General features: G+C 34.3%; 49 protein-coding genes (1 of these 49 cut by a window edge). 12 read left to right on the forward strand and 37 right to left on the reverse strand.

Annotated features, from left to right (window positions below; genetic code table 11):
• Together lpdA and SCB73_RS12220 are read left to right on the forward strand one after the other, a co-directional pair.
• On the forward strand, window positions 1-1242 hold the 3' portion of the coding sequence (gene lpdA, locus SCB73_RS12215) for a dihydrolipoyl dehydrogenase (protein WP_320566504.1). 162 nt of this gene lie to the left of the window's left edge; the window shows 1242 of its 1404 coding nt (coding positions 163-1404); its start codon lies beyond the left edge, outside the window; its stop codon occupies window positions 1240-1242.
• 164 nt (window positions 1243-1406) lie between these two features.
• Window positions 1407-1949, forward strand: a complete 543-nt coding sequence (locus tag SCB73_RS12220; RefSeq protein ID WP_320566505.1) for a lipocalin family protein — start codon at window positions 1407-1409, stop codon at window positions 1947-1949.
• 55 nt (window positions 1950-2004) lie between these two features.
• On the opposite strand, the gene SCB73_RS12225 is transcribed toward SCB73_RS12220, so the two are convergent.
• Window positions 2005-2382: a DoxX family membrane protein gene (locus SCB73_RS12225; protein WP_026728810.1), complete on the reverse strand. Its 378-nt coding sequence runs from the start codon at window positions 2380-2382 to the stop codon at window positions 2005-2007.
• A 209-nt stretch (window positions 2383-2591) separates the two neighbouring features.
• Window positions 2592-3485 carry a DUF4349 domain-containing protein gene (locus SCB73_RS12230; RefSeq protein ID WP_320566506.1) on the reverse strand — a complete coding sequence of 298 codons (894 nt, stop codon included), beginning with the start codon at window positions 3483-3485 and terminating at the stop codon, window positions 2592-2594.
• A gap of 331 nt (window positions 3486-3816) precedes the next feature.
• On the opposite strand from SCB73_RS12230, the gene SCB73_RS12235 reads away from it, so the two are divergent.
• From SCB73_RS12235 to SCB73_RS12245, 3 genes are all read left to right on the forward strand, one after another.
• Window positions 3817-5103, forward strand: a complete 1287-nt coding sequence (locus tag SCB73_RS12235; RefSeq protein WP_320566507.1) for an anthranilate synthase component I family protein — start codon at window positions 3817-3819, stop codon at window positions 5101-5103.
• Between the two features lie 135 nt (window positions 5104-5238).
• Window positions 5239-6549, forward strand: coding sequence for a tRNA lysidine(34) synthetase TilS (gene tilS / locus SCB73_RS12240; RefSeq protein WP_320566508.1), 1311 nt, complete (start codon window positions 5239-5241; stop codon window positions 6547-6549).
• The gene (locus SCB73_RS12245) at window positions 6549-8648 is read left to right on the forward strand and encodes a protein-disulfide reductase DsbD family protein (protein WP_320566509.1); all 2100 of its coding nucleotides are present in this window, start codon (window positions 6549-6551) and stop codon (window positions 8646-8648) included. Before tilS ends, SCB73_RS12245 begins: the two co-directional genes overlap by 1 nt.
• Window positions 8649-8830: 182 nt before the next feature.
• Here the strand turns inward: SCB73_RS12245 and SCB73_RS12250 are convergent, their stop codons facing one another.
• The 3 genes from SCB73_RS12250 to SCB73_RS12260 all read right to left on the reverse strand — a co-directional run bounded on the left by SCB73_RS12250 (window position 8831) and on the right by SCB73_RS12260 (window position 14841).
• A complete protein-coding gene (locus SCB73_RS12250) occupies window positions 8831-10156 on the reverse strand; it encodes an ammonium transporter (protein ID WP_320566510.1) in 1326 nt (441 codons plus the stop codon).
• A 340-nt stretch (window positions 10157-10496) separates the two neighbouring features.
• Window positions 10497-11804 carry an amidohydrolase family protein gene (locus tag SCB73_RS12255; RefSeq protein WP_320566511.1) on the reverse strand — a complete coding sequence of 436 codons (1308 nt, stop codon included), beginning with the start codon at window positions 11802-11804 and terminating at the stop codon, window positions 10497-10499.
• A 37-nt stretch (window positions 11805-11841) separates the two neighbouring features.
• Window positions 11842-14841, reverse strand: a complete 3000-nt coding sequence (locus SCB73_RS12260) for an amidohydrolase family protein (RefSeq protein ID WP_320566512.1) — start codon at window positions 14839-14841, stop codon at window positions 11842-11844.
• A gap of 131 nt (window positions 14842-14972) precedes the next feature.
• Here SCB73_RS12260 and SCB73_RS12265 point away from each other — a divergent pair, with 131 nt between their 5' ends.
• Window positions 14973-15950, forward strand: a complete 978-nt coding sequence (locus SCB73_RS12265) for a Gfo/Idh/MocA family protein (protein ID WP_320566513.1) — start codon at window positions 14973-14975, stop codon at window positions 15948-15950.
• A gap of 104 nt (window positions 15951-16054) precedes the next feature.
• Here SCB73_RS12265 and SCB73_RS12270 read toward each other — a convergent pair whose 3' ends face one another.
• Window positions 16055-17077, reverse strand: coding sequence for a hypothetical protein (locus SCB73_RS12270; RefSeq protein ID WP_320566514.1), 1023 nt, complete (start codon window positions 17075-17077; stop codon window positions 16055-16057).
• 186 nt (window positions 17078-17263) lie between these two features.
• Between SCB73_RS12270 and SCB73_RS12275 the strand changes: the two genes are divergently transcribed.
• Window positions 17264-18799, forward strand: a complete 1536-nt coding sequence (locus SCB73_RS12275; RefSeq protein WP_320566515.1) for a YifB family Mg chelatase-like AAA ATPase — start codon at window positions 17264-17266, stop codon at window positions 18797-18799.
• Window positions 18800-18977: 178 nt separating this feature from the next.
• Here SCB73_RS12275 and SCB73_RS12280 read toward each other — a convergent pair whose 3' ends face one another.
• The 15 genes from SCB73_RS12280 to SCB73_RS12350 all read right to left on the reverse strand — a co-directional run bounded on the left by SCB73_RS12280 (window position 18978) and on the right by SCB73_RS12350 (window position 28851).
• A complete protein-coding gene (locus tag SCB73_RS12280) occupies window positions 18978-19349 on the reverse strand; it encodes a hypothetical protein (RefSeq protein WP_320566516.1) in 372 nt (123 codons plus the stop codon).
• 55 nt (window positions 19350-19404) lie between these two features.
• Window positions 19405-19950 carry a transglycosylase domain-containing protein gene (locus SCB73_RS12285; protein ID WP_320566517.1) on the reverse strand — a complete coding sequence of 182 codons (546 nt, stop codon included), beginning with the start codon at window positions 19948-19950 and terminating at the stop codon, window positions 19405-19407.
• A gap of 163 nt (window positions 19951-20113) precedes the next feature.
• Window positions 20114-20617, reverse strand: a complete 504-nt coding sequence (locus SCB73_RS12290) for an SRPBCC family protein (protein ID WP_320566518.1) — start codon at window positions 20615-20617, stop codon at window positions 20114-20116.
• 34 nt (window positions 20618-20651) lie between these two features.
• Window positions 20652-21152, reverse strand: a complete 501-nt coding sequence (locus tag SCB73_RS12295; protein ID WP_320566519.1) for an SRPBCC family protein — start codon at window positions 21150-21152, stop codon at window positions 20652-20654.
• Window positions 21142-21468, reverse strand: coding sequence for an ArsR/SmtB family transcription factor (locus SCB73_RS12300; RefSeq protein WP_320566520.1), 327 nt, complete (start codon window positions 21466-21468; stop codon window positions 21142-21144). The genes SCB73_RS12295 and SCB73_RS12300 overlap by 11 nt, the downstream gene beginning before the upstream one ends.
• Window positions 21469-21621: 153 nt before the next feature.
• Window positions 21622-22809, reverse strand: coding sequence for a hypothetical protein (locus SCB73_RS12305; RefSeq protein ID WP_320566521.1), 1188 nt, complete (start codon window positions 22807-22809; stop codon window positions 21622-21624).
• Between the two features lie 220 nt (window positions 22810-23029).
• Complete coding sequence (locus tag SCB73_RS12310) at window positions 23030-23395, reverse strand: DUF5004 domain-containing protein (RefSeq protein ID WP_320566522.1); 366 nt, start codon at window positions 23393-23395, stop codon at window positions 23030-23032.
• A gap of 81 nt (window positions 23396-23476) precedes the next feature.
• Entirely contained in the window at window positions 23477-23944 is a 468-nt protein-coding gene (locus SCB73_RS12315; protein WP_320566523.1) for a DUF1572 domain-containing protein, read from the reverse strand.
• A 75-nt stretch (window positions 23945-24019) separates the two neighbouring features.
• Entirely contained in the window at window positions 24020-24514 is a 495-nt protein-coding gene (locus tag SCB73_RS12320; protein ID WP_320566524.1) for a hypothetical protein, read from the reverse strand.
• A 41-nt stretch (window positions 24515-24555) separates the two neighbouring features.
• A complete protein-coding gene (locus SCB73_RS12325) occupies window positions 24556-25725 on the reverse strand; it encodes an acetyltransferase domain-containing protein (protein WP_320566525.1) in 1170 nt (389 codons plus the stop codon).
• Between the two features lie 209 nt (window positions 25726-25934).
• Window positions 25935-26300 (reverse strand): hypothetical protein, encoded by a 366-nt coding sequence (locus SCB73_RS12330; protein WP_320566526.1) that lies wholly within the window; start codon window positions 26298-26300, stop codon window positions 25935-25937.
• Between the two features lie 98 nt (window positions 26301-26398).
• The gene (locus tag SCB73_RS12335) at window positions 26399-26848 is read right to left on the reverse strand and encodes a hypothetical protein (RefSeq protein ID WP_320566527.1); all 450 of its coding nucleotides are present in this window, start codon (window positions 26846-26848) and stop codon (window positions 26399-26401) included.
• Between the two features lie 50 nt (window positions 26849-26898).
• Window positions 26899-27516, reverse strand: a complete 618-nt coding sequence (locus SCB73_RS12340) for a hypothetical protein (protein ID WP_320566528.1) — start codon at window positions 27514-27516, stop codon at window positions 26899-26901.
• Window positions 27517-27641: 125 nt separating this feature from the next.
• On the reverse strand, window positions 27642-27998 hold the full coding sequence (locus SCB73_RS12345; RefSeq protein WP_320566529.1) for a hypothetical protein: 357 nt from the start codon (window positions 27996-27998) through the stop codon (window positions 27642-27644).
• Window positions 27999-28032: 34 nt separating this feature from the next.
• Window positions 28033-28851 carry an AraC family transcriptional regulator gene (locus SCB73_RS12350; protein WP_320566530.1) on the reverse strand — a complete coding sequence of 273 codons (819 nt, stop codon included), beginning with the start codon at window positions 28849-28851 and terminating at the stop codon, window positions 28033-28035.
• Between the two features lie 100 nt (window positions 28852-28951).
• Here SCB73_RS12350 and SCB73_RS12355 point away from each other — a divergent pair, with 100 nt between their 5' ends.
• Window positions 28952-30160: an MFS transporter gene (locus tag SCB73_RS12355; RefSeq protein WP_320566531.1), complete on the forward strand. Its 1209-nt coding sequence runs from the start codon at window positions 28952-28954 to the stop codon at window positions 30158-30160.
• Between the two features lie 273 nt (window positions 30161-30433).
• Here SCB73_RS12355 and SCB73_RS12360 read toward each other — a convergent pair whose 3' ends face one another.
• The 5 genes from SCB73_RS12360 to gltB form a co-directional block, all read right to left on the reverse strand.
• On the reverse strand, window positions 30434-30871 hold the full coding sequence (locus tag SCB73_RS12360; RefSeq protein WP_320566532.1) for a c-type cytochrome: 438 nt from the start codon (window positions 30869-30871) through the stop codon (window positions 30434-30436).
• 302 nt (window positions 30872-31173) lie between these two features.
• Complete coding sequence (locus SCB73_RS12365; protein ID WP_320566533.1) at window positions 31174-31488, reverse strand: GIY-YIG nuclease family protein; 315 nt, start codon at window positions 31486-31488, stop codon at window positions 31174-31176.
• Window positions 31489-31859: 371 nt separating this feature from the next.
• Entirely contained in the window at window positions 31860-33152 is a 1293-nt protein-coding gene (gene lysA / locus SCB73_RS12370) for a diaminopimelate decarboxylase (protein WP_320566534.1), read from the reverse strand.
• 611 nt (window positions 33153-33763) lie between these two features.
• Window positions 33764-35218 (reverse strand): glutamate synthase subunit beta, encoded by a 1455-nt coding sequence (locus SCB73_RS12375; protein ID WP_320566535.1) that lies wholly within the window; start codon window positions 35216-35218, stop codon window positions 33764-33766.
• A 123-nt stretch (window positions 35219-35341) separates the two neighbouring features.
• Window positions 35342-39859, reverse strand: a complete 4518-nt coding sequence (gene gltB / locus SCB73_RS12380; RefSeq protein ID WP_320570091.1) for a glutamate synthase large subunit — start codon at window positions 39857-39859, stop codon at window positions 35342-35344.
• Window positions 39860-40275: 416 nt separating this feature from the next.
• Between gltB and sucC the strand changes: the two genes are divergently transcribed.
• Window positions 40276-41469, forward strand: a complete 1194-nt coding sequence (gene sucC, locus SCB73_RS12385; RefSeq protein WP_012024229.1) for an ADP-forming succinate--CoA ligase subunit beta — start codon at window positions 40276-40278, stop codon at window positions 41467-41469.
• A 62-nt stretch (window positions 41470-41531) separates the two neighbouring features.
• Here sucC and SCB73_RS12390 read toward each other — a convergent pair whose 3' ends face one another.
• Complete coding sequence (locus SCB73_RS12390; protein ID WP_320566536.1) at window positions 41532-41939, reverse strand: hypothetical protein; 408 nt, start codon at window positions 41937-41939, stop codon at window positions 41532-41534.
• A gap of 440 nt (window positions 41940-42379) precedes the next feature.
• The gene (locus tag SCB73_RS12395) at window positions 42380-42844 is read right to left on the reverse strand and encodes a DUF1456 family protein (protein WP_320566537.1); all 465 of its coding nucleotides are present in this window, start codon (window positions 42842-42844) and stop codon (window positions 42380-42382) included.
• Between the two features lie 370 nt (window positions 42845-43214).
• Here SCB73_RS12395 and SCB73_RS12400 point away from each other — a divergent pair, with 370 nt between their 5' ends.
• Together SCB73_RS12400 and SCB73_RS12405 are read left to right on the forward strand one after the other, a co-directional pair.
• The gene (locus tag SCB73_RS12400; protein ID WP_320566538.1) at window positions 43215-46328 is read left to right on the forward strand and encodes a SusC/RagA family TonB-linked outer membrane protein; all 3114 of its coding nucleotides are present in this window, start codon (window positions 43215-43217) and stop codon (window positions 46326-46328) included.
• Between the two features lie 8 nt (window positions 46329-46336).
• Window positions 46337-47788 (forward strand): SusD/RagB family nutrient-binding outer membrane lipoprotein, encoded by a 1452-nt coding sequence (locus SCB73_RS12405; RefSeq protein WP_320566539.1) that lies wholly within the window; start codon window positions 46337-46339, stop codon window positions 47786-47788.
• Window positions 47789-47875: 87 nt separating this feature from the next.
• On the opposite strand, the gene SCB73_RS12410 is transcribed toward SCB73_RS12405, so the two are convergent.
• The 3 genes from SCB73_RS12410 to SCB73_RS12420 are packed head-to-tail and all read right to left on the reverse strand — an operon-like array spanning window position 47876 to window position 50743.
• Window positions 47876-48898: an aminotransferase class I/II-fold pyridoxal phosphate-dependent enzyme gene (locus SCB73_RS12410; RefSeq protein ID WP_320566540.1), complete on the reverse strand. Its 1023-nt coding sequence runs from the start codon at window positions 48896-48898 to the stop codon at window positions 47876-47878.
• Between the two features lies 1 nt (window position 48899).
• Window positions 48900-49910: a dipeptide epimerase gene (locus tag SCB73_RS12415; protein WP_320566541.1), complete on the reverse strand. Its 1011-nt coding sequence runs from the start codon at window positions 49908-49910 to the stop codon at window positions 48900-48902.
• Between the two features lie 29 nt (window positions 49911-49939).
• On the reverse strand, window positions 49940-50743 hold the full coding sequence (locus tag SCB73_RS12420; RefSeq protein ID WP_320566542.1) for an alpha/beta hydrolase: 804 nt from the start codon (window positions 50741-50743) through the stop codon (window positions 49940-49942).
• 53 nt (window positions 50744-50796) lie between these two features.
• Between SCB73_RS12420 and SCB73_RS12425 the strand changes: the two genes are divergently transcribed.
• A complete protein-coding gene (locus SCB73_RS12425) occupies window positions 50797-51198 on the forward strand; it encodes a TerB family tellurite resistance protein (protein WP_320566543.1) in 402 nt (133 codons plus the stop codon).
• Here the strand turns inward: SCB73_RS12425 and uvrB are convergent.
• From uvrB to SCB73_RS12455, 6 genes are all read right to left on the reverse strand, one after another.
• Complete coding sequence (gene uvrB / locus SCB73_RS12430; RefSeq protein ID WP_320566544.1) at window positions 51195-53186, reverse strand: excinuclease ABC subunit UvrB; 1992 nt, start codon at window positions 53184-53186, stop codon at window positions 51195-51197. The genes SCB73_RS12425 and uvrB overlap by 4 nt on opposite strands.
• 282 nt (window positions 53187-53468) lie before the next feature.
• A complete protein-coding gene (locus SCB73_RS12435; protein WP_320566545.1) occupies window positions 53469-54413 on the reverse strand; it encodes an alpha/beta fold hydrolase in 945 nt (314 codons plus the stop codon).
• A 78-nt stretch (window positions 54414-54491) separates the two neighbouring features.
• The gene (locus SCB73_RS12440; protein ID WP_320566546.1) at window positions 54492-54728 is read right to left on the reverse strand and encodes a uroporphyrinogen decarboxylase; all 237 of its coding nucleotides are present in this window, start codon (window positions 54726-54728) and stop codon (window positions 54492-54494) included.
• An 80-nt stretch (window positions 54729-54808) separates the two neighbouring features.
• Window positions 54809-55759 (reverse strand): 23S rRNA (adenine(1618)-N(6))-methyltransferase RlmF, encoded by a 951-nt coding sequence (rlmF, locus tag SCB73_RS12445; protein ID WP_320566547.1) that lies wholly within the window; start codon window positions 55757-55759, stop codon window positions 54809-54811.
• Between the two features lie 117 nt (window positions 55760-55876).
• On the reverse strand, window positions 55877-56914 hold the full coding sequence (locus SCB73_RS12450; RefSeq protein ID WP_465221499.1) for a DUF7638 domain-containing protein: 1038 nt from the start codon (window positions 56912-56914) through the stop codon (window positions 55877-55879).
• 174 nt (window positions 56915-57088) lie between these two features.
• Window positions 57089-57508, reverse strand: a complete 420-nt coding sequence (locus SCB73_RS12455) for a DUF4304 domain-containing protein (RefSeq protein ID WP_320566549.1) — start codon at window positions 57506-57508, stop codon at window positions 57089-57091.
• Window positions 57509-57671 lie beyond the last annotated feature (163 nt).

The following is a 57671-nucleotide window of genomic DNA, read 5'->3' on the forward strand; positions in this document are numbered from 1 at the left end:
TCTTCTTCTCACCATTATTCAGAAATCGCTCATTTTGCAGATCACGGAATCGAAGTTTCTGGCGATGTAAAAATCAACTTAGAGAAAATGATTGCCCGCAAACAAGCTGTTGTAGATCAGACTGTAGGTGGAATCAACTACCTAATGGATAAAAATAAAATCACTGTTTTCAATGGTTTAGGATCTTTCGTAGATGCAACTCACATTGCTATTGCAAAAGCTGACGGAACATCTGAAACTATCGAAGCAAAATATACTGTAATTGCTACAGGTTCAAAACCATCTTCTTTGCCATTTATCAAAATTGATAAAGAAAGAATCATTACTTCTACTGAAGCTTTGGCTTTAAAAGAAGTTCCAAAACATTTAGTTATTATTGGTGGTGGAGTTATCGGAATCGAGCTTGGACAAGTTTACCTTCGCCTTGGCGCTCAAGTTTCTGTAGTTGAATTCATGGACAGAATCATTCCTGGAATGGACGGAGCTCTTTCTAAAGAATTGACTAAAGTATTGAAAAAACAAGGAATGAAATTCTACGTTTCTCACAAAGTAAAATCGGTTGAAAGAAATGGAGATGCTGTTGTCGTTCAAGCTGAAAATGCAAAAGGAGAAACAATCACTCTTGAGGGAGATTATTCATTAGTTTCTGTTGGTCGTCGTCCGTACACAGACGGATTAAACGCTGACAAAGCAGGAGTTAAAATCTCAGACAGAGGACAAGTTGAAGTAAATGATCATTTACAAACTAATGTTCCGAATATCTATGCAATTGGTGACGTTGTTCGTGGAGCGATGTTGGCGCATAAAGCAGAGGAAGAAGGAGTAATGGTTGCTGAAATTTTAGCAGGTCAAAAACCGCATATCGATTACAACTTAATTCCGGGTGTAGTGTACACTTGGCCAGAAGTTGCGGCAGTTGGACAAACTGAAGAGCAATTGAAAGCTGCAGGAGTTGCTTATAAATCTGGAAGTTTCCCTTTCAAAGCGTTAGGACGAGCAAGAGCAAGTGCTGACTTAGACGGATTTGTAAAAATCCTTGCTGATGAGAAAACAGATGAGGTTTTAGGAGTTCACATGATTGGTGCTCGTACAGCAGATTTAATTGCTGAAGCGGTTACAGCAATGGAATTCAAAGCTTCTGCTGAAGATATTTCAAGAATGAGCCACGCACACCCAACTTTCGCGGAAGCGGTAAAAGAAGCAGCTTTGGCAGCAACTGAAAACAGAGCTTTACACGTATAATCTTTTACGTAAATCATATTTCAAAAACCCGTCAAAATTAATTTCTGACGGGTTTTTTATTGGCTTCAATTTTTATACGCGAAAAATATAAAATCAAAGAAAAATTTTGTAAATTAGATGTGTATTTCAGATGTTATCTTTATTTAAATTTAAAAGATAATGTTATGAAAAATAAATATATAGCTCCAATTCTTCTTGGAGCGGGAATCGTAGCGGTACTTTATTCCTGCGGTTCTACAATTCCTAAAAAAGCGGTTGCCGTAACCAACTTTGATAAGGCAAAATATTTAGGAAAATGGTATGAAATCGCAAGGTTAGATTATAAATGGGAAAAAGATTTAAATAACGTCACCGCCGAGTATTCGCTGAATGACAATGGCACTATAAAAGTTGATAATAAGGGCTATGATGTCAAAAAAGACAAATGGGAGGAAAGTATCGGGAAAGCCAAGTTTGTCAAAAAGGACAATATTGGTATGCTTAAGGTCTCATTTTTTGGTCCTTTTTATGCTGGATACAATGTTATCGCAGTAGATCAAGATTATAAATATGCTCTTGTTGCAGGCGAAAGTTTGAAGTATATGTGGATACTTTCAAGAGAAACTACAATTACTGAAAGTGTTAAAGCTGATTTTCTGATTAAAGCCCAAGAAATTGGATACAAGATTTCTGATTTAATTTGGGTAAAACATGACAAAACAAATTAAAAAGAAACCCGATACTTTGAAGGTATCGGGTTTTTTTATTTCTAATTGAAAATAATTAAGCTGTAAAAACACTTTTGTAATTATCCCAATATCTGTAAATCAAAAATAAGTTGCCTAGAAATAATAATCCGGCGATTGGCAGGCCTTCTGGCGTCAGGAAATAATTGATAAACAAGATATTTACCGTAATAGGCAAGATCAAAATATTAGCTAATGTTACATAACGTCCTGTTACAAATGCAATTCCGCAAAGCAATTCAATTGATTTAGCCAAGGGCATTAAATAAGTAGAAGCCATTAAACCTGTATTAAAGGCTTTAAAATCATTATTGGTGGCTGGTTCTGCTGGCATTAAGTGAAAGAAAAAACTAATGGAAGCAAAAAGCAACAAAAGACCAATTAAAACACGGACAATAATAGTAGCAATTTTCATAATACTTAGGATTTTTAAATAAGTTAAAAAATATAAATAATGTGCTTGGAAATCGTCTAATGTAATTTTCTCATAAGCAGAATTGGTATTTTGATTCTGTTTTATTGAGGATTTTTCAATTGATCTGACCTTGTTTTGGGATTAATTGAAATCTATATCAAATATAACGATTTTTTCATTATTAAATTGCTATTTTATTAACACTTTTCTTATTTCTTGATGTATTTCTTGTAAAGAAAAAATCCTCCAAGGCTTATTAAAATGATCGGCCAAATATTAATAAAGAAAATCAAGATTGATTCCAAGATGTACCAGCCACTTTTTAAAGCATCAATGGCCTGGATTCCTAAATTAGGTTTATAAGCAACGCTGTCTTTTTCGCTTGCCATCACATCTTGTCTGATGGTTTCGTTTTGATAAAGTTGCAACGTAATGGTGCTAAAGTTGACTTGATCTTGTAAAGAGAGATTTTCAATTGTACTATTGTCTTTTTCGGCTATTTTATTTGCTAATGTATTTTCGGCTTCAACTATGTCATTGATTTTTTTGCCTTTTGAATCGATTGCATTTGCGACTCTTTTTTCAGAAATGCTGTTTCTTTTCTGTGAAAGCTGATTGGCCAACATTTTTATGGAAACATCATCGGCTTTGATGACTCTGAAATCCAAAAAATCTATTTGTTTGGCAATTGTTTTTAGTACCGTATCCAATTGTGTGTTAGGAACTCGGATCGTAATGTTGTTTTCAACTGAATATTTTGTGGTTTCTAAAGTGCTGTCTTGACTGATTTTTGTTTTAATCTGATCATGAATATTGCTTTGTAGATTAGTATAAGTCACAAATCCACCGAATTTTTGAGTAGCATTTTCAATTGCATAAGTAGATTTGACGACATTTTTAACCTTAAACTTAATATCAGCGGTTCGAATAAATTTCTGTTTGCTGTCCTTTTTTTCCACCGCCGCCGATGATGAAATCGCAGTGCTGTCCATAACGGCAATATCTGCGGAGGCTTCGCTCGTAGCGTAATCTGCTTTTTTGCAAGAAAATAATACTAGAATAAAAATTAAAGTTGTCAAACCTAATTTTGCAGTTGTTTTCATAAAATTTTTAAAATTTGATTAATAAATAGAATATTTACACGATGTAAATACGGTTTGTTGTTAAAATTTAAGAGTAGTTTTTAATCAAATGGCGAATTTTATGAATTAGTGTTAAAATCGATATACTAAAAAGTGTGCCAATATTTTTTTGTTAATTTATTTTAAACCATTAACACATTAACATTCATAAAGCGGAGGTCTTAATTTTCTTGACTATACAACGGAATTATGCTTAGAATTTAGAACTTAATTTTCTTAATGTCTTAATGTAAAAAAAAATTAATGAAGGATTTTTTTGTCGTAATTTTGAAGTCTAAAATTTATACTTCTTTTGAGAGTTTCTATTCATAAACATATTTCCAATCCAGAACAATTCAAACAACAGCTTTTAACCTGGTCGCAGCAGTTTCGCGAGATTGTTTTTCTGGACAGCAATTCATATCCTCAGGAATATTCAAGTTTTGACTGTCTGCTGGCTGTTGACGCATTTACGTCTGTAAAAACCGATTTTCAAAACGCTTTTGAAGATTTAAAGCAATATCAGCAAACTACAAAAGATTGGCTTTTTGGCTATCTTTCTTATGATTTAAAAAATGATATCGAAGATTTAAAATCGGATAATTTTGACGGACTCGATTTTCCGGATTTGTTTTTCTTTCAACCTAAAAAAATATTTTTATTGAAAGAAAACCAACTTGAAATTCAGTATTTATTGCTTTGTGACGACGAACTTGAAGATGATTTTAGTGAAATAGTCGAAAGTCAAAAGTCGAAAGTCGAAAGTGTGCCATCTTTAGAAATTCAGCAACGAATTTCGAAAGATTTGTATGTTGAAAAAGTAAATAAAATGCTGGAACATATTCACAAAGGCGATATGTATGAAGCTAATTTTTGCATGGAATTTTTTGCTGAGAACGCGACTATAAATCCATTAGAAAAATTTCAGAAATTGAATGAAATATCAAAAGCGCCATTTTCGGTTTTCTTTAAAAACAATAAACAATTTCTGTTGTCGGCTTCGCCAGAAAGATATCTGAAAAAAGTAGGAGATAAAATAATTTCGCAGCCCATAAAAGGAACCTCAAAACGTTTTATAGATTCTATCGAAGATAAAAAATCAAAACATTTTTTGGAAAACGACGCAAAAGAACGTGCAGAAAATATCATGATTACTGATTTAGTTCGGAATGACCTTTCGCATACGGCGCAAAAAGGATCTGTTGAGGTTGAGGAGCTTTGTGGGATTTATTCGTTTTTGCAAGTGCATCAAATGATTTCAACAATTACTTCGAAATTAGACAAACAATATTCGCCTGTCGATGTTTTAAAAACAACTTTTCCGATGGGAAGCATGACCGGCGCGCCAAAAATTTCGGTGATGAAAATCATTGAAAATCTGGAAGAGACTAAACGCGGTCTTTATAGTGGCGCAATTGGTTATTTTACTCCCGAAGACGATTTTGATTTTAATGTTGTAATCAGAAGTATTTTATACAATCAAGAAAATAAATATGTTTCGTTTTCCGTTGGAAGTGCCATAACATCGCTTTCAATTCCTGAAAAAGAATACGAAGAATGTTTGCTGAAAGCGAAAGCAATGTACGAAGTTTTACGATGATTTTTTTCCGCCACGAATTCACGAATTATTTATGCTCAAACCGTATTAAAATAAATTCGTGAATTCGTGGCGGAAAAAAACATACTTAACATTTCGTTTAAAAATAGATAGAATTTAATTTTTTACATTTATCAAATGTTTTCAAACTTTCAAAATCATATCGTTTCTCGTTTTCCATTTTTAGCAGAAAAAAAGCTTTTTCTGGCTGTCAGTGGCGGATTAGACAGTATGGTTTTGTTGCATTTGTTGAAAAAAATGCCTTATGAAATTGCCGTTTTACACTGTAATTTTCAGCTTCGCGGACTAGAAAGTTTTGGCGATCAGGAATTTATTCAGGATTACTGTAAGGAAAATAACATTCCGTTTTTCACTACCCAATTTGATACAAAAGCTTTTGCCGAAGATTATAAATTATCAACGCAAGTTGCCGCGCGTGAACTTCGATACAATTGGTTTTATGAGGTTTTGGAAGAAGAAAATTTCGATTATATTTTGACAGCACATCACGCTGATGATAATCTGGAAACCTTTATAATCAATTTAACCCGAGGAACTGGATTAGATGGATTAACTGGAATTCCAGAACAAAATGACAAAATTATTCGCCCGCTTTTGCCTTTTTCAAGAGAAGAAATTCTGAAATATGCCGAAGAAAATAATATGGAATGGCGCGAAGACAGCAGCAATGCTTCAAATAAATATCTACGAAATAAAATTCGTCATGACTTAATTCCGATTTTAAAAGAAATCAATCCTAATTTTTTGAATGCTTTTCAGAAAACGCAATCGTATTTGCAAGAATCGCAGGAAATGGTTGAAGATGCTTCGATTATGATTTATCAGCAGGTGGCAAAAGAAGAAGGGGAGGATATTCATTTTGATTTAAATCAGTTGAAAAAACTTCCGAATTATAAGTCCTATTTGTACCAATGGCTGAATGAATTTGGATTTTCGGCATGGAACGATATTTACGATTTGGTAAAAGGCCAATCAGGAAAACAAGTGCTTTCGGAAGAATTCAGATTGCTTAAAAACCGAGAAACTTTGATTTTGAGCCCTATTTCATACGAGCCTAAAAACGAAGAATTTGAAATTCATGAAAATGAGACAGAAGTTAATTTTCCCTTAAAAATGAGACTTTGTAACGTAGGTCACATAACAATAGAATCAAATAAGTCTATATTTGTGGATGCTGAAAAAATCCAGTTTCCTTTGATTCTACGTAAATGGACAGAAGGTGATGTTTTTCATCCTTTTGGAATGCAAGGAAAATCAAAAAAAGTGAGCAAGCTTTTTAAAGATGAAAAGCTGTCTCTGATAGAAAAAGAAAAAACATGGATTTTGTGCTCAAATGACCAAATTGTCTGGGTTGTTGGAATTAGGCAAGACGAGCGTTTTAAAATTGAAAATACCACAAATAATATACTAAAAATAGAACTGCAATAATGAACTTTAATCAATACCGCCAAGCGATAATGCCAAAAAACTACTGGAGTAAATCTCTTTTATTTTTACTGTTTTTTCTTTTTTCATTTGCAAAAAGCAATGCTCAAGTTTTAGAGCCAGTAAAATGGACTTCGAAAATTGAAAAAAAATCAGGAAACAATGCTGTATTAATTTTTGATGGAACAATTGAAAAAGATTGGCACATGTACTCGCAATTTACGCCAGAAGGCGGGCCCTTGGCGCTAGAAATTGCTTTCAAAAATCAAAAAGGAAACTACGAATTAGTTGGAAAAGCTAAAGAAGGAAAAACCAGAACAGCTTTTAATGATGTTTTCGGAGTAAATGAAACTTTCTTTGAAGGTAAAGCGCATATCGAGCAAGAAATCAAGATTATCAATCCAAATTTAAAAACAGTTGATGTCGATTTTGATTTTCAGGTTTGTAAAGAGGTTTGCATCAATTCGAATAAAAAATTCTCAATTGCGATTCCGTCGACTTTCAATATGGAAGCTGTTCCAGCAATAACAGAGGCGAAAAAGGATGAGACAAAAGTAGTGGGAATTGCGGTGGATACTATTGCAAAAGCTGGAGATACAGCAAAAGTTCAAGTAGTAAAATCAAATATTGAAGAGCCAATTTCTAAAGCTGATATGCCTGCTCCAGCACCTGCAAGAAGTTTATGGTCTATCTTTTTCTTTGCGTTTTTAGGTGGTTTTGCGGCTTTATTTACGCCTTGCGTTTTCCCAATGATCCCAATGACGGTAAGCTTTTTTACAAAACAAAGCAAAAGCAGAGCAAAAGGAATCAGAAATGCAATTATTTACGGATTATCAATCATCGCGATTTATGTAATTCTAGGATTGATTGTAACTAAGATATTTGGTGCTGATGCTTTAAATGCGTTATCTACCGATGTTTGGTTTAACTTAATCTTCTTTGTCATTCTAATTATTTTTGCAACTTCGTTTTTGGGAGCTTTTGAAATTATGTTGCCGAATTCATGGGCAAACAAGGCAGATCAACAAGCTGACAAAGGTGGCTTGATTGGTATATTGTTTATGGCTTTGGCTTTGGCAATCGTATCATTTTCATGTACAGGACCAATCGTTGGAACTTTATTAGTTGAAGCGGCATCAAATGGAGGAATTGCTCCAGTTGTTGGAATGTTAGGTTTCTCTTCTGCATTAGCACTTCCGTTTATGTTGTTTGCATTGTTTCCAGGATGGTTGAATTCATTGCCAAAATCTGGTGGCTGGTTGAATACGGTAAAAGTTGTTTTAGGATTTTTAGAATTGGCTTTAGCGTTCAAATTCTTATCAAACGCTGACTTGGTGTTGCAATTGCATTTCTTAGAAAGAGAAGTCTTCCTTGCAATTTGGATAGCCATTTTTGGAGCTTTGGCATTATATTTATTTGGAAAAATCACATTGCCTCACGACAGCCCAATTCAGCATATTTCAGTTGGAAGATTGTATTTAGGGATTATATCCTTAATATTTACTATTTATTTGATACCTGGACTTTGGGGAGCGCCACTGAAATTAATCAGTGCATTTCCACCACCACCACAATATAGCGAAAGCCCATTTGGAGTTGGAGGTTCTGGAAACTCTAGCGTGAATACTGGAGAAATAGAAGGTCTTCCTGAAGGAGCAGAATTAGGCCCGCACGGAATAATGGTTTTTCATGATTATGAGGATGGTATAGCTTATGCAAAAAAAATCAACAAACCAATTATGCTTGATTTTACGGGTTATGCATGCGTAAATTGTCGAAAAATGGAAAATAATGTTTGGTCTGATCCTTCGGTTTTGCCAATTTTAAAAAATGAAGTGGTTTTGATTTCTCTTTATGTTGATGACAAAAGAGAGCTTCCAAAAGATGAACAATTTGTGACAAAAGCAGGGGATGAAATCATTACAGTGGGCGATAAATGGACTGATTTTATGATTTCAAAATATAAAACGAATACACAGCCTTTATATGTACTTACTGATTTAGAAGGGAATAATTTGCATACTTCTAAACCAACAATTAGCTATGTTAGTACGCAAGAATACTTGCAATGGCTAAAAGAAGGAATTGCGAATTTTAAATAGTTTTTTAAAGAAGAAAGAAGAAGGGGAATAGATATAGTGAATGGAAAGAAATCTATGATCTAAAGTCTGCAATCTAAAATCTAAAATATACAAGCAAGGATTAATATTAATTCAAATGAAAATCCCTCTAAGTTTTAGCTTAGAGGGATTTTTTTGTAAAGGCAAAAAGAGACAATTAATTATTATAAGTACTCTCCGTGTTGAGAGATGTCTAATCCTAATTCTTCTTTTTCTTCAGTAACTCTTAGTGGAGTGATTTTATTTACAATGAAAAATAAAACATAAGAGCTTACAAAAGCAAATATTGATACAAGTACTAAAGCTTTCAATTGCGTTAAGAACAATGTTGCATCTCCAAAAATTAATCCTTCGTGGTCACCAACAATTGAGTTTACACTTTTAGAAGCAAAAACTCCAGTCAATAACATTCCAACCATTCCACCAACACCGTGGCAAGCGAAAACGTCAAGAGCATCGTCAATTTTTCCTTTAGGGAATTTGCTCACTACAATATTACTGATTACCGCAGCGATGATACCAATTGCTAAAGCGTGAGGAATGCTTACAAAACCAGCAGCAGGAGTGATGGCAACCAAACCTACAACTGCTCCAATACAAGCTCCCATCGCAGATAATTTGTGTCCTAAAATTTTGTCAAGGAAAACCCAAGCCATAGCAGCAGAAGCAGCCGCGATTGTTGTAGTTCCTAAAGCTTGAGAAGCAAGACTACCAGCTCCAGCAGCAGAACCTGCGTTGAAACCAAACCATCCGAACCATAATAAACCTGTACCTAATAATACATAAGTAATTCTAGCAGGGTTTACTTTTTGAACTTTACGTTTTCCTAAGAAAATTGCACCAGCCAAAGCAGCCCATCCAGCACTCATGTGTACTACTGTACCACCAGCAAAGTCAAGAACTCCCCATTTGAAGAATATTCCGTCAGGATGCCAAGTCATGTGGCATAATGGAGCATATATGAATAAGATAAATAAAACCATGAATAGCAAGTAAGCCCAGAAACGTACACGCTCTGCAAAAGCTCCTGTAATTAATGCTGGAGTAATGATTGCGAATTTTGCTTGAAATAAAGCAAAAAGAATCATCGGGATTGTTGGAGCTAATTCCCACGCTGTGTTTGCGCTTACTCCCTGGAAAAATATATTTGAAGAAGGATCTCCAATGAAACCGCCTATAGTTGGACCAAAACATAATCCGAAACCAATTACTACCCAAAGAACTGTAACAATTACCATTGCCATGAAACTTTGAAGCATTGTGCTGATTACGTTTTTCTTGCCTACCATACCTCCGTAGAAAAATCCTAATCCAGGAGTCATTAATAATACAAATGCCGTAGCAACAACCATCCATGCTGTATCACCCGTGTCTAATTTTAATTCAACAACATGAGCGCCTAATGTTTTTGATTCAGTAACAAATGAGATAGAAAAAATAGATAGTAACAAAATCGTGATGAGGATCACACTTAAAATAATTTTTCGCATAGTTATTTAGTTTTAAATTTTTTATAAAAGTATAAAATCATTCGACACCCCTATAAAAAATAGAGTCTATTGTTTGATTTTTGTTAATTTTAAAATTTGACCCCCTAAATTTTGCGTGTATATCTTAAAAAAGACTTAAATTTTACAATTTATTAATCTTGAAATGGGTAAAAAGTAGCATTTATGCAAATTCTTATAAAAAAAAGATACTATTATTCTTAAAATAATGATTTTTTCTACTCAAATCATTCAATGTGCCGCTTGAATTGTTTTGTTTTAAATAAAAAGGCATCAAATGAATATTTCAAATGATGCCTTTTTGGACTAAAAAAAAATCGTATTATTTCTGACCGAATTTTTCTTTGAATTTTCTGTTCAATTTATTTTGGAAAGTATCTAAATTGATATTTCTTCCTTGAATGAAAGCCGTTGTCAACTTGTTTGTACGCATATCTAATGCATCACCTTCAGAGATGAATAAAGTTGCATCTTTACCCGTTTCTAAAGTACCGCAAGTTGCGTCAATACCTAATAATTTTGCCGTATTTAAAGTGATTAACTGTACAGCGATTTCTTTGTCTAAACCAAAAGCGGCGCAAGTTCCTGCTAAAAAAGGCAAGTTTCTAACACTCATACGTTCGTGATCACCACTGTTTTCTAATCCTACAACAATTCCTTTATCAGTAAGCATTTTTGCCATTTTATAAGGCAAGTTGACATCTTGATCAGCGCTTGTAGGCATATCGTGTACACGTCTTAAAAGAACTCCAACATTATATTTTAATAGTTGAGCAGTTGCTTTATAAGCTTCAAATCCGCCAATAATCACAATTTTTTTTATTTGATTATCTGCAGCTAATTGAATGGCATCTACAATTTGCTTTTCTTCATCAGCATGAATATAAAGTGTCTGAGTTCCGTCAAACAATCCTTTTGTAGCTTCTAGAACAATATTTCTTTCTTTTGGAGTTGTTTGATTATACGCTTTTGCATTAATCAAGAATGCATTTATTTCTTCAGACTGTTTTGCATAATCTTTGTTTGGCTCAATAACTCCAGGCTCAAACCAAGATCCTGATCTTTTGAAACTTGATGGAAAGTTTAAATGAATTCCGTCATTTTCTTTTAAAATAGCATCTTTCCAGCTCCAAGCATCTAATTGCACGATTGATGAAGTTCCAGAAATTGTTCCACCGCGTGGCGTAACCTGAGCAATTAAAATTCCGTTAGGACGAACGGTTTCGACTACTTTTGATTCTGAATTATACGCAACAATACTTCTCACATTCGGATTAAAAGTTCCAATTTCTTCCTCATCATCAGATGCTTTTACAGCATCAATTTCTACTAAACCTAAAGTCGCGTTTGACGCAATAAAACCTGGATAAACGTGTTTTCCGGTTGCGTCGATTGTGGTGTCATATGCATCAGCGGCAAGTCTGATAGTGGTTGCATCGGCTACTAAAGTCAGTTTTCCATCTTTAAATCCGATTGCGCTATTTTGAATCACTTTTCCGTTCCCCAAGTGCGCAGTAGCATTTAAAATCAAAACCGATTTTGATTGCTTTGGTGCTGGAATTTGCTGTGCATTTAGTTGTACAGAAGCACAAAATAATAACAGCAATTTATATATGTTTTTATTTATCATGTTGTCTCTTTTTATCATTATGAATTTTCTAAAGCTCTTATAACTGTTCTAAAGTATCACAGTGATATTCTCTTTTCTCTTTTCTTGTTGGCGCCTGCGTGCTGTTTCCTTTGTTTTTTTCTTGCAGCATTTGTCCAATCAATTCGTTTCTTTCTTTAGTGATGGCTAATTGTTTTTGAGCATCTTTTTCGATATCAAAATAAACTACACCTTCAATAATTGTTTTTTCTGCTTTAGCATAAATAGACAATGGATTTTCGCTCCATAAAACAACATCGGCATCTTTGCCCACTTTCAAACTTCCTACTTTATCATCAATATGTAATAATTTTGCAGGGTTTAAAGTCACAAATTTCCAAGCATCTTCTTCAGATACATTTCCGTATTTTACAGCTTTTGCCGCTTCTTGATTTAATCTTCTTGACATTTCAGCATCATCAGAGTTGTAAGCAACGACTAAACCTTCATTATGCATAATTGGTCCGTTGTACGGAATTGCATCATTAACCTCAAATTTATAAGCCCACCAGTCAGAGAAAGTAGAAGCTCCAACTCCGTGTTCTTTCATTTTGTCAGCCACTTTGTAACCTTCTAAAATGTGAGTGAAAGTATTTACTCTGAAATTGAATTTTTCAGCAACATTCATCAGCATCAAAATTTCTGATTCTACATAAGAGTGACAAGTAATGAAACGCTCTTTGTTTAAAATTTCAGCAAGAGTTTGTAATTCTAAGTCCACTCTTGGCGCTTTTCCTTTTTTATTTCCAGCATTGAATTTTTTCCAGTTTTCGTCGTATTCTTTAGCCAATTGGAAATAATCTGTGAAAACTTGTTCAACTCCCATTCTTGTTTGAGGGAAACGCGTTGGATTATCAATTCCCCAGTTCGCTTGTTTTACGTTTTCACCCAAAGCAAATTTGATGAATTTAGGTTGGTTTTTATACAACATATCTTCTGCTGCAGAACCCCATTTCCATTTTACAATTGCAGATCTTCCGCCAATTGGATTTGCAGATCCGTGCAATAATTGTGAAATTGTAACACCACCAGCTAAATCTCTATAAATATTAATGTCTTCAGAGTTTACAACATCCTGAATGGTAACTTCGGCAGTCGAGTTGTGTCCGCTTTCGTTTACACCTTTAGAAATCGCAATATGCGAGTGCTCGTCAATAATACCGCTTGTGATATGTTTTCCTTTTGCATCAATTACAGTTGCAGATGCATCAGAAAGGTTTTTGCCTACCGCAGCGATTTTTCCGTTTTTGATCAAAACATCTGTTTCAGTCAAAATCCCTTCTTTTTCATTCGTCCAAACTGTAGCATTTTTGAATAATAAAGTTTGAGCCGTTTGTTTTTTAGTATCACCAAAAGCAACGTTTGGATACGTTACTGGCATTACATGATTTGGTTTTTCTGGCTTAATAGTATCTTTAACCGCCACAAACGGACTTGTTTTTACTGCGTTCCAAACCAATTCATCTCCGTTTGCCAAAACCGCTTTTCCAGAAAGTGCATCTGTTTTTTCAACAAATCCAGTTAAACGAGCAAAGTTTGATTTAATAGTATCTGCAGGTTTGATCACAAGTGAAACCCAGTTTTTTGCAATAGAAAAAGTGCTTTTTACTTTTTTAGCATCAGCAGTTGTGATTTCTGATTTTTGGGCATCAGCCGTTCCGTCGATTTTCCATTTATAAGTATCTTTTCCAACAGTCAAGTCATAATTGCCGCGAATGTCTTTTGCGTTGATATCATTCACGATATATTTGCTTCCTTGAACCCAGTTTTCATACAAAACTGTTTTTTCGTCAAAAATTTCACCCGAAGTAATGATGAAATTGGCAAAACTTCCTGCTTTCAAACTTCCAACTTCGTCACTTTTTCCTAGGATCGCCGCAGGAATTGTGGTTAACGCTTCTAAAGCTTTTGTTTTATCAAAACCATATTTTATTGCTTTTAATAAATTAGGTTTAAAATCTTCAATTTTTTTCAATTTGTCTGTTGTCAAAGCAAAAACAACTCCGTTTTCTGAAAGCACTTTTAAGTTTGTTGGCGCCTGATTCCAGAAACGCATATCAGCCAATTCAATTTGGTTTGACAAATATGGATTCGAAACATCATAAGCATCTGGGAAACTGATTGGAATAATGAATTTTGCGTTCGTTGCTTTGATTTCTTCGATTCGTTCAAATTCGTTTCCGCTTCCTTTCAAAACGTAGTTTAGGCCAAATTCTTTTGCAATTTTTGAAGCTCTTAAACTGTTTAATTTGTCTTCTGTTGCAAAAATCTGAACCAGTTTTTCATTGCTAGCCAAAGCTTCTAAAGACAAATCTTTGGTTTCAGAATTTCCTTTTTTGTACCAATCTAAATCCAAATACATTTGGCGTAATAAAGCCATCATACCCATCAAAGAGCTTGGATATGCTTGATTTGTCAAAGCACTTTTTGTAAAAGCGAAGTGATTTGTTAGTTTGTTAGAAATGATTTGTTTGCTGTTGTCTTCATTATTAAGAGCAACTAAAGCTCCAGTTCCTTGCGCGATTCCGTCAAGGGTGTGAGTTCCAACAACTCCAAAACCGGCTTTCAAAAATTCTTCCGCTTTTGGTTGGTCATACTTGAAAGTTTCATAACCGTTTACTTCAGGTCTAACGCTTTCGTTCCAGTAATAACCAGTTCTTTTTGTATCATAAATCTGGTTGCGGTTGCGTCCCGGAGGTAAGTTTGATTTTGGTTTTTCGATTCCAAAATTAGTATATACATCAATAAATGATGGGTAAATTGTTTTTCCTGCCAGATCAATTGTGATACTGTTTTTAGGAATTGCAATTGAAGTTCCAACAGAAACTACTTTTCCGTCTTGGATCAGCAATGTTCCCTTTTCAATTTTTTGAGTTGGTGTAACATAAATAGTGGCGTTTGTAAAAACCGTGTAATTTTTACTTTTGTTGTGCACACTTTCATTAACAGGGAAATAGTCTTGAGCATACGTTTTTGTTAAAAAAACGCTCAAAAAGAGTAGTAGTAGGGCTTTTTTCATATGGTATTAGCTAATTTGTTGCTAAAAATATGAAAATATGTTAGATAAGTTTTAATTTTCCAAAATGTTTTTTCTCTATTTTAGATAAGGATTATGGTAAAACGCTGATGTATAGTGTATATAGGACATTTATGAAAAATTCACAAAAAATAAAATGGGGAATAATTGGCTTGGGAAATATAGCCAATCAATTTGCTTCGGATTTGCTTTTGCTGGAAGATGCTGAATTGACAGCAGTTGCTTCTAGAGATTTGGCCAAAGCCAATGATTTTGCCCAAAAATTCAATTGCTCAAAAACATATGATTCTTATGAAGCACTTTTTGCCGATGAAGAAGTTGAAATTATTTACATAGCTACACCGCACAATTCTCATGCAGAATTGTCTATTAACGCCTTAGAAAATGGAAAACATGTTTTATGCGAAAAACCGATGGCGCTTTCGTATTCAGATGCAATCCGAATGATTGAAGCTTCAAAAAAGAATAATAAGTTTTTTATGGAAGCATTTTGGACACGATTTAATCCGTCAGTAAAAGAAGTTTTGCAACAAGTAAAAAATGGAGCAATTGGCGATGTGAAATACATCAATGCCGATTTTGCTTTCCGCGGAAGCGAGACAGAAAATCAAAGACTTTTTGACAAGAATCTTGGCGGAGGTGCTTTGTTTGATATTGGCGTTTATCCTTTATTTCTGTCCTATATACTATTAGGTATGCCAAAAGAAATTATTTCAAAAGCGATAAAACATAAAAACAATATTGATTTGCAGACTTCAATGATTTTGCAATATGAATCGGCACAATCGATTTTGCATGCTTCTATAGTTTCAGATTCTGATATGACAGCAACTATTGGCGGAAGCAAAGGAAGAATAGAGCTCAATTCACCTTGGTTTGTTGCCGATGGTTATTCTTTATTTATTGAAGAAGAAAAAGAAGCTGTGATCAGTTTTCCGGTTTTAGGAAAAGGATATTCTCATGAAATTATGGAATGTCATCATTGTATTCGAAATGGCCAAATTGAAAGCAAACTTTGGGCGCATGAGAATAGTTTAGATTTGAGTAAGATTGTAGAGGAGATTAAAACTCAGATTAAATTGCGCTTTTAGTTTAGTTTTTAATAATTTTTTAAAATACAGAAATTATTACAAAACAGTTTGTAGAATAAAAGCTTTCCTTTTGGAAAGCTTTTAATATTTAAGTATTACTTTTTCTAATTTAGTGATTTTTGTATCATTTCGTTTGGTTCAGGTTCCATAGCATAAATTTTGTAACCTTTTTTGAATAATTTGTAAACCGGTATTGCGTATGATAATGTTAAAAATTGTCTTTTTTGGTTAACATTTCTTGTGCCTAATTCAGTTCCGACTCCTATTTGAAAATCTAAGACTGCAAAATTAATTACAGGAGCAAAAACGTTTTTAGATTCTTCACCCGTTCCAGCCGAAAACAGGAAACCAAGATTTACGCCGAATCTATTTCTGAATTCCTCATTGATAATTTCACCAGTATTATCACGTGTTCTTTCCAATTGCCCCCAATAGTAGCCAACACCTGCACCAATTGAAGTAAAAAGAAGTATGTCGCCTTGTTTTTGACTATCACCTTCAACAAAATTAAATCTAACTAACGGAATTGTAAAATTTGTTGATAATATTTGTGAGCCATATATTAAGGTTGTATTTCTTAGAGCTAATTTTTCAGCTTTGTATGACTCTACTTTTGAAACTGCTTCACTAAAACTAGTGACATCAGCATCAATTTTTTCAACTTTGTATCCGCTTTTTTTAAGTTCAGCAGTTAGTTCATCTATTCTTGCTTTTTCCTTTTTTTCATTTTCTTCTTCAATTTTTTTCTTTTCCGTTTCTAAAAGCAAAATTGTTTGATTTGCCGATTCTTTTTTATTTTCATACTCCAATTTTAGTTCATCAGGTGATAAAACTTTTTTGGATACTTTAATTGATTCCGAACCACTACTATTTTTTGAATAAATATTTATTGTTGAGCCAACTTTAAATAATGTTGGAGATTCATATTTAAAAAAATTATTTGCGTCTGCCTTAACACTTATTGGTTTGCTTCCATCACCAAGATCAATGTAAACTGTTGAATCGTCATCAATTTGTCCAAAAATCGACATACTGCTGACGAAAATGTTTTTTGGTGGAGGAACTGTTTGAGCATTTGTATAATTTAAAAATAGCACGAAAATTATTAATAGTAATTTTGTTTTCATAGTTTTTATTTTTGGATTTGTTAATGTAAATTTATGAAAGTAAATCTTGTTAAAAACAGGTACAAATACCTGTTATTTAGAATTTGAATAATTATTCAAAAAGTCACAATCTATTTTTTTTGTACTAAAATATTTACAATAACTATTTTTTCATTAGCTTTAAAAACAATTAATGAAAGAATAATTATGCTAGTAAAAGTTTACGGAAGTGCCGTTTTTGGAGTAGAAGCAACCACAATCACGATTGAAGTCCACATGGATAAAGGGATTGGTTATCATTTAGTTGGGCTTCCAGATAATGCTATAAAAGAAAGCAGTTTTAGAATTGCGGCCGCTTTAAAAAACAACGGATTAAATCTGCCCGGAAAAAGAATAACCATAAATATGGCGCCCGCCGACCTTAGAAAAGAAGGTTCGGCCTACGATTTACCGCTCGCAATGGGAATTTTAGTAGGCTCCGACCAAATAAAAGCTCCCGAAATCGAACAATATATTATTATGGGCGAACTTTCATTAGACGGAAGTTTGCAGCCTATTCGTGGCGCTTTGCCCATTGCCATAAAAGCAAAAGAAGAAGGTTACAAAGGATTTTTTCTGCCAATTCAAAATGTAAAAGAAGCTGCAATTGTAGCCGGACTTGATGTGTATGGCGTTTCGAATTTGCAGGAAATAATAGATTTTTTTAAAGGAAAAGGGACACTTCAGCCCACAGTTATCGACACTCGAACTGAGTTTTATAAAACACTAGATTTCCCTGAATTTGATTTTTCAGACGTTCGCGGACAGGAAAGTATCAAACGTTGTATGGAAATTGCAGCAGCAGGAGGGCATAATATTATTTTAATTGGTCCGCCTGGAGCGGGAAAAACAATGCTGGCAAAACGTGTTCCCAGTATTTTGCCTCCAATGACTTTGCGCGAAGCTTTGGAAACAACTAAAATTCACAGTGTTGCCGGAAAATTAAAAGAAGTCGGATTGATGAATCAGCGACCGTTTCGTTCGCCACACCACACGATTTCGAACGTCGCGCTTGTTGGTGGCGGAAGTTATCCGCAACCGGGTGAAATTTCAATGGCGCATAATGGTGTTTTATTTTTGGATGAATTGCCAGAATTTAAACGCGATGTTTTAGAAGTAATGCGTCAGCCATTGGAAGATCGGGAAGTAACCATTTCTCGTGCTAAATTTACGGTTACCTATCCATCATCGTTTATGCTTGTGGCGAGCATGAATCCGAGTCCGAGTGGATTTTTTAACGATCCAAGTATGCCAAATACCTCTTCGCCACACGAAATGCAACGTTATATGAGCAAAATTTCCGGTCCGCTTTTAGACCGAATTGATATTCATATCGAAGTAACTCCAGTTCCTTTCGAGAAATTAGCCGACGACAGAAAAGCCGAAAGCAGTGTAGAAATCCGAAAACGTGTTACGGCAGCGAGAGAAATTCAGACCAAGCGTTTTCAGGAAATTGAAAACATACATTATAATGCTCAAATGAGCAGTAAATTGATTCGTGAGTTTTGTGTTTTAGATGTACAATCAAAAGAATTACTGAAAACCGCAATGGAACGTTTAAATCTTTCCGCGCGAGCTTACGACAGGATTCTGAAAGTCGCGAGAACAATTGCCGACTTAGATAATTCAGAAAATATAGTTTCACACCATATTGCCGAAGCAATTCAGTATAGAAGCTTAGATCGTGAAGGATGGTTGGGGTAATTATAAATTGTTAATTATAAATTGTTAATTATAAATTGTTAATTGTGAATTATTAATTGTGAATTGTAAAACCTTTTGTCACCCTGAGCGAAGTCGAAGGGCGCTCCAATTGGAACGTGAGCTTCGACTTCGCTCAGCCTGACAGTTGCGAATGAAACCTGAAACGTGAAACTAAAAATTAATTTTCTTTCATTTCTTTCACCTCTGATACACGTTTATGAAAACTACTTCTATTAGTTGTAACAATCAAAACGCCGGCTTCACCGTAAGTTCCATAAATACTGATTCCTTTTTGTTTATCGATAGCGATAATTTTGGCAATTTCAATTTTAGACAAAGCAAGTTTTTCTTTTTCCAAATCCTGATAACGATGCGGAATTCCATCAACAACTACAATTGGCTTATCCGTAATTTTTCCGGCTTTCGCCAAACTTGTGATAGAATCAGAAAGATAGAATTTGTCTTTTCCTTCATCAGAGAGTTCATATCTGCTTTGGGAAAATGCAGTAATTGAAACAAGAAAAAGGACTGTGGCCATAAATTTTTTCATAATGCTTTGGTTAGATTTTATTGGTTAGTTAATAATGAAAGGGTTTAGAGTTCTGTTATTTTTGTTCTTGTTGCTTTAGAATTTGCTGGTAAATTAAAATTCGCTCTTTTAATTTTTTTGGATTTCTTATCGGATTGAATAACGCAGCATTACGAAGCATTGCTACAATGGTCAGTTTTTCTTTTTCATTTAGTTCCTGAACCGTTTTGTGAAAATAAAATTGAGTTGCGGTGTGAATTCCTTTGTTTCTGAAACAAAAGTCATAGTTTAAGAGTACAAGTTTTAAACAAATATCAGGTGTGAACTCTTTTTTGATTTTTGAGATGTAGATGGCCTTTTTCAGAAGATTTCCGTAGTTATAAGAGTTTACCATCTTCAATACTGTTTCGCAAGAACAAGCATGCGATTCTTTTTCGTTGATTTTATTATAAAGAGATACGATTTCCTCAAGATCTTCAGCTTTTGTGTTTTTCAATGTCTTGGTAAGATAAATGAAATCATCATTTTTAAACATCGGATTATAATCACTCAAAAGATAAAAATACAATGCAATCACAAGAGCTAAAATGAATGCAAAAATTTTGAAGATTTTCCTTAGCATTTTTTTATTACGAGTTTAAGCATTGAAAATAAATGATTTTAGTTTCTTTAGTAGAATAAAATTGAAATCGAAAATACGAATTTTAATGTTAATTAGATTAGGTAGTTAAAACAAAAAAATCCCGCTTTAATCAAAAGCGGGGTTTTCTAATTTAGTAAAAGAATTATTTTTTTCTTTCTTCAAAAATTTTGTCTAACCCTTCCATCGCAATAGTAAATCCTTCTTTGAATCCCATTTGAATAATCATTTCCAAATCAGAAAGTTTTTCGTGTTTGATGGCAATATCAACAAAGGTTGAACCCTCTTGTTCAGAAAAATTGACATTCCAGTCAGAACGTGGAAATTCTTTGTTTAAATTCCCTTCACTGTCACTGAAAGCATCCAGATATTTAAAATTTGTCTTCGGGCTAATGGAAGTAAAATCAGCAATTGCCCAATGCTCTTCGCCTTCTGGACCAACCATGGCGTACAATCTTCGTCCGCCTTCCTTAAATTCCATACTTTTTGTTCGGGCTTTCCAAGGAGCTGGCGCCCACCACTGGTCTAGAATTTCAGCTTCTGTCCACGCCGACCAAACATCAGACAATGGCGCATTGAATTCGCGTTTTACATTTACCGTACTCGTTTCTTTATCTACTGTAAAATTCATTAAAAGATTTGATTTCATGATACTTTATTTTAATGTATTAGTACTTAAAAATTTATTTTCTCGCTTCAAGAAGTTTTTCCAAGCTTTTTAGCGTGCTTGTAAATCCTTCTTTGAATCCTGTTGCGATCAGTTGTTCAATTTCAGCAAAATTGTCACGGCTAATTGCAATGTCAACTACTGTCACTTCTCCTTCTTCAGAAAATGTAATATCCCATAACGAGCTTCCAAAATTCGGAATCGGATTAGCCTCAGCATCGCAAAATGTCGAAGTGTGTTTGAAATTAGTTTTCGGAGAAATCGAAGTATAATCAAAAAAACTCCAACGTTCTTGGCCATCTGGGCCAACCATTGCATACAAGCGGCGTCCGCCTTCCTTAAAATCCATGCTTTTTGTTTTGGACTTGAAAGGAGCTGGCGCCCACCATTGATCCAGAATTTCAGGTTCTGTCCAAGTAGACCAAACGTTTGACAATGACGCATTAAATTCGCGTTTTACATTTACGGTTTTATTTTCCTTATCTACGGAAAAATTCATGATAAGATCAGATTTCATTTTCTTTAGATTTTAAATTCATTAATACTTGATCCAATTGGCTGAAACGACTTTCCCAAATTTTCTTAAACTGTTCCATCCATTGATCTACTTCTTTCATTTTGTCAATTTTAAGCTGATAATAAATTTCTCTGCCCATTTTTTTTTCTTCCAATAAATCACATTCGTTCAAAACTTTAATGTGTTTAGAAACTGCTTGTCTTGTGGTTTTGAATTGCTCGGCAATTGCATTTGGCGTTAATGCAGTTGTAGAAACCAAAACTAAAATCGCTCTTCGAGTCGGATCAGCGATTGCCTGAAAAATATCTCGTTTCATTTTAAAAATAGAATTACGCAACTAATCAGTTGCAAATATACGCAACTTTTTGGTTGCGCAATTAAAAAAACGAAAATTTTTTAATGAAAAAGAACCCAAACAAAAAAAGACGCATCAAAAATGCGCCTTTTTCTTTATAATCCTGTTATATAATTAGTGTCTAAATTTATTTTTTACAATGATGTCTTTTAGCTTGGCTTTCAGGTCTTCGCCCGTGTCATAAACCATTTGTTCGTTATTCGGAAACAAAACCGCGCGTTTATTAAAATTGCCAAGATAATTATCCTCGCATGCATTTTTATCGCCTTTATAAGTCGAATAGATATTCTCGAAAACAAATTCACTGCTTATTGGAAATGTCTGAACCAATTGATTTGATTTCAAATCTACATAGTCAACTTTTGCCGTAACCTGGCACGATTTAAATTGTCTAAATTCATAAACAGTTGCGCGAAGCATTTTATAATTATCTACTTTAACTTCTTTTCCAAGACTGTCTTTTACTGGTTTTCCGCGGCTGTCCAAAAGTGTTTTTACACCATCTTTAACCTGTCTTTCTTTAGTAAATTCCTTTTCTTTAATTTGCTCTGGCGAAATATAAATGTCTCTAAAATTAATAATCAGGCTATAATCGTAGTTTACATTTTTTTGTCTGGCGCTATGATAAACCGTCCATTTGTCGTTTAATCCATAAGTTTTAAAATCCAATAAATCGTCCTGAAGCATTTTTGGGATTACCATATTGGTTTCGTTTTTGGCATAAACATCCACAAAATCAGTTCCTTTAAACTGAGCATCGTCCATCAGTTTTTTTGCATTTTTGTAATTCGGATTTAAACTTTCCAAATAAGCCAAATCATCATAAGCTTTTCTGAAATCCAATTTATTATTAGATTTTAAGAGCGCAGAAGCATTCTCATACAAATATTTAGAAAGCGCATTTTTGCTGTTAACAATTTGATTCGAATAATTATCAAACGGAAAAATCGCATTTCTTCCCTGTTTTAATAATTTCAAAGGCAAAATCGGCCTAATTTTTTCCTGACGATTATTTAGCTGTACATAAGTGTTGTAGATGCGTTCAGCATTTACGGGATTATTTTCATTGTTGAGCATTTCAAGATTGCGCAAGTCTCGATCTTTCGCTTTAGCAAAAGCCTCTTCGAGCAGATACACATAATCCTGTTTCCCTTTTGAATCTTTATTGGTTCTTAAAGCTTCAACCGCACGGTCAATTGCGCCGTCATAATTGCCATCGCTTATTAGAGCTTGGGTCGTTTTTACACCGCACGAAGAAAAGGCTAAAAATAATATAGAAAATAGAAAAGTAATTTTTTGCATGTTATAGTTTTTGAAGGTGTAAATATATCTTTTTTAACTTTCAACAACTATGCCTTTTTTGAATTATTTTAAGAAGCAGAAATCTATGTTTTCATAACAATGTTTAGTCCCGCTGTCCGCTATATCTTTTGTGGTGAACCCCACCACAAAAGGATGCCGCTTCCATCGGGGCTAGAGGAGAAGTTTTGTTTTTTTCGAGTAATAAAAAAACGATTGCCATTTAGTTGCTTATTTTTTTATACTCAAAAGTGCCTACTTCAGGATTTGAGATACTGCGTTTTTCGCTGTCAAAAGAATTAATTTTAAATACAACGGGCAGAATAACAGAAACGATAGTCAACTGAGAATTATCACTTGATAATTTCCATTTTGCTTTATGAGATTCATCGCCAATTACGCTTTCAAAATCACCATTTTCTTTAAAAATCTGAAAAACCTGATCTGTTTTAAAACGTTTCTTGATATCTTTTTCTTTTCCGTTTTTAGTCCATTTTACCAATTGCCATTTTCCAATCAATTCTTTAGAAGTTTGAGCCGTGGCAGACAATCCAATTAAAAATGCAAATGCTAAAAATAATTTTCTCATTACTAAAGTTTTAAAGTTGAATTTTAAATTTAATAATTTCTGTTGATTTGAAAGGAAATTTAAAGTTAAGTCTATGTTTTTTTAGTTTGATAATAGCTTTTTAATCAAAACAATTTGTCCTAAATGATAATAACTATGTTCAATCATACAGTCAATATTTCTTCTGTAAGTGCCATATTTTACATCAACAAAACCTTCGTCTAATTTTTCATCTGGCATTTGTTCCACCAAAGAAGCAAATTCTTCAGCTGCATCCCAAAATTTATTTAGAAAAATTTCCCATTCCTGTTGAGATTGAATAGGAGGAAAGTCAAAACTGAATTTGTCTTTTATATCCAAAGTTCCGCCTTTAAAAACCTGATTTATTCCGCTAATGTAGTAATGAATATGCTGCGCAAGAATCGCAATTGTATTTAAGTTTTGAACTTCAGCAACTGCAATTTTCCAATCCAGATTTTCGAGTTGATTTTTATAATTGGTGTTGGCAACCCAAGTTCCGTTCAAAATAATCTCTCTAAACCGATTTGCAATTTCTAGTGCATTTTTCATCCTTAAATAAATTTATGTTGAAAAAATAAAATACTAATATAAAAAATTACCTGCGGAAATTTGAAATTTTAGTGCTTATTGAATAAAGTGTTTATTCTCAATATCATTGCCTTTATGCTCAATTTTGAGAATCCAAAAAGCAAATTTTGAATATTCTATCTCAACAGAGTCGGTTATATCTATAAGGTCATAATTACTTTTTGTAACCTCATATTTAGGGATATCTTTAGAGTCAAATACAATGATATAATTATAAGAGTTTCGACTTGACGTACGATATTTGTCAATCACCCTTAAAGTGCTTACAATCTTGATTTTAGATTCGACATCTTTTCTCGTTATATTTAATCTTTTTAAGAAAAGTATAAAGACAACAAAGGCTATGATTACAAAAACAAAAACAATGATGTTGAATAACGAAAACAAAGAATCGGTATTGCTCATTCCCCAAGACCAAAGGGCAATAAAGGAAATAAATACAAATAAGAAGATTTTTGTTTTCTCTACTTTTCTTTTTATGATTTTGATTTCTTGATTATTTATCGGGGCTTCGGTTTGATTTATCGGCATGTTTTGGTTAAATATTTTAAACAAGAAAGAACAGATGCAAATTAAATATATTTCAGCCACCAATATTTATTTTCAGCCTTATATTTCCCAAACCATTGACAAGGTTTATAAAGAATCGTCACAACAAAAATCCAAACAAAATAAATTCCCCATAAAGGCAAACCACTTTGAATATTTCTAGATCTTCCAAAAGTTCCTGCCACAAAATCAAATTGCAACCAACTGAAACCTTGAGCAAAAAGCAGGACTAAAGTTAGAATATGAATGACATAAAAATGAACTATAAAATAAAACAAAGGCACTTTTCCGTAAACTAAAGTTATTTTTTTAATTGTATTGTGAAATTGTTCCGCGAAAGCGAGCAACAAAAACATGATACCTAAATTGAGCAAGCAAAATAGAAGCGATGGCGGATATTTGGTCACATTTATAAAAGATAAAAAAGTAAAAACCGGATCTTTTTGAAGACTCCACTTTATTGGATCGCCATAAATATTCAAAAAGCGAATCGCCACAAATAAAGCTAAAGCGCTATAGCCAATTTTTACAAATAGTTTTTTTCTTTTTTCCGCTTCCAGTTCAAAGAATTTTCCGCTGGCAAAACCAACAAGCATTATTCCTAACCATTGAACTGGCGGATAGGCCATAATAAATACTCTTCCTAATAAAGGATTACCAAATGGAGTTCCAAATGGGCTAATGAATGACGTTAAAACCGAATTCAATTTCAAATTTTGTGAAACCACAATAAAAGGCAAAAGATTGTGGAAAATGAGAATACACAAACCTGTAATTCCTAATATTCTAGAAGGAATTTTCAAAAGCAAACCTAAAACAATAAAACCAAAACCTATTGTGGCTATAACTTCAAACAGAAGTGTGTGAAACCCAATATCAAAGTACAATCCGAAATTGAAAATGGTAAATTCGAGCAATAATAACCAAAAACCTCTTTTAAATAAAAATGTTCTGGTTTCGGCTAAACTATTTTTTTGAAGCGAAAGATAAACGGAAGTTCCTGCCAGAAAAACAAAAGTTGGTGCACATAAATACGTAATCCAGCGCGTAAAAAACAACCAAGGCGTAGTGGTTGACAAATCAGTCGGACTTTGTGCAAGCGAATTAATATGCATCAAATCTCGAACATGATCAAGCGCCATAATAATCATTACAATGCCTCGGACGATGTCTATTGATGGTTGTCGCTTCATTAGTTTGGGTTTAAAATGCTTAAGAGTAAAACTAATGAATTATTTTTAAGTATTAAATAATGCCAGTGATTGTAAATAAATTGCCTCCAGCTTTAGCTGGAGGTTTGTGAGGAAAAGAAAAAGGCTTTAGCCAAAAGGTCATTTTTGGGCTAAAGCCTATCGAAAGACTTTTGATGGTACGAGTTAAAGCTTGAGGCTACTGGGAAAAGTTATTTCTTTAATCTAGATTTTACTTGATAAACAATCTCCCAAAAAATAACAGCAAAAACAGCATTTGCAAGTATCGCAGTTTTAACCTGGTACGGATCGTACTCAAAAAGCAAATGCAAGTTTGTAAACTTCAATGCGAGAAACAGTGCCAATGTTGCAATTGCGATAGCGTAAAGTATGTTTAGCATTGGTCTCCATTTTAAAGCCACAAAAGCATAAATTATATTGAAAACCGCATAACCGAATCCTAAGGTTGTAAAAGGATCGGTTTTTAATTTTTCGCCTATCTTTAAAATAATTGGTGTTGAAATTAGGTATAAGAAGAAAAGTATTGAATATGAAAGAATTCGTATTTGTGGTTTCATTTTTTGTTATTTAAGATGAAGTGTTGCAAATGCAAAAGTAATTCGAAAAGATGAATTCTAAATGAAGTTAATTTGCTCTTCAGGTTTTCTTCGATGTTTTACGGCAATAGTTTTTCTATTTTTTCTTCTGATTTTTCCTTTAAAACACTATCTGGTTTGAAACTCCAAATGATTAGAAATTTTCCTTTTACGACATATTCTTCCGGATGTTCATCAGTTGGCTGACCGTCTTTTCCCCAAAGTAATCCTTGCAGAAAACGATCGCCTTTAAAAACGTGATCAAATTCAAAATACATGATAGAGCCACGATCGCCTTTGCTTCTAAAATTCTGAATGGCTTTGCTTTTTACAGTTCCAACAATATTGCTGTAGGTTTCAATATCATCATAAAAAGTGCAGGCTTGTGGCGTAATGCAAATATTGCCGTCGTTGAACGTGTAAGCTTTGGGAATTTCTTTTGGCTTTAATTTTAAATCAGCGATAGTTTGACTGAATGAATTGATTGAAAGCAATAAAAATAATGCCGATAAGGGAATCGTAATTTTCATGGTTTTTTGGTTTTATTTGATTTGGGTTAAGTTGTTAAAATATATTGATTTTACTTGATTGTAATCCAATCTGCCTTTATAGTTGTTCTTACCGGTTTAACAGGAATTTCTAAATCGGTATATTCACCAATTCTGTTGCTCTCCTTGGTAAAAAAATCAAATTCTAAATTGCTTTTTTTGTCCGTCATGAATTCCCAGTCCATTATTAAATCGATATAAACTTTAATATCGGGATATTTTTCCTGTATTTCTGCAACTGTAGATTTTGGATTTAATCCATTTTCTGTTTTTAGATTTTTGCTCAAAGCAATAATGGCTAATATTTCCTCAGAATCTCTTTTAGGAACGAGCGCAATAACAGGCTCATTTTTTAATGAATAAAGAAAAGCTTTTCCGCCACCGTCATAACCAAAATCATAAGCAGTTTCTTCTTTTTTGGTCAAAGATTTTAGCAGTTTTTCAGCATCACTAATTGTCATGCCGATTTTTATTTCACCGACTTTTCCATTTGAAATTTGAAATTTTTCAAAATCGAATTTTGGAATTGCTTTTGTTGAAATTTTAGCTTCTTGAATTCTTTTATTCCAGGTTTCGGCTTGTTTTTCTGCTTTGTCTTTACAGGAAAACTGGAATAAAATCAAGATTATAAATAGTAGTTTTTTGGTCATTAGTTTTGGTTCGTTTTTTTAGAGAGTTTTTATATAATTATTTTCTCATTTTCATGAATTTGGGATTTGGTTTGCTTAGCTAAAATAGTTTTTTAAAGAATTAAACTTTAATATGGATAAAAATATTATTTTTTATCTTCAAACTCATAATCAGAAAATTCAATAATTCTTTTTCCAACATTTGTATTAATTTCAATTTTTTGGCGAATAAATTCTATATCCAAATCATCAGAGGTTTTTACAATTCTGGTGGATTTTCCCAGATCATTTATATGATATATTTGAGGAATTCGGCCTAAAGGAATAATTATTTCTTCGACTTGATAAAAAACAACTTTGTTAAACTTTAAATATCGTTCTTCAAACAAATTATTTCCAAAATCATAGGGAAACATTAAATTAAAAGTTATGGTTTGTTCCTGTGTATTTTCTATAACCTCTTCAATTGTACTTGCCATTAAACGATTACCTAATATGTCCATTTTTTGATTTTTATAAAGTTGTTAAAGATATATTTTACGCCGATATTTTATCCGAATCATTTTCATCTTCTAAAATATAATTAGAAGGCGTTTTTCCTAAATGCTTTTTGAACATAAAAATAAAAGCGCTGGCTGTTTCATAACCTAAATCTAAAGCGATTTCTTTTATGGATTGTTTTTCGCCTAATCTTTTTATGGCTTCAAGTAATTTCAAACGCGTGCGCCAATCACTGAAATTCATTCCTAATTCTTTTATGAACAAACGCGATAAAGTTCGGCTACTCATAAACGAAAGCTCGGCGTAATAATCGATTGTGTTTTTGCTTGCAACATCATTCATTAAAAGTTCGACGACTTTTTGAAGCCTTTCGTTATTTGTCGTTGGCAAAAAAGTAGCACTTGGCTCAATCAATGCAAGTTCATCTAGAAAAACGGAAATAACTCTGCGTTGTGCAGGTGTCAAATTTCCATCTGTTCCAAAAGAAATAATTTTGAAGACCAACTGTTTTAAAAACATCGGAATGTCAAATGAAAAACTGTTTATTGGCAGTCCTTCACTTGCCGACGGATCAATAAAAACGCTGTAATAATTAACGTCTTTCTGAAAAGTAACCTGATGTTCGACACCGCCCGGAAGCCACAATCCCTGCAACGGATTAACAACCCAAATATGATTTCCAACTACAACATTCATGACACCACGCGTAGCATAAATCAATTGCCCGCGAGGATGCGAGTGCGAAATACACATTTCGTTGTTGACCATTTCAGTATAGCCAATAACAGGAATTAATGGATTGACTTGATATCCATAATCCTGCGCCATTCGATATGTCCGAATTTGATTATTCATTGTCCAAATATAGCAATTTTGACATTGTAATTTATTTCAATTTTGTAAATAAATAATACAGCTGTTATTTTAAAATTTAAGATTAACCTAAAAACAACTCATGGAAACCGTTAAAGTACAACCAGAAGTAATTAAAAAAACAACGTATTCGATACTTTTTATAATCAGTTTTTCGCATTTAATCAATGATCTTTTGCAAGCTGTTGTTCCGTCAATTTATCCTTTGATAAAAGAGAATTTCGGACTGAGTTTTTCTCAAATCGGAATAATCACTTTTACTTATCAAATCGTCGCTTCAATTTTGCAACCTTTCGTGGGAATGTATACCGATAAAAATTCGAAACCTTATTCGCTGATTATTGGAATGTGTTTCACCATGACCGGATTATTTCTGGTTTCGATCGCTACAAATTTCACTTTTCTATTGTTATCAGTAAGTTTAATCGGAATTGGATCTTCGATTTTTCACCCGGAATCTTCAAGAGTGGCACATTTGGCTTCAGGCGGAAAACGAGGATTGGCACAATCTATTTTTCAATTGGGAGGAAATGCAGGAAGCGCCATCGGGCCTTTGTTGGCAGCTTTTATTATCATTCCACACGGACAAAGTTATGTGGCTTGGTTTTGTATTATCGCTTTAATCGGAATTTTTGCTTTGTATAAAATTGCGATTTGGTACACGGAACATTTGTCTGAAAGAAATGCCAACAAAGCCGCGCTTAAAATCGAAACGCATCATTTGTCAAAAAACAGAGTGATTGGTTCGTTGATTATTTTGTTGGTTTTGATTTTCTCTAAATACTTTTACATGAGCAGTATTACGAGTTATTATACATTCTTTTTAATTGATAAATTCCATATTTCGATTCAGCAATCACAAGTTTATTTATTCTTGTTTTCAGGTGCTGTTGCAGCGGGAACTTTGATTGGTGGTCCAATTGGCGACCGTTTCGGAAGAAAATATGTAATCTGGGTTTCAATTCTTGGAGTTGCGCCATTTACGTTGATGTTGCCTTATGTAGATTTATTTTGGGTAGGAACTTTATCTGTCATTATCGGATTGATTCTTTCTTCGGCATTCTCTGCAATTCTAGTTTACGCAACCGAATTATTGCCCGGAAAAGTTGGTTTAGTTGCCGGTCTTTTCTTCGGATTTGCTTTTGGAATGGGAGGTTTAGGCTCAGCAGTTCTAGGAAAAATCGCCGATGCAACGAGTATAGAATATGTTTTTAAGATTTGTGCGTTTCTGCCTTTAATTGGGATAATTACTGGTTTTTTGCCAAATATTGAGGGGAGGAAGAAGATTTAATTGCTAGCTTTAGCAGGATGAGAAAATGATAAAAGAATTTAAGGCTTTAGTCAAATTGTAGATAATTTGGCTAAAGCCTTTTCTAATCTTGATATATTCCTCCAGTTAAAACTGGAGGCAACTTATAAAAAAAATTGTGTACTTTTTTGCTTGCTGGCGCGAGCGTCTCGCTCGTGCTCGTAAAGTTTTTATATTATAGATTTCTTCAGCTGGTATTCACGAGCTGGATGCTCGAATGAGTGGGGGTAAACGTATTTTACTTTGTTAACAAAATTATTTTTCAAGCGGAATTCCTTTTTTTGACATTTCATATCTCTTCTCAACAAAGTAATATACAGCATCTAGATCAGTATTTGTGAGATATGGAAAAGAAGTCATAAGTCCCCAGCCTTGAGCTCTTATTTCTTTCGCAATTTTATCGCCTCGTTCATACATTTGATAAGAATATCGAGTGTAATTGTAAAGCCATTTTTTCTCTCTCAATTTGGTAATACCTCCTAAAGCTGGTGCGGTTGCAATTTGATCCATTCCGATGTAATGGCAGGAAGTACACTCTTTTTTAAAGATATTTCGGCCTTTTGTGTAAAGAGGATCAGTTTGATTAATTGTGATGTAGTTTTCTCTTAAATTGAATTTTTTTTCTAATAGTTTCATTTCGTTGAAAGAACATACAAGAAAGGCAAGTGCAACAATAAAAAATAATTTATTCATGAGTGTGCATATGGTTTGTTAATGTTTTATGGCTAATCAGTTTTTTGATTTTATATCTAATATACAACTTTTGATTTTATGGAGTCCTTATTCACAATCTCCCGCTCAGGCGTGCAAAGTTTTTACTTATTTATTTGCTTAACTTGAGTTCACGAGCGGGACGCTAGCGCTAGCGGGGCTGCCCAAATGACTAAAATTCAAGTTTTATAAATTTCAACCCCAATGATCCACAATCTTGTCATTTCGACGAAGGAGAAATCTTCGCAAGTAGCTCCACAAAGATTGTAAACGCTTTGAATAGATTATTCAAATAAATAATTCAAAAACTCCAAATCTGGATTAATGGTTTTTATTAATTCAATTTTCTTTTCCCTGCGCCAATCTTTTATTTCTTTTTCTCTAGCGATTGCTTCTTGAATCCAAGTGAATTTTTCATAATATAGCAAGAATGTGGCATTGTACTTTGATGTAAAGGTTTTGTTTCCAGTTGTGCTGTTTTCTTTGTGTTGGCTTAAACGAATTTTTAAATTATTTGTAACTCCTGTGTAGAAAACGGTTTTGTATTTATTTGTGAGAATGTATATGTAGTATGTGTAATAGCCTTCTTGTTGATGCATTTTTTTTGACGAAAGACAAAATATTTATTTAAGATTTTTCTCTCTTTTGCTGTGTTTTGTTTGATATACTTTGCGGAGTTACTTGCGAGGATTTCTCCTTACGTCGAAATGACAAGAATGGCTGAACTTTGGCTTTCTTTGTGGAGCTACTTGCGAAGATTTCTCCTTCGTCGAAATGACAAACTGCGTCGGCAAAGTTTATGTAAACAAGTATTGTGGTTGCTTTGCGTGGGCTTCGACTCCGCTCAGCCTGACAAAAAGAGAAAGAATTAAATCTGCTCAAATCTGCAAAATCTGTGTGAAACAAAAAAAAATCCCGCCTCAATTAAGAAACGGGATTTCAACAATTGATATTCCTTTTTTTTCTATTGTTAAACCGTAGCTGCAATTTCTTGTGGCAACGGAATTTGATTTTTAAGTAAATCTTCAAATGTTTCAGCTTGGCGAATCAAGATTCCTTGTCCGTTCATCCATAAAACTTCAGCTGGTTTATATCTTGAGTTGTAGTTCGAAGACATTGAGAAACAGTATGCTCCAGCGTTTCTGAAAGATAAAATGTCACCTTCAGTAATTTCTTGGATTCTGCGGTTGTTTGCAAAAGTATCTGTTTCGCAAATGTATCCTACAACAGAGTAAAAACGCTCTTTTCCTTTTGGATTAGAAATGTTGTCAATATGATGCGAAGATCCGTAAAACATTGGACGAATTAAGTGGTTGAAACCACTGTCAACTCCAGCAAAAACTGTTGAGGTTGTTTGTTTTACTACGTTTACTTTTACTAAGAAATGACCTGCTTCGCTCACCAAGAATTTTCCTGGTTCGAAAATCAGCGTTAAATCTCTGCCATATTCTGCACAGAAAGCGTTGAATCTTTTAGATAATTTTTTACCTAATTCTTCGATGTCTGTTTCGATATCGTCTTTTTTGTAAGGAACTTTGAAGCCGCTTCCGAAATCTAAGAATTGTAAATCTTTAAAATGTTTAGCCGTATCAAATAAGATTTCAGCAGCATACAAGAATACTTCGATATCTAAAATATCAGATCCTGTGTGCATGTGAATTCCAACAATACTCATTTTTGTATTTTCAACAATTCGCAAGATATGCGGAATCTGGTGAACAGAAATACCGAATTTACTATCGATATGTCCAACAGAAATATTTGCATTTCCGCCCGCCATCACGTGTGGATTGATACGAATACAAACTGGAATATGCGGATGTTTTGTTCCGAATTGCTCCAGAATAGATAAGTTATCGATATTGATTTGTACACCCATTGCGGCTACTTCTTCGATTTCTTCTAAAGAAACGCCGTTTGGTGTAAAGAAAATTCTTTCGGGTTCATAGCCAGCGTGAAGCCCTAACTGAACTTCCTGAATTGATACAGTGTCTAAGCCAGACCCCATGTTCTTTAATAACTGTAGAATCGCAATGTTAGACAATGCCTTCATGGCATAATTAACTCTTAAGTTCTCAACCTTAGAGAAAGCTTTAGTTAATCGGTTGTACTGTGATTGGATTTTTTCAGCATCGTAAACATACAATGGACTTCCAAATTGGTCTGCTAACTGCAGTAAATCTTTTGCTTGCATTTTTAAATTATTTTGGGCAAAGTTATTACTCTTTTGTGTATCAGCAAATAAATTGTAGAAAAATAACAAATTGTAACAAATTGTTTGTTTTTAAACAAAAAGTTGCTGTTTTTGGAATTTTATAACCTTTTTAAAGGTGCTAAGTTTCTGAGATGCTAAGATACTAAGTTTTTTTAGCCACGAATTCACGAATTTAGCTAATTCTTAAATATTGTTGAAATTAATTTTTTGCAAAATATTACACGAATTAAATGGATTTCATTTTTATCCTAATTTTTAAAAGAAGCCAAATGTTTGAATTTAGCCCCGATTAAGGCGGTATCCTCGTAGTGGAACGGAGAGATATAGCCGAAAGCGGGAACTATGTTTATCAAAATGCCAATTGTGATGCTTCAAAATATTTTTTTAGCCACGAATTACACCAATTTTCACGAATTTTTAATTTTAGATTTTTCGCAAAATGCTAAAACATAGCCCGTGGTTTCAACCACGGGCTATGTTTGAAATGGAAAACGTTTAGAAAATAAAAATTCGTGAAAATTGGTGCAATTTGTGGCTAAAAACAAAACCCCTGAATTGATATTCAGGGGTTTGTCAGTAGTTATGTTGTATAGAAATTAAGGTTAAGGCTGAGAAAAAATCTCAGTATCTTAGAACCTTAGCGACTTAGAGTCTTAAATTTATAAGCTCGGTAAATCTCCTTTTCCTTTAGTAGGCAAGTTAGTAGATCCCATTAGGAATAAATCTACTTCTCTTGCTGCTTCGCGACCTTCTGAAATAGCCCACACGATTAATGATTGTCCTCTTCTCATATCACCAGCTGTGAAAATATGAGGAACGTTTGTCTGATAGTTGTGTGCTTTGTAGTTGCTTCTCATATCAGTTTCGATGCCTAATTGCTCGCTTAATGTTTTCTCTGGACCTGTGAATCCAAGAGCCAATAAAGCTAAATCGCAAGGCCAGATTTTCTCAGAACCTTCTTTTTCGATTAATTCAGGACGCTGACCTGGAGTCATTTTCCATTGTACTTCAACAGTTTTTAATCCAGTTAATTCGCCTTTATCATTAGAAATGAATTCTTTAGTGTTGATCAACCAGTTTCTGTCGCAACCTTCTTCGTGAGAAGAAGATGTTTTCAACTGCAACGGCCAGAAAGGCCATGGAGTAGATTCGCTTCTTCCAACTGGAGGTTTTGGTAAAATCTCAAAGTTTGTTACCGATTTAGCTCCGTGTCTGTTTGAAGTTCCGATACAGTCAGAACCTGTATCTCCACCACCAATAACGATTACATCTTTTCCAGTAGCTTTTACTTGGTCTGGAATAGATTCTCCGTATAAAACTTTAGTTTGCTGTGTTAAGAAATCCATTGCCTGAACTACACCTTTGCTTTCGATTCCTTTAGTTGGAAGGCTTCTTCTTTCAGTTGCACCTCCGCATAAAACGATAGAATCGAATGCGTTTAATTCTTCGACGCTGAAGTTAACACCAACATTTACATTCGTTTTGAAAGTGATTCCTTCTGCTTCTAGAATCGCAACACGACGATCGATAATTCCTTTTTCTAATTTGAAATTTGGAATTCCGTAACGTAATAAACCTCCAATTGCATTGTCTCTTTCAAAAACAGTAACCGTGTGACCCGCTCTGTTTAATTGTTGAGCTGCAGCAAGACCTGCAGGTCCTGAACCAATAACGGCAACCGTTTTACCCGTTCTTGATTTTGGTGGCTGAGGTTTAATCCATCCTTCAGCGAAACCTCTTTCTACGATGCTTTTTTCGATGTTTTCGATAGAAACCGGATCTTTGATGATTCCTAATACACATGATTTCTCACATGGAGCAGGACATAAGCGTCCTGTAAATTCAGGGAAGTTGTTAGTAGATTGTAAAATCTCTAACGCGCTCTGCCATTCTTCCTGATGTACCATGTCGTTGAAGTCAGGAATTAAATTTCCTAACGGACAACCACTGTGGCAAAAAGGAATTCCACAGTCCATACATCTTGATCCTTGTTCTTTTAATTTATCTTTTGGTACCGGAATAGTAAATTCGTTGTAGTTCGAAACACGTTCTGCAACTGCTAAATTACTTTCATCGGCTCTGTTATATTCTTTAAATCCGCCTATTTTACCCATGACATTTTAAATTAAATTCCAATTTCTTTAAGTTCTAAATTCCAATCCTTCGACTTCGCTCAGGAAGACATTACCATTGATATTGCGATTGGAATTTGGAATTTTATTTTTTGAAATTGATTTTTATCCCGCTATTAATTCTTCTATTTTTTTCTCTTCTGCAATTCTTTGTAATGCTTTTTTGTAATCAGTTGGCATTACTTTTACGAAGTGCTGTGTTTGATTTTCCCAGTCTGCTAAAATTCTTTTTGCTAATGGACTGCTGGTGTACAATGAATGGTTTTTGATCAGTTTTCTTAGTTTTGTAAGATCTTCTTCTTCCATTGGATCGAATGCAACCATTTCCATGTTGCAAACTGTAGAATCGAATTTTTTGTTTGGATCGTAAACATAAGCTACACCACCGCTCATACCAGCTGCGAAGTTTCTTCCTGTTTTTCCTAAAACTACTACTGTACCACCTGTCATGTATTCGCAACCGTGATCTCCAATTCCTTCTACAACTGCTGTTGCTCCAGAGTTTCTCACACAGAAACGCTCTCCTGCGATACCATTAATATAAGCCTCTCCGGTAATAGCTCCGTAAAGGGCAACGTTACCAATAATGATGTTGTCTTCAGGTTTGAAAGTCGCAGTAGGAGGTACTTTTACAATTAGTTTTCCTCCAGAAAGACCTTTTCCTAAGTAATCATTACAGTTTCCGTGAATTTTAAATGACAATCCGTTTGTTGCAAATGCACCAAAACTTTGTCCGGCAGAACCTTCAAAATCAACTAAAATAGTGTCAGCTGGTAATCCTTGTGCGCCATAAATTTTTGAGATTTCGTTACTCAAAATCGCACCTACAGAACGGTCTGTATTTTTGATTTTGAATGTAACTCTCGTTTTCTCTTTTCTATAGATAGACGGAATTGCTTCTTTGATGATGTCAAAATCCAATACATTTTCAAGAGCGTGATCTTGAGTTGTTGTATTATGATTTGGAACCGTTTTAGCTTTTTCCGGTTTGTATAGAATAGTTGATAAGTCTAATCCGTTTGCTTTATAATGTTTGATCGCTTTGTCTACGTTTAATTTTTGAGACTGACCAACCATTTCTTTTAAAGTTCTGAAACCTAACTGAGCCATGATTTCTCTTAACTCTTCAGCAATGAAATACATGAAGTTGATTACGTGCTCTGGAGTTCCTTTGAAGTTTTTTCTCAATTCTGGATCCTGAGTTGCAATACCAACTGGACAAGTATTTAAGTGACAAGCTCTCATCATGATACATCCAGAAGCTACAAGCGGAGCCGTTGCGAAACCGAATTCTTCAGCGCCTAATAAAGCGGCGATAGCAACGTCACGACCTGTTTTTAACTGCCCGTCACATTCTAAAACTACACGGCTTCTTAAGTCGTTTAGAATCAAAGTTTGTTGTGCTTCAGCTAAACCAAGTTCCCATGGAATACCTGTGTGCTGTAAAGATGTTAATGGAGCTGCTCCAGTTCCTCCGTCATAACCAGAAATTAAGATAACGTCAGCTTTTGCTTTGGCAACACCGGCAGCGATGGTTCCAACTCCAACTTCAGAAACTAATTTTACGTTGATTCGAGCTTCACGGTTTGCGTTTTTCAAATCGTAAATCAACTGAGATAAATCCTCAATAGAGTAGATATCGTGGTGAGGCGGAGGCGAAATCAAACCTACATAAGGTGTAGAGTTTCTAGTTTCAGCAATCCAAGGCACAACTTTTTCTCCAGGCAACTGACCACCTTCTCCAGGTTTTGCTCCCTGAGCCATTTTGATTTGGATTTCTCTGGCGTTTGTCAAATAGTTGATTGAAACTCCAAAACGTCCTGAAGCAACTTGTTTGATCGCAGAGTTTCTAGAATCTCCGTTAATTTCTTTCTGGAAACGTCTTGGATCTTCTCCACCTTCTCCAGAGTTACTTTTTCCACCAATTCTGTTCATTGCAATTGCCAAGTTCTCGTGCGCTTCCTGGCTAATAGAACCGTAAGACATTGCTCCGGTTTTGAATTTTTTCACAATTTCTGTCCAAGGCTCAACTTCGTCAATAGAAATTGGATCCAAGTTGTTAAACTCAAATAAACCTCTAATCGTCATTAAGTTTGAGCTTTGCTCGTTTACAGCATTAGCGTATTCTTTATAGCTTTCTGGGCTGTTTAAACGAACTGCTTGTTGTAATTTAGAAATCGTAGTTGGGTTAAACATGTGTTTTTCGCCACCACGTCTCCATCTGTAAATACCTCCAATTTCAAGAGAAAGCAAGTTTGCAATTTTTGAATTTGGGAAAGCTTTTTGGAAACGTTTTTTAACTTCTTTTTCTACTTCCATTAAACCAATTCCTTCAATTCTTGATGGAGTGTAAGGGAAATATTTAGATGTAAATGTTTTGTTTAAACCTAAAATCTCGAAAATTTGAGCAGCTCTGTATGAATGTAAAGTAGAGATACCAATTTTGTTCATGATTTTCACGATTCCTTTTGCAATTGCTTTGTTGTAGTTTACAACAGCATAATCTGCTTTTACTTTTGTAATGAAACCTTTCTCAACTTGATCGTGAATGATTTCGTTTACCATGTAAGGGTTGATTGCACTTGCACCGTATCCGAATAATAAAGCAAAATGATGAGGTTCGCGTGGTTCAGCAGATTCGATGATGATTCCGAATTTAGAACGAACCTGTAAAATGTTTAATGAGTGGTGAATGTAAGAACAAGCCAATAACATTGGAATTGGAGCTAATTCTTCGCTAACACCTCTATCTGATAAGATGATGATGTTGCATCCTTCATTAACCGCTTTAAAAGTTGCCTGAACACATTTTTCAAGAGCACGCTCTAAACCGTTAACTCCTTTTTCTATTTTATATAAAGTAGAAATAGTAGCCGATTTGAAATCTGCGTGATCGATATTTCTAATTTTATCCAAATCCTCGTTAGAAATAACCGGATTTTGGATTTTAAGTTTTTTACATTGTTTCGATTCGATTTCGAAAATATTGAAATCTCCACCAATCGCTAAACTGATGTCGGTAATAATTTCTTCACGAATACCATCCAATGGCGGGTTAGTAACCTGAGCGAACAATTGTTTGAAGTAATTGTACAACAATTGTGGCTGATCTGAAAGAACTGCCAAAGGTGTATCGTTACCCATAGAACTGATTGCTTCAGCTCCGTCGCTACCCATTGGGTTGATGATTGTTTTTAAATCTTCAATTGTATAACCAAACAAACGCTGTCTTGTCAAGAAATCTAATTTTTCAACAGGAGTAGGGTTGTTAGTGTAAGGAACGCTAGCCAATGGCAATAAGTTTTCGTCAACCCATTGTTTGTATGGACGTTTTGTAACAATCGCTTTCTTTACTTCTTCGTCTTCGATGATACGCCCTTCGTTCATATCCACCAAGAACATTTTTCCTGGCTCAAGACGACCGTGTTGAACTACATCTTCTGGATCGATGTCTAATACGCCAATTTCAGATGACATAATTACGAAGCCACTTTTTGTTAATGTATAACGAGAAGGACGCAATCCATTTCTGTCTAGTAAAGCTCCAATTACGTTACCATCAGTAAACGGAATAGAAGCAGGACCATCCCAAGGTTCCATGATACAAGCATTGTATTCATAGAAAGCTCTTTTCTCAGGAGACATTGTTTGGTGTTTTTCCCAAGCTTCAGGAACTACCATCATCATTGCTTCTGGAAGAGAACGTCCAGTCATTAATAAAAGTTCAATTACCATATCCATAGAAGCAGAATCTGATTTTCCTTCTAGGATAATTGGGAATAATTTCTTGATATCCTCGCCAAAAACAGCACTTTGCATAAGCTCTTCACGAGCACGCATACGGCTTACGTTTCCACGAAGTGTGTTGATCTCACCATTGTGACACATGTATCTAAACGGTTGAGCTAAGTCCCAAGATGGGAATGTATTTGTAGAGAAACGTTGGTGTACAAGAGCTAAACGCGTCACCAAGTCTGGATCTTTCAAATCTATATAATAACGGCTGATGTCTTCCGGCATCAATAGACCTTTATATATTATAGTAGTTGTCGATAAACTAGTAAAATAAAACATATGGCTTTCTGAGGTTTTAGATCCTCTTACGGCATGTTCAGCAATTTTTCTAGCTGCAAAAAGTTTTGCATTAAATTCTTGTTCAGTTAAATCTTGTCCGTTTTTAGAAACGAAAACTTGTTTAATTGTTGGTTCTTTTTCTGCGGCGATTTCACCTAAATTTTCAACGTCAACTGGCACATCTCTCCAACCTAAAACTTTTAAGTTTTGGTCTTTAATTGTTGCTTCAAATGCATTAATACAAAAAGAAACCTGGTTTTTGCTTTTTGGTAAAAAAACCATTCCTACTGCATACTCACGCGCTTCAGGGATTTCAAAGTCACACACTTTCTTAAAAAACGCATGTGGGATATCAAATAAAATTCCAGCCCCGTCTCCAGTTCTTCCATCAGAACTAACGGCACCACGATGTTCCAATTTTATTAAGATGTCCAATGCTTTGTGAATAATATCATTTGACTTAATACCATTCAAATTACAAATAAATCCTGCACCACAATTGTCGTGTTCAAATTCAGGCAAATAGAGCCCTTGTTCTTTAACTTTCATTCTTGATATTTTTTCTACAAAAATAAAGATTTCGTTAAACATAATGTATTGAAATTGTGCTTTTGCTTTCATTTTTGTCGTAATATTAGAAAAACGGTTCTTAAATGATAATAATATTATTTAAAGCATTGCGAAATGATAAAATCATAATAACAATTAAATAATATTAGGAAAAATCGTCGTGAGGCCTAGAATTCAATAGGGTTTTTTGTTAAATATCAAACGATATAGTGATTTTGTGTTAACTTTTTCGATGCAATTCGTTAACGGTAAATTTGCTTTCAAAAAGAATATCCAATTATTAACGAAATGACTCGTTTTTTAATTCGAAAAAGATTTTACTATTAAGTTGAATTTTGCTACTTTTGTCGCACTTTTATTCTGAAATAAATTCAGAACCAGACAAATTCTATATTATGAACATACACGAATATCAAGGAAAAGAAATTTTAGCAAGTTACGGAGTACGCGTGCAACGCGGAATTGTGGCTAACAATGCGGTTGAAGCTGTAGCTGCTGCAAAACAATTAACTGCCGAAACTGGTACAGGATGGCACGTAATAAAAGCACAAATTCACGCAGGTGGTCGTGGAAAAGGTGGTGGAGTTAAGCTGGCAAAAAACTTACAGCAAGTTGAAGAGTTAGCAGAACAAATCATCGGAATGCAATTGATCACACCTCAGACTCCGCCTGAAGGTAAAAAAGTAAACAAAGTTTTAGTTGCTGAAGATGTTTACTATCCTGGAGAAAGCGAAACTTCTGAGTTTTATGTTTCTGTTTTATTGAATAGAGGTACAGGACGCAATATGATTATGTATTCTACTGAAGGTGGAATGGATATCGAAGAAGTTGCTGAGCACACTCCGCACTTGATCTTCACTGAAGAAATTGATCCAACTGTTGGATTACAAGGTTTCCAAGCTAGAAGAATTGCTTTTAACTTAGGTCTTTCTGGAAATGCTTTCAAAGAAATGGTGAAATTCATCGACGCACTTTACAATGCTTACATTGGTTCTGATGCCTCAATGTTTGAAATTAACCCAGTTTTAAAAACTTCTGATAACAAAATCTTAGCTGTTGACGCTAAAGTTAACATCGACGATAACGCTTTATACAGACAACCTAAATATGCTGAAATGAGAGATATCCGTGAGGAGAATCCAATCGAAGTTGAAGCTAAAGAAGTTGGTCTTAACTATGTTGACCTTGATGGTACTGTAGGATGTATGGTAAACGGAGCTGGTCTTGCAATGGCAACTATGGATTTAATTAAATATGCTGGTTTTGAGCCTGCTAACTTCCTTGACGTAGGAGGAACTGCTGATGCAAAACGTGTTGAGACAGCTTTCAGAATTATCTTGAAAGATCCAAACGTAAAAGCTATTTTGATTAACATCTTCGGAGGAATCGTTCGTTGTGACCGTGTTGCTCAAGGTGTTGTTGATGCTTACAAAAACATGGGAGACGCTATTAAAGTGCCAATTATTGTTCGTTTGCAAGGAACAAATGCTGAAATTGCAAAAGAATTAATTGACAACTCTGGTATGCCAATCTTATCTGCAGTGCAATTCCAAGAAGCGGCTGACCAAGTTAAAGCTGCTCTTTCTTAATTAAAATAAGAAATCAATTTATATAGAAAATCCCTTCGATATTCGAAGGGATTTTTTTTGTTTTAGATTTTTATCAATTCGAGACTTATTTCTCCTTCCTCAAGTTTAAAATACGCATTATTTTTTTCGATTTTTGGAGTTATTCCCATTATTGAATAACGATCTTTAGTTGTCCCAATTCTAATTAATTTTCTTTTCTCGTCGAAAATCCATTTTTGATTTTGCAACATCTGTACAAACATTGAAGTAAGCTGCGTTTTTTGTTTTGGAATGAAATTAAAATCTTGATTTTTTTGGAATGAAAATATTGAATTTGTAAAGGCTTGAGAGAGTTCTGTCATTTCTTTACTGTTAGATGGTACTATTACTTTTTCTACTTTCCAGTTTCCAATAATTTGACCTTGAATGGAGGTTTGGCTTTTTGCGTTTAATGATAAAAAGAAAAGAATGATGAAAAGTAATTGTTTCATGATAGTTTGTGCAGATTTAAATTTTGATTAAAAATATAAAAAAAACATTCGTTTTGAGAATGGATATTACTGAATTAAGCATTGTTACGACAGATCTGATTATTTTTTATTTAACCACAATCCTGATAGTTTTCAGGAGCAAAGATTTTTGTTTTACTTTGTCCATAATGCGTAAAATTCGCAAAGTTTTATTCATAAAGCTTTGCGAATTTTTGAGAATATAGCCCGTGGTTTCAACCACGGGTACACAATGTACGTCACGCAATGCATCTCTGGGCATTCCCGCGGTTGAAACTGCGGGCTATATTTGAAATTAGACCGTAATTAGAATCTTTTTAAAACGCAAAGTTCGCAAAGCTTTATCCATATAGCTTTGCGAACTTTGCGTTTATAATCGTACAGATTGGAAAATATTTTAGCGTCCTTTGCGGTTAAAAAAATTATTTCTTATTCTTTCCGTTTTTGAAGACTACTTTTTCTACAACAACTGGTTTTCCATTTCCTTTTGGGAATGATTTCTTCTTCGGTTTTCCGGTTGCTGAACCAGATTTTGAAGGGCTTTTGTCGCCTCTATATTTTTCAGAATCTTTTGGCGCAGCTTTAAATTCAGGTCTTTCCTTAGAAGTATCTCTTTTTGGAATTTCAGCTTTATGCTTTGCTAAAACTTCATTCGGGTTTTTAGGGTTTTCTTTAGTTCCTCTTAAATGAATTACCAATCCGTTTAAAAAATTACGTAAAACCTGATCGCCGCATTCCATATAGTTTGGATGATCTTCAGCTCTAAAAAAAGCGCCCAATTCTGATTTCGAAATTCTAAAATCAACTAATTCTAAAATTTCAACTATTTGATCGTCACGGAGCATCAAAGCCACGCGAAGTTTTTTAAGTATATCGTTATTTGTCATCGTTTATTTTTTACAAAGGTACGGTACAATCTGTTAAAATTGTTGTTATCATTAAACTTTAATTGGAAGATTTTGCTTCTGAATAAGTAAAACTAAGAGCGTTTGTAATTTATAACTTGTTAAAAATAAGTAAATTAAAAATGTTGATGCTGCTGTTTTATGCGGTTTTGTTGCGTAAAAATGCATATTTTAAGAAATGTTTAGTGCTTTTTTCTTATAAAAACGCATTTTATTGATATAAAACGTTAAATTGCAACTTTAACGAACCAATCTATTAACTAATTTTTAACTAACGTTTATGAAACAAAAGAATTTTATTTTTTCCTTCGTTTTGTTCTTATTTGCTTCGAGCATTTTGTTCGCACAAAAAATGACGGTCAAAGGAATAGTGACTGATGAAACTGGAATGCCTATGCCTGGAGTTAACATTCAAGAAGAGGGAGGCTCGGCTGGAACAACGACTGGATTTGACGGCGATTATCAAATTAGTGTCAATAAAGGTTCTGTTTTAGTTTTTTCGTTTATCGGGTATAAATCAACGAAAGCTACGGCAGCTGGTACAACATTAAATGTAAAAATGATTTCTGATGCAAAAGAGCTTGACGGAGTTGTAGTAACTGCTTTGGGACTTAAGAGAAGCGAAAAATCACTGGGTTATGCTACGCAAAAAGTAAGAGCTGCAGATGTTGTAACGGTGAGAGAAACCGATATTAATAATGCTTTGGCTGGAAAAATTGCTGGTGTTCAATTTCAAGGTTCTCCGAGTGGGGATTTTAGAACTTCTTTGCTTAGGCTTCGTGGTGATACAGGAGTATTGTATGTAGTTGATAACATCAAAGTGAGCGCTATTAGTGATATTAACCCAGAAAGCATCGAAAGTATCAATACTTTAAAAGGTTTGTCTGCAACGGCACTTTACGGACCAGAAGGCAGAAACGGTGCAATTGTAATTACAACAAAAAGAGGAAAAAAAGGCGCTACAACAGTAGAGTTTAATGTAAGTTCTTCATTAGAAAATGCTTATGGATTGCCTGAATTTCAAAATGAGTACGGCGGAGGTTATTCTCAAACTTTTCCAAAATATACTTATAATCCAGCAACAGATCCAGCGTCTTTCGCTGCTTTTAATGGTCAGGATATTGTTGATTATACTGCAGATGAAAGTTGGGGACCAAGAATGCAAGGTCAAATGGTGCGTGCTTGGAATAGCTGGGAAGAAGGGACACCAGAATTTGGGAAACTAACTCCTTTTTCTCCAAATCCAAATAATATTAAAGATTTTTACAATACAGGAGTAACTAAAAGATCTAGTTTGTCTGTTGGTAAAGGTGGTGAAGATTATTCTATAAACTTTGGTATTACTAGGACAGATAAAGAAGGTATTGTGCCAAATACAGCAAGAACTCAATATGATGTAAACCTTACTATGGAGGCTAGTTTGAGCAAGAAATTCAAAGTATTCTCAACTGTTTTATTTCAAGATAGACAAACGACTGGATATAATGATAAAAACTTAATCTTGCCAGCAGTTGCGAGTTTGAGACAATGGTTTCAAAGACAACTAAACATGGATGATTTAAGAAATTATCGTATGAATGGTAAAATTGTGACTTGGAACAGAACGAGTCCAACGAATGGAAAATCTATAGGCTGGAATTCTCCATTTTTTGATCAATACGAACAACCAAACAACGAAGACCAAAAATCTTTTAATGGAAAAATTGGCGGTTCTTACCAAATTATTGATGATTTAGCAGCTACCGTAGAACTTAGAAAAACATATATTGGAAACAATTATTATGATATCTACAAAGCTTGGGGTGGTGCCGAAGTTCCAGTTTATGAAGAAAGTCTTCAAATCACAAATAAAGATGAAATTTCAGGTATTTTAAATTATAAAAAGAAAATCAACAAATTTGATATCACAGGAAATTTAGGTTTCGAATATCAATTTTATGATAGAACATACATGGACGATACTACTGTTGGAGGTTTGGTTTCAGAAGGATTCTACAGTATCAGCACTTCTGTAGGAACACCGCTTATTGATGATAAAAGATACAAAACAAAAAATCGTGCAGCCTTTTTAACAGCTTCTGTGGGTTATGATGATTTTGCTTATATTGATGGTTCTTATCGTAATGATTTTGCTTCTACAGCAGATGTAAACGATAATAAATTAGCTACTTACGGTATTTCTGGAAGTTTCGTTTTCTCTAAATTTATTCCAGAAAATCGTTTTTTCACATTTGGTAAATTAAGAGCTGGTTATGCAATGGCGCCTCAATTTCCAGGAGTTTATTTAACAAGCCCTATTTACGGAATCGGAACGGCTTATGGAGCTTATCCAGTTTCATCAACGCAATCAACACCTAGTAATCCAAGGTTGAAAGGTGGAAATCGTGAAGAAAAAGAATATGGCGTGGATTTGAAATTCTTTAATAATAGACTTTCATTAGATGTTTCTTATTTTGACAGATTAGATAATGAATTGCCTTATAGAGTCGATTTGGATGCTTCAACAGGAATTGGAGGTGTGTATGTAAATGGAGGAAAACAAACGTACAAAGGTTGGGAAATTGCATTGTCTGGAACACCAATTAAAACAGATAAATTTGAATGGAATGTCGGCGCAAATTTTGCCACTTTAGACAGACAAGTAGTTGCTATTGCTCCAGGAATTACAAGAAACATTATTCAGTCTGGAAACTCAAACATGGGTAATGTTCAGTTGGTTGAGCAAGTAGGCGAAGAATGGGGGGCTATTTACGGAAGTAGAATTGCAAGAGATGATAACGGAAAACCGAAATTAACTACTGCAGGAGCTTATGTAAGAGAATTGGGAGTCTATTTAGGTAACGTTTTGCCAAACTATACCGGAGGTCTTACCACTTCATTTAAATACAAAAACTTTGATTTAAGTTTAGGATTTGATTTCCAACAAGGTGGTAAATATTATTCTGTTTCTAACTCATTGGTTAATAGAACAGGGGTGGGTATTGAAACAGTGGGTAACAATGATTTAGGAAATCCAAAGAGAGATCCTATCGTAAATGCTACTACTGGCGCAAGTATTGCTACTGGTGCAATGCTAAATTCTGCAGTAACTCCAACTTCAGGAGGACTTTTGGTAGAGGGTGTAGATGCCACAACTGGTGCTGATGTTGCATATCGTGTGAGTACCAGAACATATTGGTCAAACATCAGGGCAATTACAGAGCCTTTCTTAGAAGATGCTTCGTATGCGAAATTAAGAACGCTTAGATTTGGATATACTTTGGATAGAAGCATTTTGCAAAAAACACCTTTCCAGAAAATTAATATTGCTGTTTATGCGAATAATCTTTGGTTGATTTATGCGGCAAATCGAGATATAGATCCATCTGAACTTCAATCGTATAATACATCAACCACACCATTTATTGAAACGGCCCAATTGCCAAACTCTAGATCTATTGGTTTAAATGTTGTTTTAACTTTATAATTATGAAAATGAAAAAAATAGTAATAACATCAATTTTAGCACTAACAACTGTTTTGGTATCTGTTTCTTGTGATAATGCTGATTTTGGCGATACCAACTTAAACCCAAATTATCCTAGTGTCGCAAATACAGCTTCGTTGCTTACAGGAGCCGAAAGATCAATGTCGCCTATTCTTACTGCAACTGAGCCACTTTGTTATGTACAATATATCACAAACGGACAATATCCTAAGGAAACGATTTATGATGTGGTAAATTTTGAATATACCAGCAATTATGTGTCTATACTAAACAACTTGCAAGCGGTTATAAATTTAAACAAAGATGCTGCAACGGCGGGAGCAGCATTAGCTAATGGTTCAAACAATAACCAAATTGCAGTAGCAATGATCTTGAAAGCTTATGTCTTTCAGCATATCACAGATCGATGGGGAATGGTACCTTATACAGGAGCTTTGCAAGGGTTAAATAATCCATTTCCTAAATTTGATACACAAGAAGCTATTTATGACGGATTGTTTAAAGATCTTACTGATGCAGTAGCACTTATGGATGCTGGTGCAGGACCAAAAGGCGATGTTATTTTTACCACAAAAGCGACTCAGATGTCTGAATGGAAACGTTTTGCAAATACTTTAAAGTTAAACATGGCGATGCGCTTATCAAAAAGATTTCCAGCTGCTGGAGGTTATGCTGCAACAAAATTTGTTGAGGCTCTAAATGCTGGAACTATTGCCTCGAATTTACAAAACATTACATACCCTTATATTACGGACGAGGCTTATGACAATCCTTGGGAAGATCGTTTTGAAACTAGAACAGACTATTTAGTGAGTGAACCTTTTGTAAATTTATTGATTGGTACAGGAACAAATCTTGCACCACAAGATCCTAGACTGGCAAAATTTGCAGAAAAAGCAGCTAATGGCGGTGGAATTTACAAAGGTGGTCTTACTTCGGCTGTAGGAAATACAACTGTTGCAAATTATTCTTTTATAACTAATACTATTATTAAAAATAAAACTGCTCCTGCATTTTTCTATACTTATGCACAAGTTTCTTTTGCTAAAGCTGAAGCTGCATCTTTAGGATGGATTCCGGGTTCAGCAGCAACTTTTTATGCTGAAGGTATTAGAGCTTCAATGGCGCAATGGGGCGTTACAACTGCGGCGGCCGATGCTTATGTTTTGCAATTTCCTTACGTAGATTTAAAATCTATTGCTTACCAAAAACACATTGCTTTGTATATGCAAGGTTATGAAGGATGGAATGAGTGGAGAAGATTTGGAACTGATGCTGTTGCTCTAACTGTTCCTACTGGAGCGATTGGTTCTGCTACAATTCCGCAAAGGCAAGCTTATGGAGCGAGTGTAAAAACATTGAATTTAGAAAATTACAATGCCGCAATCGCTGCTCAAGGAGCTGACAAAATGGAAACAAAAGTGTGGTGGGCTAAATAATTTAGTCATAATATTATTTAAACAAAAAAAAGGAAATCTCAATTTTGAGATTTCCTTTTTTGCTTTTTATCTTGAAATAGTCATGAATTAATGTGGATTTAAAACAGCAATAATTTTATCTAAATCTTCTTTTAAATGATTTGCAGTAACAACAATTCGATTTAATGGTTCGGCTTCTTTGGTGTATTTGAAACTGGCAATAATAATGTTTTCGTCCTTTAGTTTTTCTACCAATTCATTTGATAAAAGATAAATCAAAGGATATTTTTTATCGAACTTAATGTTCTCATTCTGAATTAAAATCGAATCAATATAACTTAAATTGTCCAGTAGTTTCTGATGCTGTGTTTTGTAAATTTCAGATGCATCAGAAATCGTTTGTACAAAAGCAGGATTCATTCCAGCAGCACTTGTAAATGTTTCAAGTTCTTTTATTTCTCTAATGAATTGAGAATCGCTTGCGATAACACCGCCCGTTAGTCCGAATGCTTTTCCCAGAGACGAAACCAGAATTTTTCTTTTAATTGGTAATTGAATTTTGGAAAAAATTCCAGAACCGTTTTCATTTACAATTCCTAAAGAATGCGATTCGTCAAGAACTAATGTAATTTCTTTATGATTTGAAATTTCATTTATAAAAGACAAATCGGCTGGTTTTGTTTGAAACGACGGCACGCCATCAGTCAAGATCGTAATTTTTTCTGTTTTGGCATCTAATAAACGATCATTCAGTTTGTTATTAATAAATACAGGAAGGCTATTTTCAATTTGGATAGCAGAATGAATTTCATTTAAATGGAAAAAACAATCCGTTTCTTTTTTTAATTTTTCTAAAACCAATTTTCCCGCCAACATTCCCGAAGAAACGGTCAAAGCACTTTCTGAACCAATATGAGAAGCTAGAAACTTTTCGCCTGCATCATAAGCGCTAAGTTTTATATTTGCCGTTCTAGAACTTCCATAAGTTGTTCCCCAATTTAGGATATTCTGAATAACCAAATCCTGAAATTCTTTGTTTGTTGGAAGTCCTAAATAAGCAGTACCACCAAAATACAAATGCTGTTTTTGGTCAATTTCAATAACGCGATCAGGAAATTTTTCGACTATCATTTTATAGCAATGTAACTCCGGTTCCGTTGAGATTCGAATAATTTACAATTCCATTTTTTATGGTTACACCGGTTGCAATATCTTCAGACAAAAGCAATGCGCCGTCCATGTCAACATAATCCAATTGTGGAAGCAAATGTGCTATGGCAGAAATTCCAACTGTCGATTCTGTCATACAACCTACCATGGTTCTTAAGCCTAGTTTTTTTGCTTCTTCGATCATGCGTTTTCCAGGAGTCAATCCGCCACATTTTACCAATTTTACGTTCACACCATGAAAATGATTGAAGCATTTCGCTACATCTTCTTCAATTATACAGCTTTCGTCAGCAATTACAGGCAAGACAGAATGTTTAAAAACTTCTTTGTGTGCTTCCCAATTATCAGCTTTCATTGGCTGTTCAAGGAATTCTACACCAAGTTTTTTTAGTTCGACAGCGTTATTTATTGTTTCCTCAACGCCCCAGCCACAATTGGCATCAATTCTGAAAACCGCATCGGTATGTTTGCGAAGTTCTTTTACGATGGCAATATCTTCTTTGGTTCCCAATTTGATTTTATAAATTGGCCAAGGAAGTTCCTGCATTTTTGAAACCATTTTGTCAATAGAAGCAATTCCGATTGTATAATCCGTCATCGGATTTTTTTCTGTGGTATAATTCCACAATTCGTAGAGTTTTTTGCCTTTAATTCTAGCGTACAAATCATTATAAGCCAAATCTAAAGCACATAAAGCAAACATATCGTCTTTTAAATACGGATGAATTTTTGCCCAAAAAGCATCAGGAGTTTCAATTTCCGAAGATTCAATGATTGTTCTGATTTCTTCTAAATCTTGCATCATCATTGGAACCGTTGTTTTGTAATACGGATTTGAAGTTGCTTCGCCAAAACCTGAAAAACCATTGCTTTGCAATTCAACGATAAGCGAAGGTTGAAAATCTATTGATTCTCTTGAAATTGTGAAAGTATGTTTTAGTTTTAAGTTATACTCTCTTAAAATTAGTTTCATAATTTATGCTGTTTTTTTTATTTTTTTTCTCAATAACCAAGCCACAAAACGGCTTTTACAAAACCGTCTCGCCATAATTTTTCGTTATGTTCTCCACCTTTCACAATTTTTGTTTTGCTGAGATGAAGACAATAGCAACGGTTTTTATCTAGTAAGCGTTCCATTTTTTCTAAATCTGTTACCATTTCGTCGCTTTCTTTATCGCCACATAAGAAATAAAATCGGGTTTTAATTTTTGGCGACTTTTCTGTAAAGGTGTAAATATCATTTGAAAACCAAAATGAAGGTGAAAAAACGCCAGCATTTCCAAAAACTTGTGGGTATTTTACGGCCGCATAATAGGAAACCAATCCGCCAAGCGAACTTCCCATTATGGTTGTGTTTTTGGCTTTTGTTTTGGTTCTGTAATTTTTGTCGATGTGTGGTTTTAGTGTATTTACGATAAAATCAACATAATCATCAGCTTTTCCGCCACCATATTTTTCATTTTTGAATGGAGTCAATTCATCGATTCGTTTTTCATTTCCATGCTCGATTCCAACCACAATTACTGGAGCTTTTAAGCTGTCTAATTTTTCATCGACATTCCATTCGCCTACAAACGAAGTTTTCGCATCAAATAAATTCTGCGCATCGTGCATGTAAATGACGCTGTACCTTTTTTTTGGCGAAGCCGAATAACCTTCGGGCAAATAAAGCCATATTTTTTTGGTTGTTTTAAGCTGAGGAGCTTCAATAGTGAAAGTGGACACGTTTTTTGAAGCGGTGCTTTCCTGTGCATTTCCGAATGTAAATGTCAGGAGAAATATAAAAAAGAAAAATCCTCGAATCATTCCTTATTGTGTTTTAGATTTAATGTAATAATTTAGCTAAAAATAATAATTTGATGAACACCGAAGAAGAAAAAAGAGGTTTACTTTTAGAAATGATTGCGTTTGCTACCATTGACGGACATTTGCATAAACGTGAGCTGGATTTTCTGTGGATTGTTGCCGAAGAATTGAATATCAGCAAAGAAGAATTTAGAGATTTATTTCATCAAGAGCATACTGTAAAAGTAAACAGATCCGAGTTTCAGCGTATTCAGCAATTTTACAGATTGGCTTTGATTATGCATTGCGATGGCATCTTACATGAAAAAGAATCAAAAGCGATACATCAAATTGCACTCGAAATGGGACTGAATCCAACTGCAGTAAAACGAGTTTTAGAGTTGATGAAAAAGGCGCCAAACGCTATTATTGACCCAAATAAATTGTTGAGAGTTTTTCAGGAACAACACAATTAAGGCAATTGTTCCTGAAGTTTTTTGATGTCGTCGCGCAGTTTGGCCGCTTGTAAAAAGTCTAATTCTTTGGCTGCTTTTTCCATTGATTTTCGTTTTTCACGAATCAATTTTTCTAAATCTGCTTTTGACATATAAGCTGTTTCTGGTTCTGCAGCTTGAGGAAGCGTATGTCCTAATTCATATTCAACTAAAGGATTTTTTGTAAATGCGCTGTCAATCTTTTTATTTAGAGCCTGAGGCGTAATGTTATTTTCGGTGTTGAAATTGATTTGCTTGGTTCTTCTATAATTCGTTTCGTCAATTGTTCGCTGCATGCTGGCTGTGATTTTATCAGCATACATAATGGCTTTTCCATTTAAATTTCTCGCAGCACGTCCAATAGTTTGCGTCAAAGACCTGTGGTTTCTTAAAAAACCTTCTTTATCCGCATCCAAAATTGCAACAAGCGAAACTTCAGGCAAATCCAGACCTTCACGAAGCAAGTTGACTCCAATCAAAACATCAAAAATCCCTTTTCGCAAATCCTGCATGATTTCGATTCGCTCTAAAGTATCCACTTCAGAATGGATGTAACGACAACGGATATTTACTTTGGTCAAATATTTGGCTAATTCTTCGGCCATTCTTTTGGTTAAAGTGGTCACCAAAACTCTTTCGTCTAATTCACATCTCACCTGAATTTCTTCGATCAAATCATCAATCTGATTCAAACTTGGGCGTACTTCAATTATTGGATCCAATAATCCGGTTGGACGAATAATTTGCTCCACATAAATTCCGTCTGATTTTTGCAATTCATAATCGGCAGGAGTGGCAGAAACGTAAATTACCTGATTTTGCAAAGCTTCAAATTCCTCAAATTTCAAAGGTCGGTTATCCATTGCGGCAGGTAAACGGAAACCGTATTCTACCAAGTTTTCTTTACGGCTGCGATCGCCTCCGTACATGGCGTGAACCTGCGAAACGGTTACATGACTTTCGTCCACAACCATTAAATAATCGCTTGGGAAATAATCTAACAAACAGAAAGGTCTTGTTCCAGCCTCGCGTCCGTCAAGATAACGGGAATAATTCTCAATTCCGGAGCAATAGCCTAATTCACGAATCATTTCTAAATCGAAATTCGTTCGTTCTTCTAGACGTTTTGCCTCCAGATGTTTTCCTATTTCTTTAAAGTAATCTACTTGTTTTACTAAATCCTGCTGGATTTGCCAAATTGCTCCTTGCAAAACTTCTGGTGAAGTCACAAACATATTAGCGGGATAAATCGTCAATCTTTTGAATTTCTCGATTACTTTGGAAGTTTGAGCATCAAATGATTCTATTTCTTCAATTTCATCTCCAAAAAAATGAATTCGATACGCGTCATCAGCATAACTTGGATAAACTTCGACTGTATCACCTTTGATTCTGAACGTTCCCGGATTAAAATCGGCTTCCGTTCTGGCGTATAAACTCTGAACCAAACTATGCAATAATTTGGTTCTAGAAATAACTTGGTCTCTGGTGATCTCAATTACGTTTTTCTGAAACTCCACCGGATTTCCAATACCGTATAAACAAGAAACCGAAGCAACAACCAAAACATCACGACGCCCAGAAAGCAGGGAAGAAGTGGTGCTCAAACGCATTTTTTCTAATTCTTCGTTGATGGATAAATCCTTTTCAATAAAAACGCCAGTAACAGGCATAAAAGCTTCTGGCTGATAATAGTCGTAGTACGAAACGAAATACTCAACCGCATTATTTGGGAAAAACTGTTTGAATTCTGAATACAATTGCGCTGCCAAAGTTTTGTTGTGTGCCAAAACCAATGTCGGGCGTTGCACTTCCTGAATAACATTTGCAACTGTAAAGGTTTTTCCAGATCCCGTAACTCCTAATAAAGTTTGATATTTTTCGCCATCTTCAACACCTTGTGCGAGTTTTTGGATGGCTTGTGGCTGATCTCCTTTCGGACTATATTCTGAAGCTACTTGAAAATTCATTTTTTATTGATGAAAAATTAGTGTTGTAAAGATACGAAGTTTGAATTCTATAAAAAAGACAAATAAGGTTGCATAGGATTGCATGGATTTTTATGATTTTTTTGTGGTGCAGTCCCTACGGGACAATTTTTCCGTTATTAACGTTTTTCTATCAAAATGCAATCTCTAAGAGATTAAAAAAAAAATCAATTGGCCATCAGGATTATCTCGTAGAGATTGCATTTTGGTAGAAAAAATAGTAGCACATTTTAAAATTGTCCCGTAGGGACTGCACATTACACATTATTCTAAAAAATTAGTCATAGCTTCATTTACAAATTTCGACTGATCAATACTCAAAAAATGTCCGGCATCCTTAACCATTATTGTTTTGGCCTTTGGCAGATATTTTTTTGCTCTTTCCAAACTTTCGTCTGAATTTATAACGTCTTTATCGCCAATTAATACTAAAACTGGATTCTGAATCGATTTTAGTTCGTCATCTGAAAAAGGCGTCATCTTAAGCATGCTTGAGTTGGATTTTGCATATTTATTCGCCAAATAAAATTGTCTGTTATAAACTGGGCTGATTTTTTCTGGATGAGTCGAAAATGTTTTTAAGGTTTTGCTGAATTTTTTTTCACTCGGAAAAAGTTTTAAAAGTAAAGCTGAGGATGTTTTTCTGGGTTTATCAATAAATTTAAAGGTCTGCGCCGGACTTAGTAAAACAATTTTATCAATTGAATTCTCTTTTTGTACGGCTAATAATGTCGCAATCCAGCCTCCGCGTGAAGCGCTTACAACATCAAATTTCTTTAATTTGTAATGATTGAAAATTTCATTATACCAAATGACAATTTCTTCTTTTGAAAGTGGCTTTGCGGTCAAAGTCGATTTGTTTGGTTCCATTAAAAAATCAATGGCATAAATGCGGTGATTTTTTGCCAAAGCATTGATATTTGGATACCACATTGTGGAACTGGCATCCATTCCGTGAAGTAAAACTAAGTCTTTTCCATTTGGTGGTCCGGCGATAATAACGTGTGCTGTTCCAAAACTGGTTTTTACATTTTCTTCGGTATAAGGAACATCCCAAAGTTTTAAGGCTTTGTCGTAAGATGCAATATAATTTTGTTTTTCGCTTTCTGTTTTAAAAACATAATCTTCGAATTTAGTTTTTTTCGAAGACGCACAGGCTGTCAGTAAAATAATAAGGAATAACCGAACGAGTATTTTTGATGTACGCATAAAATTCAATTTACTTTTAAAGGTACAACAATCTAATTTCGAAGCTTTTTCAGAATTTTATCTGAAACTATCATAATTTTAAGATTGCTCTTTTTTAGAGGTCAGATAATAAATCTGGACAAAAGCTAAAATAGCATTCGGGATAATTACGGGCCAAAGCCATTGATTAAAATCTCTATAGTCGTTTAAAAAAATACCATAAATGACAAAACAGATACAGCCAAACATATTAATGAACCGAATTGTTCTGAGGTTTTTCAGCAAAAAACCTCCAACAATAAAAACAGATGCGAGATAACCAACATATTCTGCCATAATCTTGATATTTAATTGTTTACACTAAATGTAGTGAAATGAAATTATATTATCAAGAGTTGGTTTTGAAAATCAGTGTTTTAGATTTTGAAGTTTTTCTGTTCGCTTTCATTTAAGAAACTCCAAGCCACAATACGGCTGTTTTTTTGGCCTTGAGCCATATCAATTGTTTTGATAGAAACGGCATTTACCTTTTTCAGAATTTTATAAATCGAAGAAAGATTTTCTTTTTTAGAAACCAAAGTTGTAAACCATAAACATTGCGAAGCGTATTTTGCGCTTTCGTAAATCATTTGTGTAATAAACCCGATTTCGCCACCATTGCACCACAATTCGGCGTTTTGACCGCCAAAGTTTAAAACGGGATTTGTATTTCTTTTTTCCTTCGGATTTAAATTAGAAACTTTTCTAGAAGCACTTTTGTTTGCTTCTTGTGCCGATGCATGAAAGGGAGGATTACACATGGTAAAAGTGAATTTATCTTCAGGAATAAAGATATTTTTGAAGATAAATCGGGATTCAGGTTGTTGTTGCAATGCAATAGCATCGATTAGTTTTGGATTGGCCTCGATAATTTTACTGCAATTTTCAATCGCTTTTTGATCAATATCTGTTCCAACAAAACTCCAATCGTAAATACTATATCCTAATATCGGATAAATTAAATTTGCACCAGTTCCGATATCTAAACCTAAAACAGAATTTCCTTTCGGAATGATTCCGTTATTGTTTTCGGCTAATAAATCAGCGATATAATGAATGTAATCAGCGCGCCCGGGAATTGGCGGACAAAGATAATGTAAAGGAATATTCCAGTTTTGAATATTATAATAAGTTTGTAAAAGAGCCCTATTTAATGTTTTTACAGCTGCTGGATTACTGAAATCAATAGTTTCAATTCCGTATTTGTTTACAGAAATAAAAGCTTTTAATTCAGGACAATTTGAAATCAATTTATCAAAATCATAGCGATTGCGATGAAGATTTCTTGGATGTAAATTACTTTTTTCAGAATTGTCGTTTGCTTTCATTTTGATTGATTTCAAATGCAAAGATAGGTATTCCTTTTTTAGAAAATACTTTGTGAAATTTTACATTAAGCTAATTGTCTAAATCCGATGTAGTAGCTGTTATGTGCTGTTTTTTTATTAGTCAATAGGTTTTGGCATATCTTCATATGGATATTCATACCCATTGTCATCTTCCCATTCTTTTTTTATAATGTCGCCATAAATGACTTGACGAACTTCGTAATCTTTTGTATCCATTGTCCCAACGAAAATTCTTTGATGTTCTGGAACTTTCTCATATGCTTCTTTTAATTCGTCTCGTATTTTTTTTGTCGGATTTTGTTTGTATTCGTCAAATATTCTCGCACATTTGGCAATACTATTTTCTCTACCGTTTAGCTCATTAAACTTGTCAGTTAACTCATTTAGTTTGAATTTAATGTCAACACCGCTTCCTGAGACAATATTAAAAGATCCTAAATTCATAATTGTAATAGTTTCACCGATTTTCAAATCTGTTGTTAGTATCTCGTTTTTAGTTAGTTCATCTAATTCTTCAAATTTGTAAATTTTCTTTTTTGGTAAATTAGTTATCTCAACGTTTCCATTCTTATAAATAGATAGTTCTGCTAAATAAGTTTTATTGTCATCATTTCTATAAAAAAAATGAAATTTCTCGCCATTAATCCTGTTAGGGAAGAAAGAGTTCGGGTCGTCAAAATGATAAGGTTTTGGTGTGGGCATAAAGTGTTTAGCAACATTTACTTTACCTAACATTTTTAAATTATTTCCATTATAATTGTGCAAATTTTCAAGTGTAGGGTTGAGTTGTTTTACCAATGAATAAATATAATCAGATAGGGTTTCTTTGGTATGTTTCCATTCTCCTTGTTCTATATTCCAATGCCCCAAACCAAAAATAGAAATTGCTTCTCCGTCTGGAATTGAAGTGACAACCCAACCTTTATTTAACTTGTCTTTGAACATTGATAAGTCAACCATTTCCCAACAAGAAATAAGTCCATCACTATACACTTGCAAGTCAGTAAAATGGTATTGCATATTGTGTATTATTCCTGGAACAGAAAATCCTTCAAAAACTTCTGTTCTTGTTATAGTTGTCAATTCGGCTTTTTCGGTCTTGTTAGATTTGAATATTTTGTCAAACAGTTTCATTTGTTTCAAGATGTCGTTTTTTTTAATAGCACATAACGTTCTGTCGCTTGGCGAGGTTGCGAAGTTCGGAACTGATTATTTTCTGGTAAAGAAAAAAAATCTTGCGAAACGCAAATGTGAACTTACCACAAAACTCGCAATTGCGTGAAAAGGCTGTTGTGCGTTCGGTTTTTTTTATTCTTTCCAATATTCTTCCATAATTGGAATTCTGTTTATTACATTTTTAGATAATATTTCAAATTTATTTTCAATATTCAAATCTTTATTTTGGTCATACCTAAACCAACTTTCGGTACCATTTTCTTCTGACGTAGAATTTGGATATATTCTTTTTCTTTCAAATAAATCGTGTGCTGTCAATTTATTCAACGGAATCAATTTTCCCCAGTGCGTTTTAAATTCAGGTTCTTTCCAATTAGCTAATTCAATTATGAATCCGCCGCCATTTCGATCAAATTGAAAAGTCAACAAATTTGTCTTTCCATTTTCCGTTTTTCTAAAATGTGGAAAACTGCCTTTAAAATTTCTGCTCCGTAATTCAGGAATAAAATTTTCATTAAGCGACTTAATCATTTTATCTTTTTCTAAACTCATGGTTCCAAATAATTTCTTGAATTCTATTTCGTTCCGCCAAACTGACGCACAACGTCTTGGCACTACAGCGGGTTTGGGACTAAATTAAGCCCATTCTTCGGATTTGAGAAATCATCACAAATACAAAACCAACTTTCCATTAAGGCAATTGCCCAAATCCGTT

The organism is Flavobacterium sp. KACC 22761, from assembly GCF_034058155.1.
In the GTDB taxonomy this organism is placed as follows: Bacteria; Bacteroidota; Bacteroidia; order Flavobacteriales; family Flavobacteriaceae; genus Flavobacterium.

Bases quoted from the DNA above. Each gene is read 5' to 3' on its own strand.
- SCB73_RS12220 (WP_320566505.1), top strand. From the start codon at position 1,407: ATGAAAAATAAATATATAGCTCCAATTCTTCTTGGAGCGGGAATCGTA.
- SCB73_RS12225 (WP_026728810.1), bottom strand. From the start codon at position 2,382: ATGAAAATTGCTACTATTATTGTCCGTGTTTTAATTGGTCTTTTGTTG.
- SCB73_RS12230 (WP_320566506.1), bottom strand. From the start codon at position 3,485: ATGAAAACAACTGCAAAATTAGGTTTGACAACTTTAATTTTTATTCTA.
- tilS (WP_320566508.1), top strand. From the start codon at position 5,239: ATGTTTTCAAACTTTCAAAATCATATCGTTTCTCGTTTTCCATTTTTA.
- SCB73_RS12245 (WP_320566509.1), top strand. From the start codon at position 6,549: ATGAACTTTAATCAATACCGCCAAGCGATAATGCCAAAAAACTACTGG.
- SCB73_RS12250 (WP_320566510.1), bottom strand. From the start codon at position 10,156: ATGCGAAAAATTATTTTAAGTGTGATCCTCATCACGATTTTGTTACTA.
- SCB73_RS12255 (WP_320566511.1), bottom strand. From the start codon at position 11,804: ATGATAAATAAAAACATATATAAATTGCTGTTATTATTTTGTGCTTCT.
- SCB73_RS12260 (WP_320566512.1), bottom strand. From the start codon at position 14,841: ATGAAAAAAGCCCTACTACTACTCTTTTTGAGCGTTTTTTTAACAAAA.
- SCB73_RS12265 (WP_320566513.1), top strand. From the start codon at position 14,973: ATGAAAAATTCACAAAAAATAAAATGGGGAATAATTGGCTTGGGAAAT.
- SCB73_RS12270 (WP_320566514.1), bottom strand. From the start codon at position 17,077: ATGAAAACAAAATTACTATTAATAATTTTCGTGCTATTTTTAAATTAT.
- SCB73_RS12275 (WP_320566515.1), top strand. From the start codon at position 17,264: ATGCTAGTAAAAGTTTACGGAAGTGCCGTTTTTGGAGTAGAAGCAACC.
- SCB73_RS12280 (WP_320566516.1), bottom strand. From the start codon at position 19,349: ATGAAAAAATTTATGGCCACAGTCCTTTTTCTTGTTTCAATTACTGCA.
- SCB73_RS12285 (WP_320566517.1), bottom strand. From the start codon at position 19,950: ATGCTAAGGAAAATCTTCAAAATTTTTGCATTCATTTTAGCTCTTGTG.
- SCB73_RS12290 (WP_320566518.1), bottom strand. From the start codon at position 20,617: ATGAAATCAAATCTTTTAATGAATTTTACAGTAGATAAAGAAACGAGT.
- SCB73_RS12295 (WP_320566519.1), bottom strand. From the start codon at position 21,152: ATGAAATCTGATCTTATCATGAATTTTTCCGTAGATAAGGAAAATAAA.
- SCB73_RS12300 (WP_320566520.1), bottom strand. From the start codon at position 21,468: ATGAAACGAGATATTTTTCAGGCAATCGCTGATCCGACTCGAAGAGCG.
- SCB73_RS12305 (WP_320566521.1), bottom strand. From the start codon at position 22,809: ATGCAAAAAATTACTTTTCTATTTTCTATATTATTTTTAGCCTTTTCT.
- SCB73_RS12310 (WP_320566522.1), bottom strand. From the start codon at position 23,395: ATGAGAAAATTATTTTTAGCATTTGCATTTTTAATTGGATTGTCTGCC.
- SCB73_RS12315 (WP_320566523.1), bottom strand. From the start codon at position 23,944: ATGAAAAATGCACTAGAAATTGCAAATCGGTTTAGAGAGATTATTTTG.
- SCB73_RS12320 (WP_320566524.1), bottom strand. From the start codon at position 24,514: ATGCCGATAAATCAAACCGAAGCCCCGATAAATAATCAAGAAATCAAA.
- SCB73_RS12325 (WP_320566525.1), bottom strand. From the start codon at position 25,725: ATGAAGCGACAACCATCAATAGACATCGTCCGAGGCATTGTAATGATT.
- SCB73_RS12330 (WP_320566526.1), bottom strand. From the start codon at position 26,300: ATGAAACCACAAATACGAATTCTTTCATATTCAATACTTTTCTTCTTA.
- SCB73_RS12335 (WP_320566527.1), bottom strand. From the start codon at position 26,848: ATGAAAATTACGATTCCCTTATCGGCATTATTTTTATTGCTTTCAATC.
- SCB73_RS12340 (WP_320566528.1), bottom strand. From the start codon at position 27,516: ATGACCAAAAAACTACTATTTATAATCTTGATTTTATTCCAGTTTTCC.
- SCB73_RS12345 (WP_320566529.1), bottom strand. From the start codon at position 27,998: ATGGACATATTAGGTAATCGTTTAATGGCAAGTACAATTGAAGAGGTT.
- SCB73_RS12350 (WP_320566530.1), bottom strand. From the start codon at position 28,851: ATGAATAATCAAATTCGGACATATCGAATGGCGCAGGATTATGGATAT.
- SCB73_RS12355 (WP_320566531.1), top strand. From the start codon at position 28,952: ATGGAAACCGTTAAAGTACAACCAGAAGTAATTAAAAAAACAACGTAT.
- SCB73_RS12360 (WP_320566532.1), bottom strand. From the start codon at position 30,871: ATGAATAAATTATTTTTTATTGTTGCACTTGCCTTTCTTGTATGTTCT.
- SCB73_RS12365 (WP_320566533.1), bottom strand. From the start codon at position 31,488: ATGCATCAACAAGAAGGCTATTACACATACTACATATACATTCTCACA.
- SCB73_RS12375 (WP_320566535.1), bottom strand. From the start codon at position 35,218: ATGGGTAAAATAGGCGGATTTAAAGAATATAACAGAGCCGATGAAAGT.
- gltB (WP_320570091.1), bottom strand. From the start codon at position 39,859: ATGAAAGTTAAAGAACAAGGGCTCTATTTGCCTGAATTTGAACACGAC.
- sucC (WP_012024229.1), top strand. From the start codon at position 40,276: ATGAACATACACGAATATCAAGGAAAAGAAATTTTAGCAAGTTACGGA.
- SCB73_RS12390 (WP_320566536.1), bottom strand. From the start codon at position 41,939: ATGAAACAATTACTTTTCATCATTCTTTTCTTTTTATCATTAAACGCA.
- SCB73_RS12395 (WP_320566537.1), bottom strand. From the start codon at position 42,844: ATGACAAATAACGATATACTTAAAAAACTTCGCGTGGCTTTGATGCTC.
- SCB73_RS12400 (WP_320566538.1), top strand. From the start codon at position 43,215: ATGACGGTCAAAGGAATAGTGACTGATGAAACTGGAATGCCTATGCCT.
- SCB73_RS12405 (WP_320566539.1), top strand. From the start codon at position 46,337: ATGAAAAAAATAGTAATAACATCAATTTTAGCACTAACAACTGTTTTG.
- SCB73_RS12410 (WP_320566540.1), bottom strand. From the start codon at position 48,898: ATGATAGTCGAAAAATTTCCTGATCGCGTTATTGAAATTGACCAAAAA.
- SCB73_RS12415 (WP_320566541.1), bottom strand. From the start codon at position 49,910: ATGAAACTAATTTTAAGAGAGTATAACTTAAAACTAAAACATACTTTC.
- SCB73_RS12420 (WP_320566542.1), bottom strand. From the start codon at position 50,743: ATGATTCGAGGATTTTTCTTTTTTATATTTCTCCTGACATTTACATTC.
- SCB73_RS12425 (WP_320566543.1), top strand. From the start codon at position 50,797: ATGAACACCGAAGAAGAAAAAAGAGGTTTACTTTTAGAAATGATTGCG.
- uvrB (WP_320566544.1), bottom strand. From the start codon at position 53,186: ATGAATTTTCAAGTAGCTTCAGAATATAGTCCGAAAGGAGATCAGCCA.
- SCB73_RS12435 (WP_320566545.1), bottom strand. From the start codon at position 54,413: ATGCGTACATCAAAAATACTCGTTCGGTTATTCCTTATTATTTTACTG.
- SCB73_RS12440 (WP_320566546.1), bottom strand. From the start codon at position 54,728: ATGGCAGAATATGTTGGTTATCTCGCATCTGTTTTTATTGTTGGAGGT.
- rlmF (WP_320566547.1), bottom strand. From the start codon at position 55,759: ATGAAAGCAAACGACAATTCTGAAAAAAGTAATTTACATCCAAGAAAT.
- SCB73_RS12450 (WP_465221499.1), bottom strand. From the start codon at position 56,914: ATGAAACTGTTTGACAAAATATTCAAATCTAACAAGACCGAAAAAGCC.
- SCB73_RS12455 (WP_320566549.1), bottom strand. From the start codon at position 57,508: ATGAGTTTAGAAAAAGATAAAATGATTAAGTCGCTTAATGAAAATTTT.